A 57671-nucleotide genomic window follows, 5' to 3' on the forward strand; every position below is an offset into this window, starting at 1 on the left:
CATATGGCTCATTCTCTGGTGTCAAAGATACGAGAGAGCCAGAGGTTTGTTCCCATTGATAAGTGACTATAGCGGTACTTTCTTCATTGATTTTAGGGCTTAATTCAACTATGTTACCGGCCTTAACCGTTATATCAGCAGGCAAATTAAAGCTAAATACAGCATCGGTTGATGTCAATGTCTCACTTGAAGAGGTTGAGGTTGAGGTTGATGTCTCACCTGAAGGGGATATTGAAGACCCACTATTACATGCTGTCAAAAATGGTAAACAAAATAAAAACAGATGAAGAGAGTTAATTGTGATGGAGAAGTTTTTGAAATAAGTCACCGTATGCCCTTCTGAATTTAAAATGCAGCGATTGTAATTTATACTTACAAAAAGTAAATATCTATGCTGACTAATGTGTTTGTTTTAGTGGCTTTTGTCACGTTGTTGATGTTAGTTGTGTTGCGTTCAATCTGAATCTTAAATTATTGGTGGATTAATATGTTGGTGAGCAATACAACATCAGTTGTAATTAGGGTGGTTAAAAACTGGGATGATTTTGGTTCACTAAAAGAAGATTGGCAAAAATTACTTGTGCAATCTGATGCTGATAACCTATTTTTGACTTGGGAATGGATCGATTGTTGGCGAATAACGCAAGGCGAGTCGATAAAGCCCCTTATTATCGTGATTCAGGGCAGTGAAGGCATTGTGGCTATTGCCCCTTTTTATATACAAGAGTACCGCTTAGCTGATTTACTGACTTATCAGGCATTACGATTTGTGGGCGATAAAGGCTCTGGTTCGGAATACTCCAACTTCATTGTTAAAAAAGAAGACAGTATCGCACTTAAAAGCAGACTCTGGGAGCATCTGCTCAGTCCTGAGGTTAAACCGTGTTGGGATTTTATCTGGTTCACCAATGTAAAAGCTTGGGCTGAGGGCGGGCAAACGCTGCTGCAATCATTAGTTAATGTAAAGGGGCTCAACTGCAATCAACGTAGCGTCGAGTTTGCTCAGACTCCTTTAAGCAAATACTCTGCTGATATAATGCCCGAGTTATCCAAAAATTTACGTGCTAATATTCGCAGACCTAATCGTCGCCTGGATAAGCTTGGATCTTGGGAAATGCTGACTTGCAATGGTGATGATGAGATTAGTGGACTTCTTGAGCAACTATTTAGCTTACATAATAAACATTGGTTACATGCTGGATTAGGTACCTTTGAGCGACGCCCTGAATTAGCTGATTTTTATAGGATTTTTGCACCTCTGGCTTTAAAAAAAGGCTGGTTGAGATTGCTGAGACTTGAAAGTCACGGTGAAATTCAAGCGATGCAGCTTGGTTATGTATATAACAACGAATTCTTAACCATTCAAGAAGGGTTTAATCCTGATTTTATTCCAGGCGTTGGACAAGTATTACGTTATTATTCATTCACTAATTGTCAGAAAGAAGGGCTAAGTTGTTATGATTTTTTGGGTGTTTATACGGAGCATAAAAGGCGCTGGCTTGCCGAAAAAAAACTCGGTGCCAATCTTTTTATCTGGCAGAATAAAATTAAAAACATCCCATTTACTATTAAAAAAATCTGGCCTACTGGACGTTATCTCAAACCACTTTAATCCTTATCAAAGCCAATGAACAGATGTTGTAAATTGCTGGTTCGCCACTGTTTTCCCCGTGGCTATTAAAGTCGTAATTGGCGTTCTTTGGTGATAGCCGCGGCTTACCCAGCCTAGTGATACATGATTAGGATCTTTGTGCCACTCTCCTCGACGCGCTTCTAACGTTAAGTTATCAGGTAAAGTTATCATCACTTTAGAATTGCCTAATACAAGACTACAAACTTGACCATCAACCTTTATTTTAGAGCAATATTCCGATAGATGGAAATAGAGCGCAATATCATGGCTTCCTTGTGCTTGTATTTGATCTGTTATTTGCAGCTCTTTTTGTTGTGCATTTAAATTTAAACTACGTTGATGGGTTACGGGGGAGGCTAGACGTAAATAGCCATTATGTACTCCAGTGACGATTCCGCCTCTATTATTTGGCTGCCAATCTGTACATTGTGCTTGTGCATGTTTTTCCCACATAAATGGGCCAGTCATAACAGATTGATCTAGCCCATCCACCTCGATTGTATTGTGAGCTTGTGTCTTTCTAAAGTGATCACGCCAATTCGGAAAACTGTAATAATCATAGGTGCCGCTATCGACTAACAAATCTTTACCATTGAGGCGCATCACTATACTTAGCGCATCCGCATGGCCATGAGCGGCAATGGATGTGTAGCCAAGTTCAGCACAATCAAATAAAACACTCACCTGATCATTAGTATTCAGACTACCGGCTTGTAGTAAATAATAGCCAGATTCAGCAAATTTATGGGATGTTAAAGGAGGAGGCTGTAACGATAGCGCAAGTTTTTTATCTTTGCCCCGTTGATTAAATAACCAAAATGCAGATTCACTTGCTTGTTGAGCGTTGATGCGAAATATTTCATTATCATAAAGGTGTGAAGCAAGATCGCAAAGAGCATTGATATCATGAACATGATCACCAAGATCTAATACATAGCCATCATCTTGGTCACCTAGCATAGGGTAGTCCTCTCCTCCTTGTGCAATGATGGCGATAAATTCAGCGAGTTTATTTAATGTATGTTGGTATGCAGGCGAAAAATCATCCCCATGCCAATGCCCAACTTGTGATGAAAACAGGTAAAACTGGAAAACAAAAAATTGATAACTAAAACCATGCTCTCTAGTGCAGCCATCTGCAAAGGTTTGCGCCTGTATTTCTGTTTCTAAAACGGCTTTACTTTTTTGTTGCCAAATTGGCGCATCTTTTAACATTGAGAAATAACTGGCGGCAATATAAACACCTGCAGCTTCTCCGACTAAATGATTGTTCGCTGATGAGCCTTGTGAAAATTTACCACTCACATCTCGACAATGTAGATAGACGCTATGTAACAAGCGAGTTTTAAATTCACCGGCAAATAATCCGGAATCGAGAATTAAATCAATTGCCCATACCCAATTAATGATTCTTATACCCAGTTCCAGCGGGTTTTTCCAGTTCATGCCATAACCGTATGGATTGGCATCCAGCCAATTCGTTATCTGAGTGATGACGCATTGTGCATATTTTAAGTCACCAGTAATCTGATAAGCGCGTGCTAATACAACAAATTGATGATGACGGTTAGGCTCCCAAACTAACTTGCAGTCACCATTTTTTTTAATATCACGATAATTGACCGACATGATCGAAGCGAGGCTGGTTTGTTGTCCTGTAGCATGATCTTTATGCCAGTTAATCGGTGTTTCTAAATCCAGATCATGCAAATCAAAATAGCTGAGTTTGTGCTGTAAAATTTTATCTGCTTTAGAGAGTAAGGCAGGGCGCCATTGACCATTAAATTTTTCAATATCGCCGACAAAAACACGGAATGGCGGAGAAAATGGGGCTTGCTCTTGATAACCTGCTTGAAATGTAGGCGTTGCAACAATGTTCATCTTTACACGGATATCTTCTAACAGCGCGGCAGATAAGGATGTGACACGCCAAGTTATTTCTTGTATTGACATCGTTTTAATACGTTTTACATACCAAGATAAAGATTGCATAGGGCTTCTTATATAGATTTTTGAATATTAATAGGTTGTTCGCTAAATGCGATTGCAAAGTCAGTCATTATTTTTAAAGCCTGGTCCTTATCTTCATTATCGTAATCAAATTCGATGGCGATTAGTGTGGCACCTGGCTGACCTTTTATTGCAGCTTGCACCTCATACCACTTAGCCATTTTTTTGTCAGTGATATAATGGCCATCGACAAAATACCAATATGCGATCATCCGCGAGCGGTAATTATTTCGACGCAGTGTCAATAACTTGAACTGCTTAAGCACAGAGGAGGGTAACTCAACAGTTTGCTCTTCAACATTGAACCAGCGGTTTTTATCAAATAAGCTATTTTCAACAAAAATAATCTCTGCGCCTTGGTGTTGCTTGGCATAGTTTGCCAAGTAAACTTGAAGTAAATTCTCGCCCTGTGAAAAATAGCTAAACTCTTCACTTGTTGCGCCTTTTGATATAGGAGACCAGTTATGACTGGTCTCATGATTAAGGCCTACTTGCGCATAGTGAGGAACTGTCGGTAGTATAAATTTATATTTCGGATCAAAGCGAGATGAGATGATTTGTGACATTGCAGCAAAAATTAGAAGTATCAGCGATATCGAGGCTAGGTACCCTTTATTAATACCCTTATTTTGATTTATTAATTTTTTCTGGTCGATATTATCGCTAGTACGCTCTCCAAAGTAGGTATGGCCGATAATGATTAGCGGAATAAAGCAGGCAGCAAACACCAGCCAGCCGAATGTTAAATGGTCTTGCACGATAAAATGTTGCATCGCGGTTTGACTGCCAACGATAATGATCACTGTTATGCGGATCCAGTTCGCGATAACCGCAAAAATAACAGCTAAAAAGAAAAAGAGGATCGCAGCTTTTCGAGAAAGGTTATTAATCTCAGCAACAAAAACAGCATATAAAGCAGAAGCTAAAAAGAAACCGAGCCCTGAGCACGCTTGCTCAACAATAAAAGTTCCTCCCGGGGTGATCAGGTTATAGCCGTCACGGATTATTGCAAAACCCAATGTATCTACACTGTGAAAACTTACCCAAGTTGAGATATCCCGCAAAGGTATTTGTAATACATTCCAAACAGGTAGGGTCAAAAAAATCATCAATAAGGGAAGGAATAAAGTGTTAATGATTTTAAGACCATAAAGGGAAAGTAATAAAGCCACTATCACAAGAAACAAGCCCAGTAGCTGCAACTGACCAATACTGGCAAGGTTTGCGACCAGCAGTAACAGACTAGCCGCGCATAAGGGGAGCAGATTCAGAAAATTGCCGCGGGGGTATGCAAACGCCTCTTTTTTTATCCAAAAAACATATAGCGCAAGTCCGAATCCTAATAAACCATGATTATAAGGGCCTGCACTTGACCATTCATCAGCAAGATCAAAAAGTACGAACGAATTAACAGATAAAACAAATAAAAAATTTAAAATGAAAAACGCTGCTATTTTCCAATTTCGAACCCACATATAATTTTCCCTAATAACTTCGGATCATTGCGAATGAAAAAATACCTTATTGTATTATTTCTGCTATCCAGTCTTAGCAGAGCTTTATGTTTCAATTGTAATCATTCTTGCGACAAGGATTTTCCATGCAACGATGGACAGTGGAGATAAACAATCAATAATTCTAGCATAATATACCCTATTCATTAGCTGTATGAATATTCTTTCTACAAGGTGTTTTTGTGCACTTAGTTGATTATTATCTGGAAATTAGAAGTGTGTATTATTTTTCGAAAAAATAGTTGATTGGCAGTGCTACAGCTCTTGTTCGAAAGTGATATCATATGATGACAAAGATCAATATTTGATTATACTCTCATTTTTGATTTATCATTACAGATCTATCACGATATTTTCGACTATGGAGAGTAGTTTATGTCAGTATTACAAAGCGAGGCGGATAAAACCTCACTCTCGACGTATCTTGTTACACAAGATAACGTCTGTTTATTCGGTATTAAAGTTCACGTTCTAAGTTCATCGCAAGCCCTCGACAATGTTGATAGTGCGATAAAGAACAGACAATCCTTACATATCGGCATGTTAAATGCTGCCAAAATTGTCAATATGAAACGCAACCCTGCCCTTGGCGAAGACGTCCGTAGTTCAAATATGATCCTTGCTGACGGCAGTGCCGTTGTCATGGCCAGTAAAATTCTAAGAAAAACCTTACCTGAACGTGTTGCCGGGATTGATTTAATGCATGGCATCTTGAGCCGTGGAAATAAAGAAGGCTACCGTATATTTTGTCTTGGTGCGACACCTGAAATATCGGCTAAAACAGAATCTGAAATTCGTAAACAATATCCAGGTGTCATTATTGCAGGCACTCAACATGGTTATTTTAGTGACAGTGAAGAAGCCACTGTTGCACAACAAATAGCTGATTCTAATGCCGATGTTTTATTTGTTGCTATCACCTCCCCCAAAAAAGAGCAATTTATGGCGCGCTGGAATAAAACCATGCGTGTGCCGGTTGTACATGGCGTCGGCGGTTCATTCGATGTATTAGCGGGAAAAGTACAGCGTGCACCACTAATTTGGCAAAAATATGGCATGGAATGGCTGTATCGCGTGGTACAAGAGCCCGGGCGCTTATGGAAACGCTATTTGATCACCAACACCTTGTTCTTAGGCATGTTAGCCAAAGAGCTGTTTCTTCCTAGCAAACCTCTCTAACCAATAAAATTAAGACGCCGAATTATGAGCAGTAAAAAACAACAGTTAATTTATTTAGCCGCAGCCAGCCATTCAGGCTCAACCATGACCGCTATGCTGCTTGGGGCGCACCCTGATTTATGCAGCGTCGGAGAATTGAAAGCGGTTAATTTAGGTGCTAAAGAGAGTTATTTATGTTCATGTAAAACGTTAGTCAGTGAATGTGCTTTCTGGCAGGGGGTTAGTGAAAAAATGGCTCAAAGGGGCCAGGATTTTTCAATCTCGGCAGCAGGTATGGATATTCGCAGTGGTGCAACTCCCTATATATTAAAATTGCTTAAGCCGTTAGTGCGCGCGCCATTTATGGAATTGATTCGAGATTGTTTACTGTCGCTTTCATCAACATGGCGCAAGCAATTACCGATATTACAAAAACGTAATGCAGATTACGTCAGTGCAATAGCAGATCAAGCAGATGCTAGGGCTGTTGTTGATTCTTCTAAAATCGGTATTCGTCTTAAATATTTACTAAAAAACAAAGATCTCGATATCAAAGTGATCTGGGTAGTGAGAGATGGTCGTGGCGTGTCGTTAGCCTATAAAAACCCCTCTGAATATGCCGATGCGAAAAATCCGATGTTACGTGGTGGCGGTGCAGGTAAAACCCAAGAGCAGGGTCGTGGCATTGAAGTGGGCGCGCATGAATGGGTGCGCTGCAATCAGGAGACTGAAGCTGTATTAGCAACCATGGACAAAGAAAAGTGGATGCAGGTTCACTACGAAGATATTTGTAACAGTACCGAGCAAACATTAGATCGTGTTTTTGAATTTATTGGTGTTGATCCGACAAAAAAACGGTTGGATTTTAAAACAGTTGATCATCATGTGGTCGGTAATGGTATGCGTTTGGATGATTCTGAAGTTATTCAGCTTGATGAACGCTGGAAAGAGCAATTGAGTGAAACGGATCTTAAATGTTTTTATGATGTGGCAGGTGAGTATCATAAAAAGTTAGGTTATACGGAATAATATTGATGATTAAACCGACTACAGTCGTAAAACCTGAAGATCTAACGGGACAAAGTCGTTTTGCTTGGAATTTGATGATCAGCTGGACAAGCCAGTTGGTCTTGATCTTTTCTGGTTTTATTATGCCTCGGCTGGTGGATGAAAAAGTTGGGCAGGCAGCATTAGGCATATGGGACTTTGGTTGGTCCTTTGTGAGTTACCTGACTCTAGTCGGTTTAGGTATGGGGGCTTGCTTTAATCGTTACATTGCGATGCATCGTGCTGCTGATGAAATAACCGCCCTTAACAAAGTGGCGAATTCAGTTGTCTTTGTACAATTGGTTATTGCTTCTGTGGTAGCGATGACCACAATTATATTTTATTTTTCTTTACCGTATTTTTTTGCCGGCTCCTTACAAGAACAGACTCAAACCGCACAATGGGTAATACTGTTTTTAGGATTTAGTTTATGTATGCAGATGCTTGCTGGTTCTGCTCGCGGCTTATTAACAGGCTACCATCGCTGGGACATTCACAATGCATTGCATGCAGGGGCGAGTATTTTCTCGCTGACATTGATGGTGTCCGCCTTATATTTAACGGATTTAGGCGTAGCGGGTATGGCGATAGGTTATTTTATCTCGACCATTACATTTGAAACATTACGTTTTGTTTTTGTAAAAAAGATATGTAAAGAGTTCATTTTCAACCTTCGTTTAGCAAATATTGCTACCTGTAAAGAGATGCTCAAATTTGGTATAAAAAGCATGTTATCAAATGTTCCCCCTATCATATTATTACAAACAATTAGCCTTATATTAGTTAGCTCAATAGGGCCTGCGGCCTTAGCTGTTTTTGCAAGACCAATGGCGCTCACAAAGCATATTAAAACATTTATGGCTAAGTTCACTTTGATGTTAACACCTACTACCGGTGCTATGCAGGGGAGTAATGATCCGAAAGCGATTCAATCACTATTTATCAATATGACTAAGTTGAGTTTTGCTTTTTGTTTACCCGCGTTGGGATTTTTGTTTATTTATGGGGATCAAATATTGACGCTATGGATGGGAGAAAATTACGCATCTAAAGAGTTAATGATGATTTTATCGGCGGGTACACTGCTTTCAATGGGCCAAGATAGTTCAATTCGAATACTAATGGGGATGAATCGCCATGGCCGAATTTCAATCATTGCGTTGTTCGGTTTAATTATCGCCTTTGTAATAGGTTTGTTATTTACAGGGATTAGTAACTTGGATCTAACAACGGCGGCGATCTTGTTTGTTGTGCCGATGAGTTTGGTTTATGGTCTGCTGGTGCCTGCTTATACTTGTCGTGAGTTAGGGATCTCTTACTTGTCGTATCTATTTCAAAGCTTACTATTACCTGTTATCTACCTGCTGCCATTCTTCTCCTTATTATCTTACTCTCGTTATTGTTTTGAGTTAAATAACCATGCATATGCATTATTTGCTTTTATTTTTGCAGTGATAGTGACGTTGGGAATCTACTTTGTTTATCTTGTTCCTTCTCGATTACAACGAAAGTGTTTGTCTGCTTGCAAGCTAATCAAACCTTAAAAGGCGGAATAAAAATTAATGACAGTATCTTTACGTAAATATCCCTATCCATACCAAGCCATGCTGGCCATCTGCAGTGATTTAGATGAAACACCGAACAAAGAGATTTACTTTGAAACAGCGCGTTACTTAAATACCACGGAAGAGACCTTGTTAGGTAAAGGAGTAGGACTAGAGGTGGGGAATACTATCTATTTTGATATGCCAGCGCATAACTTCTCTTATACCAATAGCGATGACGATGGACGGCGTAAAGTCCAACAACTGATTCAATCAGGTCATATTGACTGTTTGCATTCTTTTGGTGATTTTGTCACCAGCAGAGAGCAAATCAATAAATATTGGTCTTCGATACGGCAAGGCGAAAGAAAAATAGAGGTATGGGTGGATCACGCCCAAGCAGCTACTAATTTAGATAACGATATTATGCAAGGCCAAGGTGCGGAGATTGGAAAATCGGCTTATCATGCTGATTTAACAGTACAATCAGGGGCGCTGCCTTTTATATGGAAAGGGCGTGTAACCAGCTGTGTGGCGCAGAATAGCAAACGCAGTTATGCTAGTATTTTTAACCGAAAACAGTTTAAAGCTTCGAGTAAAACCATTTTATTGGAATTTATTAAAGGATGGTTAGCGCGTTTAGGCAATAAAAAATACGCCATGCATAAAGCCAATAAAGTATTAAGAAAAACAACACTGATAGATGGCACGCCTGTTTTAGAGTTTATGCGTTGTAACCCCTCGTGGGGGGGGGTGTCAATGTTCGATACTGCCAGAGGTATTCATAATGTATTAACCCCCTCAGTATTAAACACCTTAGTGACAAATCAAGGTTGCAGCATATTTTACAGCCATTTGGGGAAAGTTAACTCAGTGACCGAACCTTTTACCTGTGAAACTCGGCAAGCTTTCGAATTATTAGCCAGTTATCAACATAAACAGCAGATTTTAGTAACTACAACACGCCGTTTGTTAGGCTATAACCGCAGCGTGGATGAACTTGATTTTGTGGTGAAGCAGCAAAGAGATGAAACACAGATTCATCTGACAACGGCTTACAGCGGTGAAGATCTTAATGGGCTTACTTGGTATGTTGAAGAGCCAGAGAAAGTACGTCTGTTTATCAATGAAAAAGAGTATTTTTTTTTACAAAACAACCCCGTTGACGAGACTGGAAAGTTGAGTGTCTCTATCGCATGGGTTTTTTTATTGTTTCCATGTTTGAATTTAGATCGGAACTAACATGAAAAAAGCATTTTCCAAGAAAAATTTATGGGGAGCCATGCCAGAGCCACTGAAAAAGTTAGCCGGATTAGCACTCTCCCCTATTCCTCTATCCTATTTAATCGGCAAAAAATTTCGTGACACCTCTGCATTGATTTTATCTGCAGATAAATGGTCAAGAAAGCAAGTTGATCAATATCATTTGAGCAAATTAAAGGATCAGGTTCAAATTGCTTATAATAAATGTGCGGCATATCGAAAATTGTATGATGATGCTGGCATTGTCATCTCTTCATTGCAGACACTGGATGATTTTAAAAAATTGCCCTTTATCGATAAAAGCTTCATTAACAACAATATTGATGATCTTTTACTTGTTGATAAGAACGGCTCTGATGTGGATTATGTAACAACAGGAGGAACCAGCGGAGTACCACTAACATTTTATATTAATGCTGGTCGTTCACAAATTGAATATGCCTATTTGGTTGATGGCTGGAAGAGGGCCGGTTTTAAACTTGGTGACATCAAGGCTGTTTTACGTGGGCGAGTGACAGGTGCTAAAAACGGGTTAAATAGGAGTTACGATCCGATTTTTAATGAACATTATTACAGTAACTTCCATATGCACGAAACGGATATGCAAAGTTATGTAAGTCATCTGCAATCATTAAAAGCATGTTTTTTACATGTTTACCCCTCTTCAGTTTATCAACTTGCCCGTTATATAAAAAAGAAGAATGTCGAAATAAGAAATGTAAAAGCTATTTTGGCAGAGTCTGAAAATGTTTACCCTGAGCAACGGAAGTTTGTTGAGTCTGTTTTTAATTGCCGTTATTTTTCTTCCTATGGTCATTCTGAAAAGCTAGTCGCAGCAGGAGAGTGTGAACATAGTTCTAATTATCATATTTGGCCTACTTATGGCTATCTAGAACTGATCGACGAACAAGGCAATGTTATTACACAAAAAGGTCAGGTAGGCGAGATAGTAGGTACGGGGTTCATGAATAAGGTGATGCCTTTTATTCGTTATAGAACTGGTGACTATGCAGAGTATGTAGGCCGTTACTGTGATAAGTGCAAACGAAATCATTTAATAATTAAAGATATCCGTGGGCACAATGTGCAGGAACATTTAGTTGCCATTGATAACAGTACTATTTCTTGGAGTGCAATTAATATGCATGATGATACTTTTGATGATGTTGTTAAATATCAATTCTATCAAGACACACCGGGCGTTGCTGTAATCAAAGTCGTTACTAATGACAAGTTTTCAGAAATTCAAGCACAGCGGATCGTTGCAAACATAGGCGGTAAACTTAAGGGCCGTATCAGCGTTTCGCTAATAGTCGTTGATGATATCGCGTTAACTAATAGAGGGAAATCTGTATTCGTAGATCAACATATTAATGTATCAACAGGTGAATAAATAGTGATAAGAATTACACTCTTAACTTTGTTAATTGCATATTTAAGTGTTTATGCTTGGAAAGATTGGTTTAGAGGCGCTTGCTGGTTGGTATTACTCATGGCTGTTTTTCAACACCCTGATATGCCTAAATCTATAGCGGGTATACCAGGCTTAAACCATTGGAATTTTTTATTTTTAAACGTGGTTTGTTCATGGTTAGTAAATCGCAAAAAAGAAAAATTAATCTGGGAAATGCCTAAGCATCTTAATTACCTGCTGTTTTTTTACGGTTTTTTTATTCTAATCAGTGTCATTCGTTACTTGAATGACCATTCCGGTGTTGATGAGTTAATCGCTACTTTTGGTGGCTCAGCTGATTATGGTGTAAATGCTATTAATGAATATTTGATTAATTGTTTTAAATGGGTAATTCCAGCAATGATCATATTCGATGGTTGCCGCAGCAAAAAACAATATTTATTTGCCGTTACAATGTTAGCGTTAATGTTTGTGTTATTAGCTTTGCAAGTTGTCAAAGCAATGAAGTTAGGCTCTCTGACGATGGGAGGAGATGCTTTACAGTTAAGGGCACTTAAGATCGTCTCTAATAGTGTAGGCTTTCACCGGGTGAATATCTCCATGATGATGAGCGGAGCTTTTTGGGCAGTATTCTGCTTAAAGGAGTTCGTAAGCCGCAAATATTACTGGTTGCTGATTCTCCCCGGTTGCCTAATTATCTTTTTGGCAATGGCTGTAACTGGTGGGCGAACCGGGTATGGTACTTGGCTTTTGTTGGGGGCCTTCTTTTGTTTATTTAAATGGCGAAAATATTTATTGTTAGCCCCGATCTTACTGCTTCTTATCACCACTATAGCGCCTTCTGCCATTGAAAGATTAATGCAAGGCTTTGTGGCAGAAGAGAGTGGAGGTTTTGCTCAGAATGACGATGTAGATTTTCAAGAGGGTAATGTAGATTTCCAATCGGTTACCTCCGGGCGAGTAATTGCCTGGCCATTAGTATTGGACTCCATTAAAAAAGCGCCTTTTGGGGGGTATGGTCGTGAAGCGATGAAAAATTTAGGGCTTACACGACAAATAATGCTAGATTCTGGTGAAAGTTTCCCTCATCCGCATAATGCCTACTTGCAGTGGCTCCAAGATAATGGCTTTATTGGTGCGCTGCCGGTATTTATTTTCTATTTTATTATGCTGAAATATGCATGGCGCTTATTCATGGATGATAGCGATAAGTTATATGTTGTTACAGGAGGAATCGGTCTGGCATTATTACTGGCTTTTTTAATTGCGTCAACGGGCAGTCAATCTTTTTACCCGCGAGAAGGTGCCGTAGGTATGTGGGTGGCAATAGGCTTACTACTTCGGGTGTATATTGAGCGTGAAAAACTAAAAAAAGGCGGCGTAAGTCTGTTATTAACAAGTCAATAAGTTTGATTTTTAAGTAATGTAAAAGCATGAAAGGAACGATTGTGGAATATACAAAATATGCGGTTCAAGAGTCTCGCTTAGCCGATTCTCAAAAAAAAATGTGGATACAGAAATTATCTGCAAGAATGGTTGTTTGGTTTCTATTAAGTGTTTGCCGTCGCATCTCGTTTTTCTTCACAGACAAGAATAAGAGTGAAAATGAGATTCGGTCAAAAAATAAATTTGTATTTATGGGACGTTTTGAATCAGATAATTGGATTAGAGCTCATATTAAACCACTTGCAAGGTCGAAGTTTTGTGAACACATTTGGATTATTTCAGACAAAAAATTATTACATATTGAAAATGTTACATATATTCAACCCGATCCTTTACTTAGGAAGTTATTCGGTGACATTGTCGCTCGAGCCTATGCAGCGCATAAAATAGCTAAAAATAATAATGTCCATTATGTTGGGGGCTTTCACTTATTATTGAATGGCATTTTTGCTCATGTAATAGCCAGAATGAATCACGCTAAGTCGATATATTTTTGTGTGGGCGGTTGGTCAGAAGTTGTTGGTGGTGGAGTGTATAGCGGTACTCCTGTTTTTAAAAATTTAGGACGTTATGATCATGCTGTAGAAAAAAAACTCCTAGGTTTTATAAAAGAAATTGATCACGTTATTACTATGGGGAATAAAGCTAAAAAATATTTTGAGTATTATGGAATAAAAAGAGTCGTAGTGATACCGGGAGGGATTGATAAATCTGCTCTAGAAGTTGATGTCGGAGTAAAGGAAAGTAAAGTTGATTTAGTCCTTGTAGCACGATTAGATCCAGTGAAAAGAATTGATCGCTTCTTAAAAATAGTTCAACAATTAAAAATTCAGCGATCCAATATATCCGCATTGATTGTAGGTGGTGGGGAATTGATTGAGCAATATAGGCTGCTAGCAAAGCAACTAGGAGTTGACACCAATGTAAATTTTATCGGTGCAAGTATCGATGTAGGGGCTTTTTTGATTAATGCTAAAGTTTTTGTATTAACTTCTGACTCAGAAGGATTGCCATTGTCATGTATGGAGGCCGCCACATTTGGTTTACCTATAGTTGCGTCAAATATTGGGGACTTGTCCGATCTTATTGATAATAATGTGGATGGTTTTCTGATTGATAAAGAAGATATAACTGGTTTTGTAGACACAATTTCATTGTTACTTTCAGATGATAAATTAGCACAGACTGTTGCTGAAAAGACGCGGTTTAAGGCTGAAAAATTTTCTATAGAAGCGGCAACATTGAGTTGGAACTTTACAATAATGGGTCGAGATTTAGTCTAATGAAAGATATTTTAAGTGAAAATTGGATTGTTCATCTAGATGAGCTCAGCTCGGAATGCCCAAGTGATCATGTGTTATTCTTAGGAGACATTGCATTAGCAAGAGGTGTTGCTGATAAAATTGAAGAATTCGGATATAAATATAATTTAGATGCGGTATATCCTGATTTTCAAAAGAAAGATTTAGTTGTTTTCAATTTGGAATGTTGTTTAACAGAAAGGGGGGAAGCTTGGGAGCCAAAACCTGTTTTGATGAACGGGAAAGCAGAGTATTTAAATATTTTTCCTTCGGATACCAATTATTCAGTAAATGTTGCAAATAACCACTTTTTAGATTTAGGCGAACTTGGTGCTCAAGATACGCTTGACCATATATACGAACAAGGTATGGATTGTTTTGGAGCGATAGATAATGATTTAAAGAGTTTTCAGTCTACAGTTAGCTTGCCCAATACTATTATCTCTATGCTTGCATATTCACCTGCTGCGCACCCATTTATATGCAAGGCAGATGTGAACGTCTCTTATAAAATGCTCAGTGAAATGGTTCTAGATATTCAACTTCTAAAAAACACCGATGAATTATTGATTGTATCTTTGCATCAAGGTGTTGAATTCTGTCGTTATACAGATAAAAAATCACGGGAAAGGGCTCATGCACTAATCGATGCTGGTGCCGAGAGTGTGATTTGTCATCATACACACGTCATTCAAGGGGTTGAAATTTATCGAGGAAAGGCTATATTTTATGGGATAGGTAACTTTTTGATTGATATTGACACAAAAAGCATGCCAAATACCAAATATAGCTTGGGGCTTGAATTCTTATTGCAAGATAATAAAATCAAACAGATAAAAGTAACACCTTATTTTATAAATGAAAAATTACAAGTCGAATACTTAACTGGTTTCGATAAAGAGAGGTTGCATTCCGAAATTAATTGGCTGTCATCTTTTTTTACTAACCCAATTTTTAGTATGATTAATTATGGGTTGGCTAGATATATGTGGACGAAACTGCATTTGCGATCACTAATTAATATGTGGCAAAGGACAGGGCTTAGGGCTAGCATAAAATATTATAATACTAGAGTCTGGAGTAAGTTATTTAATAGATAACTCTTCTTGTAAAAAATAGATGTGTTAATTGACATTCGTGCTAAGCATTAAGTGTATTTAAATCAGTTTGTTAAAGTGAGGTTTGTATGTATAAAGAAAAGAAAACAACCACAAAATATAAACAGTGGGGCGCATCGTTTTTCACGGTATGCTTATTGTTTATCTTTAGTCATGCAGTACTTTCAGCTACGATTGACTCTAACTATGGGGCAACCAAAGGCTTTTCAGAAGGGGCTGGCTACGTCAATACTATCGGTATTCCTTTACCTCCATTTGATGTCTCCGAATTACCACCTGTTATTGATGAGAGTAGTTGGGTAAATCCTCAACTAGGTTTATATTATATAAATTCAACGGCAAGCAATGCGTCAGATGCTACAAACGGCACTCCGAACCAGCCTCGCAAAACATTACCAGAAGTTATTCCTGCGGGGTCATATGTTTTAATTGAAGGGGAATACTCACTCACATCTAGGGGCTACACAGTATTGAAATCAGCGGGGTCCGATGCTTCTTGGCTTCAAGGGAAGGCGGGACCTGTATGGGTTGTTGGTAAAAGTGCGGTATTAACAAAGGGTGTTATCATTGAAGGAACACATTTATTTATAGATAACATTCAGTTTGGTTTGCTAAATGGTAGCGGTGGTCGTTTTTTAATTGGCTCATCTAAACCTCGTACAGTGAGTGATATTGTCATTCGTAATTCCACATTTTACGGACGAGTAGCTCAAGATAATGCATCAGGAAGTGCTTTGATAAGCACTGGCGTTAATGATATTACACCGGCAAAAAATATTATTTTATTTCAAAATAAGTTTTATAATCATGGTGATAAAAACGCTAATTATGATCAAGATTTTCATATGGTGCAAGTTGATAAAGGCGTAAATGGATATTGGTTTATTAATAATTTAATCGATTCTGCTAGTGGTTCTGGCATCCAGGTTTTAGGCACTACTACCTCTACAAAGAATATTTATATTGGCTCTAACACCATACAAAACGTAAGGCAGTCTGGGGTTGGGATCAAATATGGCAGTGACATTATAATATCTCAGAATATATTAAAGCACATCATTGATACTAGACCATTATATTCAGAATCACCCTCCCCAAGTAAAGGGGTCAGTTATCAATATGGACCTGATAATTTGTGGATTTTATTCAATAAAATTACTGATGCTAGCTTTGGTATTTATGGAGGTAGTACAGGTGCTGGTGAATGGTCAATATATATTATAGGAAATTATATTCATGATATTAGCACTCCTTCAGGAGCGCCTGTTGGTGGTGGAGCATGGGGGGACGCAGCCCTAATGTTACAAGGTGGTACTTATCGATATATAGTGAACAATACGATTCGTAATGTCAATGCTGGTATATACGGGCCTGGACATAATACATTATATAATATTTCTGAAAATGTAATATCTGGTGTTCGCGACGGCAAGCATATTTATATTGAAAATGGAACAAGTGCTCAATTTGATGGTAATAAATCAGGTAATATATTTAAAGAATATTTAGTAAGTCAGATAGAAGGGTTAACTGTTGATAATGTCAATTCTATCAAATGGGCGGGAGATGAATTTTCTATAGGTGAGTCTTTAACTTTACCAAACGTTTGTACACGACGGACCTGTTTTAGTTCAGATGATATTTTTGAATTTAACGATGTCGAAAGTCCAAACTTGAAGCTAGAAGTAAATGGGCATGATTTTGGGCGGAAGCATGCTGTATATGATATTTTTCAAGAAAAATATGGTTTCAGTATTGAATTTGATATCTTTGGCCTGAAACGACCCGATGAAACCTCAGCAGACAAGTGGGATATAGGTTGTGTTGAGGGGGAGGGGGTAAGGACTGGTTTGCCGAGCAAACCATTGCCGCCTTCTAGCCTAGATATACTAATCAATTAATTATTATATACGGGCCTCTGCTAAGCTGATGGCCCGCATTGGTTTGACCGTGACTACGCTATATATATCAAAAAACATTTAGAAATTCCAAGTTCTAGCTTAGTTCATATTTTTTGTATGCTGGATTTAAAAGGAAAAAATTATCCACCCGTTTTTTACTGGCGGCGATGTTCATTTCCCTTGTCCCCTTGTTCTTAATCTCTTTTGCAGGTATGCCTGCTAGGGTGATGTCATCGGAGAAAGTCTTATTCACAACAGCATTTGCACCAATTGCCACATGGTTTCCAATTAAAATATCCCCGAACAGTTTTGCTCCTGGGCCAATCCATACATTATCACCTACTGTTGGTACTAATACTTTATTATCATTGCTATTGTTTGCCCCGATATTGACACCTTGGTGGATATCACACCACATTCCTATTTTAGCTTGATTGTTCACAATTAAATTTCCAAAATGATTGATGCATAAACCGGCTCCAAAAACATTTTCTGGGATATCAAAACCCAGCTTAAGCGCAAGTTGCCTTTTTTTTAGTTGCCACCTAATCAATGCTATTTTTTTAAGCAGATTCTTAGTGGTATTTTTATAAAATTCCACATTCCTTAATGCGATTTGAAACTTCCATATTTCATCATTTATTTTTGGATGCTTGTGTTTGATACCTAAAGAAAATTTATCAGCTGCTAAGTAAAAGAGTAAATCTTGTTTATTGTTTATCATATTTACTTCTGTTTAACCATTTTATATATTTTAGTCATATTCTCAGCTAGTTTGACAGATGAAAATTTATTTACCATTGCTTGTCGTGCATTTTTAGAAAAGGTTTCCAGCGTTGCAGTGTTTCCTAATAGATATAATATTTTTTCACTGAGTTCTTGAACGTTATTGGTTTCAACAATGTACCCTGATGATAGATGTGAAATGATTCTGGCATTGTCAGAAACATCTGTTGCAATCACGGGGACGCCACATGCCATTGATTCCAGCACCACGTTCGGTGTTCCTTCAAATAAAGAAGGTAAAACGGTAAAATCACAGGCTGGGTAAATATGTTCGATATCATCGCGATTACCAAGATAGACAACATCATTTGAGAATGATGAATCTTCAATCTGTTGTTTCACTGCCGATGTGTAAGTATCTGAACCATGCATTCCCCCATGTAACACATCTCCAACTAATAACAATTTAAAATTGGCACCTTGTTGTTTGAGTGTATTTAATGCGCTAATTAAAAAGGGGTGGTTTTTTTGCTGTTTAAAGCTGGCAAACATACCGATAAGATTACAGTTTTCTTCAATGCCTAATTCTGCCCGGATATTTTTCTTATTTTGAGGTCTGAATCTGTTGGTATTTACACCGTTGTAGACTACATGGTATTTACTTTTAGGCTGGCCAGTTTGTCGCGCATTAAAGTCTGCGCCACTTTTAGAATTCGCAATAATAGCGTTTACTAAATGTTTGGTGAGTTTATATGCCCGTTTTTGAATGGGTTTTAGTGTGTAATTCGCATTACGTTCAGAGCCTATGACTTTAATATTAGTGCATGATAGTTTAGCGGCTAATCGGGCCGCCATTTCAGCATCAAATAAATAACTATGGATGATATTAAACTTATGCTTTCGTATTAAACTTGCCAATTTGAAAACAACTGAGAAATCAAACTTGGCTTTTTTATGAATAATATGTAGGGAAATACCAGCATTAAACTGCTCTGCAAGTGGCGCATAGTTAGAAAGGGAACAAACATGTATCTCAAACTGAGTCTTATCTGTGTTGTTGACTAGTTCAACAATTTGACGTTGGGCACCACCAAATTCCATATTACTAATCACTATTAACACTTTAGTTTTTTGAGTATCCATCATATCTAACCTTTAACTGGGAGGTTGAGCTGTTTTCCAAGCATCATATTATATGATTCTGGAATGAACCTCCCTAAACCTTGTTCGGGATGAAAGGTTATTTCTCCAAAGATTATTTTTCCATTAACGAGATAGAAGTCGACTCGAGCAAAAGGAAAGTCTCCTGCGAGTTTTTGTGCGTAAGTTAACATTAATTCTAAACATTTTGGCCGCTCAAAATCAGCTAGATCTCTTTGGTGCTGAAATTCAAAGGGGAGGGCGTTCCAGTTGGTATCATACATATTTCGTTTATGGGAATCAAAACGGTCTAGATCAAGTTGAATAAAACGAGGTTCTCCATTAAAGCAAAAAAACTTATAATCCACTGGTGGCTTCCCATTTTCATCCAGATATTTTTCACAGATAATTCGCGGAGGGATGTTTTTATAAACCCATTCACGACCTTCTAAATAATGATTAGAGTGCATGTAGAAATTTAATTGTTTTTTTTCATAGGCCCAGTCAATAGATTCTTTGTTTTGTGTGATCAGATTTTGTCCGCTTCCGTGTGTAACTTTTAAAACAAATTCTTTGGGTAAACTGTTAAAATCAATTTCATTGACATCGTTGTATACTCCATATAGTTCATTGAGAACATCATCACCCAATATATTGGAAACATATTCTCTAACTGCATATTTATCCGCGCAGAGTGTTAATGCTTTTTTTCTATAGTTTAATTTTAACCATTGTATTTTTTCATTAAATAAAATTGGATTCTTTAGGTTTAGCTCTTTTTTATGGACAGAGTAATATTTTTTCTTAATTGCTCTTTCATCGGAGATAAAGATACATTCTAATTTTGCAATTGTATTTTTAACGTATAAAAAAAATATATGTGAATTAGCGTTTGATTTTAGTAATTTTTTAATGTTATTGATCATTGTTCACTCTTTTTAATTAATGTGTTTTATGGGCTAACACAACTGCGGTATGGGCTAAATTTTTAATACACCAATTGTTTAATTTTTTTTGATTATTTAACCAATTGCAAATTTTAATATTAAATGGAGATGAAACTAATTGGGGACTTAAAAAACCGTAAGAGCAGTATTCGACTTCTACCACACTAAAACCACTCTTATTTAATGCTTCTGAAAACGATTTTATAGACCATTGTTGATGATATAGTTTATCTGGTGCGGGTGAATGCTTAGTATCACTTACCGCAATTTTTATGAGTTTTATAATATATCTTTCAATACTGTTAATTTTTCTAAATAGCGATGCTTTATTAGGAAATGAAATAATAAGTGGTGCGTTCATTTGTAATACCCTATTTATCTCATCTAATGCTAACTGATAAGTATCGATATATTCCAATACCCCGAGAGATACTGTCGCATCGAAATAAAGTGCGCTAAATGGAATATTTGTAGCATCAGCCGTTAGGACTGTTAAGTGAGGGTGTCTTTTTTGTGCTTCGACGACCATCTTTTTTGAAAAATCAATTGCATACTGATGTTTATTCGTCAATATTCCAGCTATTTCACCGGTGCCGCAGCCTACGTCTAAAGTATAGGCTGAATCAGATAATTTAATCTTATATATCATCGATTGACAAATAGAGAGGCGTTTTTGTAAGTCTAAATGAGAAATGCTTATTTTATCTTTTACATCATAAAATTGATTCCACAGTTGGCTTTTTTGATCAAAGTGGATAGATGTTTTTGAGTTAGTTAGTTGTGATTTAAACGTAGACTCGAATTGATGCATTACTTTCTCAATAGAGTGGTTTTTTGCATAATAAGCTAATGCATTTTTCGCATAAATAGTCCTTAATTCAACATTATTCATTATTAGAGATAAAGCCTCAACTAACTCATGAATATTTGCAACAGTAATCCCAAGTTTTTCTTTTTGGATTACGTTGTCAGGATCAAAAGTCGTAACCACTGGGGTTTGATAACTCCAAGCTTCTAAAAAAGTATTTGGAAATCCTTCCACTATCGATGTACAGCACAAAACTGCGGCTTTTTTATAGATATTATGGAGATCTTTTTTATTTATTTTTCCGAGAAAAGAGATGTTAGGCAGATTTTCAATTTTAAGAATTAATTGATTATATTTATTATCTTTATGGTCGAATGGCCCTATTACTTCAAATTCAAAATTAGGAAGTCTTTCTGCTGCTTCAACAAACCACTCTAATCTTTTTACTTCACAAATTCGACCAACCCAAATAATCTTATTTTGCGTAAATTGTTCTGATTCAATAGCGTGTTGATCATAATGTAATGCTGGTGTACCTGGCATTGGAATGACAACAGATTCTAATTTGAAATTTTCTTTTAACAATTTTTTTTGTTTATTTGTTTGTGCAATTATTAAACTTGCATTTTTGAGTCCGTATTTAAATAGATTTCTTTCTTTAAAATCTTTTTTATTTATTAAATCCGGTCGGCAATCAGTATCGCTTGCTGTTGCATAGACAAAAGTTTTATGATTTTTTTTGCACCATAAAGCAATCTGCCCAGTCAAGTACTCAATACAGTTATGATAATAAATATCTGCATCAGCTATCGCTAGTGCTCTATTTAATGATGTCCATCGTGGAGTGAAAAAACGAATTATCGGTAGACCATCCGTAACTTTACATAATTTGATTATTTTAATACCATTTACCACTTCAACAGGCGAACCACCTTCATCCCAAGTTATTACGGCTACTTTATGTCCCTGTTTTGTTAGCCATTCACCTAACAGGGCAGTTTGTCTTTCAACGCCACCTATATGACCCGATTCTTCACCGGTTAATGCGCCATAAGCATTATTTGCAACGATACATATTTTCATAAAGCGTCTTTTATCTTCTATTGGGTAATATCATTATAATTTAAAGCTGTTGCGCAAAGCGGATATTGCGTACAGTATTTTAAGTGGATTGTCGTTAGTCGGTAAATTAAAGCGTTTTAAGGTCATTAAACTACAATTAGGTTTATTTAAGCCAGTATCAGTGGTTAAGGCACAATCATAATACTGTGCGGCAGTTTGAACTGCGTGCGCATTATAACTATTATCAGGATAACAAAAACTTGTACAATGAGTATCTAGTTTACTTTCCAGTTTTGTTTTTGATTCAGCTAATTCTCTCGATGCCGTATGCTTATCAACTAAGCCTGATCGTGCATGGTTAAGTGTATGGCTGCCTATTTCAAAATTTAAACTGTTTTTAGCGTGATTGAGTTGTTGCCAGTCAGCTAATGCAGCGCAAGGGTCGCTATTAATTATGTCATTTAATGCTTTACCTGTTTGTTGCTCTATCTCTTGGCAGAGAGTGCAGAGGTAATCGCGCATTGCGATATCAGATTTAAAGTGTGCTTTAATTTTCCGACGAAAAGCGGCATAACTTTGCTGCAATCTCTTTCTTGTGTAGCAATTAAAAACGAATACTTCATCGTCTATAGACGTTTGAAAATTTTCTTCAGTAATTTGTTGTAATGCATAATCCAAGCGATCAAACCAAAATGGCTGGTTATGTTCGCTATGTTCAGTGGCAACAAATATTGTTGGTGCAATATTAAAATGTGTGAATAATGGCGCGCCTAATACAAGGTTGTTTAAATAACCGTCATCTAAGGTTATCACAAGACCATTATCGACCGGAGGGCGTTGTTTTTTTAATATTTCTACGGCTGTCGCTAAGGAAATAAATGTGTATTTTTCAGATAATACTTTAAGCGTAACAGCTAAAGCCTGCTGAGTATGTTGCATGCGTAGTGGTTTCCACAGCATAGATGCTGTGTCATCAATAATGCCATGCATGTATAAAATTGTTATTTTATGGCGAGATAGGAAGTGGAAAACTTGATAAATGCCTAATTTAAAAAACAAGTTGAGGAGTATTTTTTTTATTAATGTCACGCTGTTTTGCTTCAGTTATTCAAGCAAATCCCTGTTGATTATTCAATTTCATTAACTCTCTTGTGAGCTGATTTATGTTTGCGTTTTATTCATCCTGAAATATCAATAAATAATGACAGATATGCAATCATTAATCAAAGTATATGAAAACTTTTGTACGTTAGTTTAGTAAAAGGGATGTATCGAGTGAGGTATATCGATTCTTCAACGTGTTGATGGTATTGCTAACCTTATATGGTGTAAGGCCGTATATTTGGCGTTTTTGTTCACTTCACTTTTGCATGGTAGTCAATAATGTTTAAAAAAACACTCGACTTATTGATCACTTTTATCTTGATTATTTTGCTTTTTGCTCGAGTGCCAGTTTTCATTTCCGAAAGGTTGATAGATACCCTCTGGCCTATCGGACACATTATCTGCTTTTCATTTTGGGGTTGGTTATTAATTTCATTTAGTAGCTACATAAATAAAAGTACCAGTAAACGGCAACTGGTTATTTTATTATTAATTACTCTTATTATTGGCGGCGGAATAGAACTTCTGCAGCCGTTTTTTTCTCGCACCGGCCAGCTTGGCGATCTCTATCATGACTTATTTGGTGCATTTTTTGCCTACCTGTTTTTTGGCAATTTTAACAAAAACAACATGTTTTTAATTGCTTCTCGTTTCCTCTATATTACTCTTTTTTTCTACCTAACGTTTCCAGCAATGCAGGTGATTAAAGATGAATATGAGCTGCATATGGACTTTCCAACCATTGCTAAATTTGATAATCCCTCTGAATTGACCCGCTGGAAAGCAGATCTGCCATTATTAATGGTAAATTCAAATGAATTATCTGAAACAAGGGTTGCAGATAGAACGTTAATGAAAGTCACCTTTGCTGCGGAAATGGATAGCCGTGCAGTATTACGTTTTTTTGCAGGTGATTGGCAAGGGTATAAACAGATTAAGTTTTCATTTTTCAATCCTAACCAAGACCCACTTAAAGTTAGACTTATCATCACAGACAAAATTTATAACAAATCAAAACCTGACCCAAATGATAGGTTTGGGAAATGGTTAATGATCGATTCTGGATGGAATGAACATAAGGTGGCTTTAGCCGAAATAAAAAATTCGCCGAAAGAAAGAGAGATAGATTTAGGCAACATAGCCGGTGTTGATTTTTATATGTACCATTTAAAAGAGCCAATTATCCTGTATATCAATAAAATAGAACTGATATCTCGTCTAGATTAACGGGGTGTGTCAAGAGGATGAGAGGTTTTTTGCTGTTCTGGAGTGCGACTAAGCTATTTTATCGCTATAATATTAGTCCGTTCTTATTTTTTTTGTTAACGACGTTATTAAATAAAAAAGGGGAAATCGGCTATGTTCAATAAAACACAGCGAACTATTGCAAGTCATTCATGGGGAAACCTCTCTTCATCAAGAAAGATATTGATAGTTTCCGCTCTTTTTTTGGGTGTTTTTGTTAGCTATAAATTATGGCAAGAATATCAAATATACGTGGTTAACCAGATCAACACCACCGCTGGTAGTGGTATTGAGGCGGATATAACTTGGCAAGATGATGCTGATGATGAGGATGGTTTTGTTGTTGAGCGAAAAGAAAATGGTGATTTTGTAGTGGTGGCCCGATTAAATCCAAATGTAATATCTTATACAGATTCTAATCTTGTTGCAGAAACTACTTACTGCTACAGAATTGGTGCCTTTAATCAGGCCGGTACTGCCTATTCCCAAGAATATTGTATTGATACATCAAATGCTTCTGACACATCAAATGAGACAGATAACGCATCGAACATCACCTTGCCACCGATGATGGGCAGTGCAACGATTAGCGGCCAGTTTATTGCAAAACCTGATGTTATCGAGCTAGCGGGACGAGAGCTGTATAGTTTTAAGAGTGATACAACTTATAACGGTGATTTTAGCAAAGATGACGTAGAAAATATTGAATATACGATTCAAGATGGGAACTTGTCTTATCAAGATTCTGCTCTATTTACATTTCAAGAGCAAGGCAGTGACATTGATAGTGGCTATGTTTCAATGCGTTATAATGAATCAAATAGTATGAGTTTTTCACTTAACGGTAATGGCGATTCTCAGGTTGCGTCATTATATATGTCGGTTGGAGTCTGGAGTTCTGAACCTACCGCGTTTTTAATAACGGCTGGCGATACGAGTGAGCTTATCTCCATACCTAAAGGCTATACTTGGCATTATCTGAAAATTGATATCGCCTTTGATCAATTAGTGAATGTAAAAATCAACCCTGTTGGTGATTTTGGTGGCTACAGTGCTTTAGGTGTTGCAGGTGTTGTTCTGAATAAAAAGAGCATCCCCAGCTTTGCCTCACTAAGCAATATCAGCCTCTCTGATCGCGCGAATATTGATGTGAGCAATGTTAAATATATGACCTCCGATTTTATTTCCGGTAATGAACATTTGAGTAATGGAGAGGTGATTGCGATTGATTACCAAGGAACGGCTAAGTACCGAGATAAAACCTATTCATTTATTGATAATGGTTCAGTGGTCGCGACGGGTTATACCGGAATGGGTTGGAATGAGGATAATGTTATCTCTATTGATTTAAAAAACAGTAGTGAGCAAATAGTTTCTACTTCATTGTTTTTAAAAGCAGGGGCGTGGATAGATGGTCAAGCACAGCTTCAACTGCTGATTAATGGCGAGACTCATCCAATCGAATTAAGTCGTGGGCGTACGTGGTTTTATATTCGCGTTGATTTTGAATTTTTAGGGGATGCGCATATTGATATAAAACCTGTTGACAATATTGGAAGCTATAGTCAAATAATGTTTGCCGGGTTAACCATGCAATAGAAGTCAAAATCTACTTTCATTAAATGACGATTAAATAATGACAAATCAGATGTTGTGATCACACTGTGTTGTTATTAATCGTTTTTTTCTATTCAATCTGGTATATTTATAGTTGTTTAAATTCTGGGGACAGTTGTATAACTAATTGGTTTTGGAGTTAAAAGGAATTAATGTGGCGCCATTACAGAAAATTTTCACATCTAAGTCAAACTCATACTCATTTCTCTATCGATTAATTGACTTATCAATTTTATTTCTAAGTCTTCCTTTAGCGGCTTATTTATATGGCGTTTCTTTAGGTCAAGAATATCTTATTGCCGAGTTAATTATTTCCGTGTGTTTTTTGTATCTGTCTGAATCATTTGAACTATATCGCTCAAGGCGAATAGATCGTTTTTCAGAGATGTTTATAAGAGTAGGGCTGTGCATCTGTACCGCTTTTTTAGTGGCGGTTACGCTCGCTTTTTTACTGAAAGAGTCAGAAGGTTTTTCGCGTGTCACTATCGTTTTATGGTTTATGTTTAGTATTTTATTTAGTTTGTTTTGGCGGGTATTGCAACGTCAATGTATAAAATCATTCCGTAAATCGGGCTACTTTGTTAAGAAGGTGGCGATTGTTGGCGCGACAGATTCTGCTGCTAATTTATTTAAAGAAATAAAAAATAACGATGGGTTAGGTTATGAGTTAGTCGGTGTTTATGATGATCGTTCTTTAGATCGAGTACATCAGGATTTAAACCAAGATGTGGTTGGGCTGGTTGAAGATGCCATTACGCAAGCGCGAGATGGACGTGTAGATATTTTGTTTATTGCGCTTCCTTTACAAGCAGAAAAACGTATTGCAGATATATTATTATTATTAGGTGATACAACCGTTGATGTGCACTATTTGCCTAACTTTTTTATGTCTAATTTGATTCGTTCTCGTGTTGAACATGTGGGGGATGTTGATACGTTGAGCGTTTATGAATCGCCTTTCTTGGGAGCTAAAAGCTGGATTAAGCGTACAGAAGATATTGTAGGAAGCCTTATTATTCTTTGTGTTATTGCCATCCCATTGTTATTGATAGCCTTGGCTGTCAAGGCTACCTCTCCAGGGCCAGTTTTGTTTAAACAGCTCCGTTATGGGTTAAGGGGGGAAGAGATACTTGTTTGGAAATTTAGATCCATGTATGTAATGGAAAATAATGAACAAGTCGTACAAGCCACCAAAAATGATACGCGAATTACGCCTTTGGGGGCTTTTTTGCGCCGCTCATCTTTAGATGAATTTCCGCAGTTTTTTAATGTATTGCGTGGAGAGATGTCTCTTGTTGGGCCTAGACCACATGCGGTTTCACATAATGAAGAATATCGCGGTAAAGTGCAGTTTTATATGCTGAGGCATAAAGTGAAACCGGGAATCACCGGGTGGGCACAAGTAAATGGATGGCGAGGGGAAACGGACACTCTTGAAAAGATGGAGAAACGTGTTGAATTTGATTTGCATTACATACAAAAGTGGTCGCTTGGGTTGGATTTGAAAATACTATTTTTAACCATTTTTAAAGGCTTTGGTGGGGAAAATGCATATTAACAATCATCTTTGTTAATTTATGCAGGTAGATGCTGTGAGTACCATTTTTTTAAGCAGTTGAGCGTGATTACAATATAAAATTCATCTCGATTGTGCCACTAAGTGATTTAATCTCGTACCTAAAAGTAAGCCGAAATATTAACTTCTTATTATTTAACAATAACTGCTCGACGGTTTGATTAAGCTTATTAGGCTCAATCAAGACTGCTCCTTTTTCTATTTTACTATCGCTTGCAAACATCTCACTATAGCCTTCTTGAACATTAACCATGTTGTGTTTTGTTTCTTCTGTAACAACAATCGACGATTGCTCTTTTGTTTTTCCTGGCAGCATTGCGCGCAGTACGGGTTAACTAATAAAAAATAGGTGTGGTTATTTTCGTGAAAAAGATGAGATCTTTTTTCTTAATACTTTGCGTTTTTCAAGGGATAAAAAAAGGCCTTAACGCAAAACGTTAAGGCCTTCTATTAATCGTTAATCTGCTTGCTCAATTATTCATGTACCTTGTGCTTTATTGTTTCATCAAACACTTCACTTGTTTTGTGAGAGCTTGCTATAAAAGAATAAATTACAGGTAGAATAAATAGGGTAAACAAGGTACCAATCGACAAACCGGCCACAATCACGATCCCGATACCAAAACGGCTTACAGCACCAGCACCGCTTGCAAAGAGCAGCGGAATCAGGCCAGCAACCATGGCGGCTGTGGTCATTAAAATAGGACGCAAACGAACCGTTGCCGCTTTTTTAACTGCATCGATGCGGTTTAGACCATGATGTAACTGCTCCTCTTTTGCAACTTCCGCAATCAAAATACCGTGCTTAGTGATTAACCCTACTAAGGTTATTAGCCCCACTTGGGTGTAGATATTCATGGTCGCAGCACCCCAAGCCATAGCAACTAACGCGCCACTGATAGCAAGCGGTACTGTCATTAAGATAACTAACGGATCTCGGATACTTTCAAACTGGCTAGCCAGTACTAAGAAGATAATCAAAATAGCGAAGATAAAGGTCATGTATAACGCCCCCCCTTCAGATACAAACTGGCGCGCCTCTCCAAGGTAGTCATGGCGGTAACCTTGTGGCAATTTTGTTGTTGCTAGATCTTCAAAGAAATCAATAGCATCACCCATAGCAACGCCCGGGGCTAATACAGCGCCAATTGTTGCGCTATTGAGCTGGTTAAAGTGAGGTAAAGAGCGCGGCTCAGCTGTCACATCAATGGTGATCAGGCTACTAAGCGGTAGCATATCGCCATTTTTAGCGCGCACATAAAAATTACCCAATTTATCTGGCGATAAACGATATTTTCGTTCCACCTGTGCAATCACTTCGTAACTGCGGCCATAAAGGTCGATGCGGTTTAAGTAACCGTCACTTAACAAGGTGCCTAATGTAATACCAATATCTTGCATTGTTACGCCGTAAGCACCGGCTTTATCTCTGTCAATTTTGATATTCATGGTTGCAGAATCAAAGGCCAAATCCAGCTCAGAATAAACAAAGTTAGCGTTTGCTTGTGTTGCAGCTAATATATCACTGGCGATACTGACTAAGCTCTCAAAGGAGTTGCCAGTGGTGATCACAAATTGTACTGGCAGACCTCCTGATGAGCCAGGCAATTCGGGCATCTGAAAGGCTGTGGTTGCCACTGATGCGACACTGTTAAACATAGGCGTTAATGCGGTCGCAAGCTGTTTGGGATTTTTATCGCGTTGACTCCAAGGTTTCATAATGGCGATACCAAATGCCTGGTTAGCATTGGGAATGCCTGAGATTGCCAGGGTACTATGCACTTCTGGTTGTTTGGCTACCTCGTCGGTTATCGCGCCGATACTGTTTTGAATATAATCAAGGTTGGCATTGGCAGGCGCTTTAGACATCATCATCAATACGCCTTTATCTTCTTTCGGTGCCAGTTCAGCAGGAATAGAGTTAAAAAGAAAAGGTAAAGAGATAAGCACTAATAAAGCAAAAAGGATAACCGCAGGACGCCGCGTCATTACCTTATCAAGCAGGCGTGAATAACGGTCAGTTAATCCTGATAGAGTTGATTCTACAGCGCGTTCGAAACGGTTTGCTTGATGGTTGCTTGTAAGTAATTTGCTACACATCATGGGCGAAAGGGTCAATGCAACAATACCGGACACAAATACTGAGCCGGCAAGCGTTAGTGCAAACTCTGTGAACAGTGAGCCTGTGATACCGCCCATTAATGCGATAGGAGCGTATACAGCTGCAAGCGTGATGGTCATTGAAATGACCGGCATTGCAATTTCACGTGTACCAATAATAGCTGCGCGGAAAGGATCTTCTCCTGCTTTGAGATGGCGGTCAATATTTTCCACCACAACGATCGCATCATCGACAACCAGACCGATAGCCAGCACCATTGCCAGTAAGGTCATCAGGTTAAGGGTGAAACCAAACAGCTGCATAACGGCAAGTACACCGATTAATGATAGGGGAATGGTAATAATAGGAATAAGAACCGCACGCCACGATCCCAAAAACAGGATCATTACCAGCAATACAATCAGACCGGCTTCAACAATCGTTTTAATTACCTCTGAAATCGACTCTTCAATGGCCAGAGTGGAGTCATAGAGCACATTCATTTTGATGGAACTTGGATTGTTTTTATCTAATCCGGGCAGCATTTTACGCACACCCGCTGTGATATCGAGCGGGTTGGCTGTGGGTGCTGAATCAATGGCGACCACCACTGCTTCATTACCGTTCGCCATTGTGCGGGTAACATCATGGCTTTTTTCCAATGAGACACGGGCAATATTCTGCAGACGGACAACCTTACCATCTTCGCGTGTTGCAATAATCAGGTTTTCTAATTCAGCAGCCGTTGTTACCTGTGTCTCGGTATTACCGTTAAACAGGGTGTAGTAACTGTTTACCTGGCCGCTTGCCGACTGAATATTATTTGCCTGCAGAATTTGAACAACCTCTTTCGTGGTCAGATTAAATCCGGCCATGCGTTCAGGATCAAGCCAGATACGCATCGCAAACTTGGTACCACCGTAAAGGTTAACCTTAGCTACACCGTTGATGCTGAAAAACTGAGGTTTAACAACACGCTCGAGGTAATCGGTGATCTGGCTGGCATTGAGCTGTTCACTGGAAAAAGCGATATAAATAACCGAAGTGCTTGAACCTGTACTCATACTAATGGTCGCATCTTCCGCTTCACTGGGTAATTGTGAGCGCACACTGTTTACCTTGGCAAGAATATCGGCAACGGCACCATTTGGATCGGTATTAAGCTTCATATACACTTTAATACTGGAGCTGCCCATGTGGCTTTGTGAGGTGATAAAGTCGATATTGTCTGCTTGCGCAATCGCCTGTTCAATCGGTTGCGTAATAAATCCCTGAATAAGATCCGCATTGGCTCCGTAATAACTGGTGGATACAGTGACAACAGTATTGGTCATAGTCGGGTACTCGCGTACCTGCATTTTAGTTAATGCTTGCAGACCTAACAAAACGATCAATAAGCTCAGCGATATCGCCAGTACAGGACGGCGTATAAATATATCAGTAAATTTCATCATATCCCTTATAGCGTTGGAATTTCAGCTGGTTTATTTAAAATATCGGATTCAATGACTTTCACATGGGCACCATTACTTAAACGTACTTGGCCGCTTGTTACAATCAGATCACTCTCACTTAAACCTTCTAATACATGTATTGAACCATCTTTGCTTTTACCCAAGGTAACTATGCGTTGGTCGGCTTGTAAAAATTTATCACCCGTTTTATTTTTTTGTTCACTTAGCAGATAAACGGTTTCCCCATAAAGGGTATAGTTAATGGCGGTTTCTGGAATGATAATCTGGGTTATCAGTGTCGGTAAAATGATATTGGCCTTGGCAAACATACCTGAACGTAGCTTTTGTGCTTTGTTGGGAATATCCGCCTGCACTTGAATCAGGCCACTTTGATAATTAACTGCTGGTTCAATCGCTGAAATCGTCCCTGTGAAAGGGGTATCAGACTCGGCATCCACAAAAATATTGAGTGCTTGACCGATATGAATTTTATTGAGATCGTTTTGTGGAACAGTGAAACGAAGACGCATTTTACTGACATCTTCTAAACGCACGATATTTGACCCTGCGGTTAAATAACTACCTAAGAAAACGTTTCTTAAACCGGTAATGCCATCAAAGGGTGCGCGGATAACGCGCTGACTAATAGTGGCCTGATAACTTTCTATCTGGCCCTGTAAGGCTAAGAATTCCGCTTCTGCATCATCGACCTGACCTTGTGAAACCGATCCCTTCCCTAATAATGCACTCATACGTTTGTAGTTGCGTTCAACTGCTGGCATACGACCTTGGGCGGCTTTCAAGTTGGCGACTTCTACTTCTGAATCAAGGTAAATAAGTGGGTCACCCGCTTTGAGTTTTTGTCCCGATTCAAAATTGATGCGCGCTACTTTACCCGCTACTTCATTGGCGATATTAACGCCTTGAATGGGTTCGATAAAACCAATTGCACGAAGGTGAGGTGTCCACTCTTGCAGCTTGATAGTTTCGCTGGTGACGGGAAATTCAGGAATAGGGCGGTTAGCCAGAAATTCTTTAATTTTTGAAGCTTTAAACATATTAAAACCAATCACACTACCGAATACCAGTATTGCCAGTAATATTGCCGAAGCGATCCATTTTTTCATTTCAGTACCTTTAAAAATAATTTAAGTTGTGGGTTTTAAAATTGCCTGCCAAGAGGCGTCTATTATTTGTGTAATAAGTTGTTCGTCAGGCTTGTCGATACTTTGATTCATCACTTTTTTTGCCAGATTAAGGGACGATTCAAAGCTTAATGAAAGCAAGGCCAGTACAGGAAAGTCATAAAATATATGCTCACGAATGCCTTTCTCATAAATATTAAACAGTGGAGCAAAGTGATGATTGCTACAAGAGAGCATCTCTTCTCCTTGTACGCAAGGTCTTAGAAAAAGCATAGAGACGGCAATCAAACGGTTCGGATTTGTTAATACAGACTGGTAAGTATTACGCCAGCAGAGAATATATTTCTCTTTTTCACTGAGCCCTTCATGCAATCCTGCAAAAGTAACCGCGGCGATCTCCTCTGTAACATGCTGATGTAGCTGGTCAATCAGATCCTCTTTGTTTTCAAAATAACGATAGATAGTGCCCGCCGCAACGCCCGCCGAGTCAGCAAGAGCTTTCATCGACAATCCGTAGAAACCACGTTCTGCGAGTAAAACTTCGGCGGCGGCTAATATTTTTTTTCGTTTGTTATCCATAATGCACCAATAGTGAATGAACGTTCATTATCGTGTATTCATCTGATTATGCAATGATTAAATGCAATTTAATCGCATCTTTTATCTGTTCGCCTGATATACACGTTGCTGTTGGGAGCTTATACGGACGTTGGTATTATGGGCAAACTGACGTAATATATCCTTCTTGAAATTATGTAAATCTATTTAGGAAAGACCATGAAACTTAACCCCGGACAAGACGCCGCAGTAAAAACGATCTCAGGCCCCTGTCTTGTTCTAGCGGGTGCGGGCAGTGGTAAAACACGTGTTATTACCAATAAAATTGCGTACCTGATACAACATTGTGATTACCAGGCCAAGAATATTGCAGCGGTAACCTTTACTAACAAAGCCGCACGGGAAATGAAAGAACGTGTTAGCAAAACGCTTGGGCGTAAAGAGTCGCGTGGTTTGATGGTCTCAACCTTCCACTCATTGGGCTTGAATATTATTAAACGGGAATATAAAACGTTGGGCATGAAAGCCGGTTTTACCCTGTTTGATGATCAAGATACCCTGGCGCTGTTAAAAGAGCTGACTGAAAAACAGCTACAGGAAGATCCGGATCTGCTTAAAGCATTAGTGACGCAAATCTCTAATTGGAAAAACGCGTTAGTTTTACCGCCGCAAGCTATCAAACAGGCCAAGGGTGAAAGAGACGTGCTGTTCGCTCATTGTTACGATCTTTATCAGCGCCAACTAAAAGCCTATAACGCGCTGGATTTTGATGATCTTATTGTGCTGCCCACCTTATTACTGACATTAAAAGAAGAGGTGCGTTTACGCTGGCAAAAGAAGATCCGTTATCTGCTGGTCGATGAATATCAGGATACCAATACCAGTCAGTATGAATTAATTAAAGCCTTGGTGGGTGAGCGTGCTCGCTTCACTGTAGTGGGGGATGATGACCAATCTATCTATTCATGGCGCGGCGCCCGGCCTGAAAATTTGTTGTTATTACAAAAGGACTTCCCGCAACTAAAAGTGGTTAAACTTGAGCAAAATTATCGCTCCAGTCAGCGCGTATTAAAAGCGGCTAATGTATTGATTGCCAATAATCCTCATGAATTTGATAAGCGTCTGTTTAGCGAGCTTGCCTATGGCGAGTCGATAAAAGTGCTGTTTGCTAAAAATGAGCAGCATGAAGCACAGCGTATAGTGATGGAGTTATCCGGCCATAAATTTATGAACGGTGCTGCTTTTAGTGATTATGCGGTACTTTATCGGGGCAACCATCAGAGCCGTTTGCTTGAAAAAGTGCTGATGGAAAATCGCATTCCCTACCGCATTAGTGGTGGCACCTCCTTTTTTGCACGCAGTGAAGTCAAAGATATAATGGCTTACCTTAAATTATTAGTTAATCATGATGATGACAATGCTTTTCTGCGCGTGGTCAATACTCCACGCCGAGGTATCGGTCCTAACAGCTTGGAAAAACTCGGCACTTACGCCAATCTTCGTGATAGTGGTTTGTTTAGCTGCAGTTTTGAGATGGGCTTAGAGCAAAGCCTGTCAGGTAAAGGATTGCAGTCACTGCAAGCCTTTACCCGTTGGTTGGTTGAATTAAATAATCGCCTTAAGCGAGAAGAGCCTGTTGATGTGGTACGCGATCTTATTCGTGATATAGGCTACGAAGACTGGCTGTATGAGAGCAGCCCCAGCCCGAAAGCGGCTGAAATGCGCATGAAAAACGTCTCTATGCTATTTAAATGGGTCACTGAGATGCTTAAAGGGGACGATCTTGATGAGGAGATGACACTTGAACAGGTGGTGGCGCGTTTAACGCTGCGCGATATGCTTTCCCGTAATGAAGAAGAGGAAGAGCTAGATCAAGTGCAGTTGATGACGCTGCACGCATCAAAAGGGCTGGAATTTCCATTTGTTTATATGATAGGGATGGAAGAGGGGATTCTGCCGCATCAGGTGAGTATTGATGAAGATAATGTTGAAGAGGAGCGCCGTCTTGCTTATGTGGGTATTACCCGCGCGCAGAAAGAGTTAACCTTTACGCTGGCTAAAGAGCGCAATCAATATGGAGAGTTGATTAAACCGACACCCAGTCGCTTTTTATTTGAATTACCGCAAGATGATCTTGATTGGGAAAGCGGGCCAAGAAAAAAAACGGATCAGCAGAAAAAAGAGCTGGCAGATAAAGGTATTGCAAGTTTACGCGCGTTATTTGATTAACTTTTTCTCTGTGTAATTATTGTTGTGAAAAAAAAGGAAAGCATTTTGCTTTCCTTTTTTTTGGTTGTTTTTATTTTTAGGCTAGGCTTTTTTTATTTTTCAATTAAACCTGCAGAAATATCTATGATGTCCTGCTCTGCTAATGTACCTGCTGAAAATTTCAGCTGCAGCATATTGATAATGTAGTCATAACGGGCATTGGCGAGCTGATTTTCTGACGCGTATACGTTACGCGTCGCATCTAATACATCGACAATGGTACGTGTCCCGACTTCAAAACCCGCTTTCGTCGCTTCAAGTGCGCTCGTGGAGGAGGTTACGGTCTGCTCGTAAGCCTGAATTGAGCTGATTGATGCGCGCACATTATTATAACCACTGCTGACTTTTGATTCAGTGTTACGGAATGCTTGCACTAAATCTTCACTGGCGATGATGTAATTATATTGTGCTTGTTTAACTAGTGAGGTGATTTTACCCCCCGTGTAGATAGGCACATTTAAGTTAAGGCCAACCGTTGCATTACTCATATCTATATCGGTTGAAGCCGCTGCATCGTAGTCGGTATTGTTATACCCTAAGCTGGCTGTAAAATCTAAAGTTGGCTGGTGGCCTGTTTGAGCTAACTCAATTTGCATTTTAGCGAGCTCTTTGGCGATACGCTTGCCATGCAGATTAAGGTTGTTTTCAAGTGATTTATTACACCAGGCTTTCACATCTCCCTGTAACTTTTGCGCTGCAAAGGTATCGGTATTTAGATAAGCGATATTGTAGATCTCTTCCCCGGTTAATTCACGCAAGGTGTAATAGGAATTAACCAGATTATTTTGCGCTATAATTTCATCGGCATTAGTACGATCGTACTCAGCCTGTGCTTCATGGACATCTGTAATGGCAATCAGACCCACTTCAAAACGCTGTTTAGTTTGCTCTAACTGACGCTCAACTGCACGTTTGTTCGCCTGCACGGATTTTACCGATTCATCTGCACGGAGCACATTGAAATAAGCTGTTGCCGTTCTAAAGAGCAGATCTTGTGCGGCATAACCGTAAACCGTTGCATATTGAGTCGCTTGTTTTTCAGCAAGATCTAGCTGTTGCCAGTAAGAGCCGTTATAAAGAGATTGACTTAAAGAGAGGTTCGCACCGTAGTTAAAGTTTGTTGCTGTATTGGTGCTTGAATCAGTATAAGCCGTATTTAGCCCGAACCCAATTTGAGGTAATAAAGCGGCATTGGCCTCAGTGGTTTTTTCTAAATATACGTCATATTGTGCTTTGCTTTTTAAAATCAGAGGATCTTTAAACTTAGCCGTTTCATAAACCTGCTGTAGGGTATCTGCGTTAACTGCATAGCTAAAAGCAGACAAACCAATCAGTGTGGCAAGAGAAATCTTTTTTATCGTCATGACCAATAATCCTGTAGAGTAATATCAAATAGTTTAAAAAATATACGAGCATACAATTGCTTAAGTGTATTATAAAATATTAGAATTTTATATTTATTTTGGGAGAATAGCAGAGAATGAACGAACATTCAGTTTTAAGTTCAGCAGAGCAGATAAGTTATACAAAAAATGATGTGCGGATTCTAAAAAAAGAGCCTTTATACCAAGGTTTTTTTAAGTGTAATAAGTATACATTACAACATAAGTTATTTGCTGGTGGTTGGAGTGCAGAGATTCAGCGCGAGTTTTTTGAACGAGGCCATGCCGCCGCAGTATTACCTTATGATGTCAAAAATGATCGAGTGGTTTTGCTTGAGCAATTTCGTTTTGGGGCGATCCAAAGCACACAGTCTCCCTGGTTATTTGAGTTGGTGGCGGGGATCATTGAAGAAGGAGAGATCCCCGAAGAGGTGGTGAAACGCGAGGCACTCGAGGAGGCGGGTTTAACCATTAACTCGTGCCAATTTATTATGAACTACTTGGTCAGCCCAGGTGGAACAACAGAGCAGATAGATCTGTTTATCGCAGAAGTTGACAGTAGTCTTGCCAGCGGCATTCATGGTTTAGTAGATGAAGGTGAAGATATTCGCGTTCATGTTTTGTCCAGAGAAACTGCTTATCAGTGGGTTATTGAAGGGAAAATTAATAACGCAGCCACTATTATTGCACTGCAATGGCTTGAACTGAATAGAGAAAAGGGACTAAATTTGTAATTTTGCTTTTTTATTCGCCGAAATATCAATGTAAATGAGGCATTGCCGACACTTTTGCTTTTTAAGTGCTAATCAAGGGTTAGCAAATGATAAAATTGTGTGCTTATGTAAATTACAAATTGATTGCTTGATTTATAATCACTTATAACCTGCTAACAAGATGTCTAAACCAATATATGAGCGTTATGAAGAAACAAGTCGCACAATTAAAAGTGAATGCACAAGGTGATTTGCCGCTTTTGCAGATCACCGATACCCATCTTTTTTCCGATAGAGAAAAAGATCTGCTTGGTATAAAAACGGTGCAGAGCTATGAAGCTGTTATTGAGCATGCATCAAAATACTCCTCTGAGTGTCTGGCTGTTTTATCAACGGGTGATCTTTCCCAAGACCATTCAGAACAATCCTATATTGATTTTACAACGCATATAAAAACCTTAAATATGCCCTGTTACTGGTTGCCTGGAAATCACGATATACAAGCGGTGATGTTACCTAGCCTGTTGCAACAAGGTCTTGCGCAAACGAGACAAATTATTAGTGATTATTGGCAAATTATTATGCTCGACTCGCAAGTGGAAGGTGTTGTCTATGGCGCCTTAAGCGATCAGCAATTCTGTTTTTTAGAGGATGCGCTTAATGAGTATCCAGATAAACATACCCTAATCTGCATCCACCACCATGTTTTACCTGTGGGATCGAAATGGCTGGATCAGCATATCTTAAAAAATGGCCAGCAGTTTCTAGATATAATAGGGGCTTTTGATAATGTACGTGCTGTTTTATCCGGCCATGTCCATCAGGCTGGCGATACCCTGAAAAATGGGGTCTGCTTTATGACAACGCCGTCAACCTGTGTACAGTTCAAACCCAATTCTATTGATTTTGCGCTTGATTCACAGGCACCTGGCTATCGGTATTTATCTCTTAATAAAGAGGGGGATATCACTACCCATGTGGAGCGAATAGAGCAGGGGGCATTTACCGTTGATGCGAATGCGAAAGGTTACTGATTTTAATCCATGTAATTAGTTATGCGGATTAAAATTGTGAACAGATATTAACAATAATCAGTTATCTATATCTAAGCGATCTGAATATGGATCTTCAGATCGCTTAGATATAGATAAATTTTCCTGCGCCCCAAAGTCCTCATTATCGGAATTGCTTTCATGGCCAAAATTTTATTAGCCCTGCACGGTTTTCATAGTTCACCGGCATCATTAAAAGTGGTGCAAATGTCGTCTTATTTGGCGACCTATCACCCGGAAATAATCTTTATTTGTCCACAGCTTCCCTGCTTGCCTGCTGATATGTGGCGCGTCATTGAATCGGTTTTTGAACAATATAAAGATGATCAAATTGCGCTGATGGGGAGCTCATTAGGCGGTTATTTGGCAACTAAAGCCGCGCAGAAATATCAGGTTAAAGTGCTATTGATCAATCCTGCGGTTTTTCCCTATCATTTATTATCACATGCCGGGCCACAAAAGCACCCCCATACGTCAGAAAACTATCTGATTGATGCAACATACCTAACTCAATTAAAAGCATTACAAGTCCCGTTTAAAGGGACATCTGAACAATGCTGGGTTTTATTGCAGGAAGAGGATCAGGTTCTCGATTATCGCGAGGCACTGGAAAAATATAAACAGTGTAAAATAAGCTGTGAACAGGGGGGAGATCATGGTTTTATAGGTTTTGAGCGTTATCTTCCGCAGATCATTAAATTTTTATTCTAAAGTCGCAACTGCTTTAGATCGGCTCGTTGTGAAAGTCACGGAAAACAGCAATACGCTATGGTATTTTAAGTAGGAAGCTTCCCTGCAAATTGTTATCATTATAGGTAAATATTTATTTCCTTACGCGCGGCGTGAGATTCGATACAATCATTTTATTTTTCAAAATAGGCGTAAGCATGAGCGAACAGTATAATTCAGATTCCATTGAAGTTTTAAACGGTCTTGATCCCGTTCGTCACCGCCCTGGGATGTACACAGAAACTGCCCGCCCAAATCACCTGGCTCAAGAGGTTATTGATAATAGTATCGATGAAGCATTAGCAGGTCACGCCACTGCAATTCAAGTTGTTTTATATGAAGATCAGTCACTTGAAGTAACGGATGATGGTCGAGGTATGCCTGTTGATATTCATCCTGAAGAGGGGATTTCAGGGGTTGAGCTGATTTTTTGTAAACTGCATGCCGGCGGTAAATTCTCAGGTAAAAATTATGAAATATCAGGCGGCTTGCATGGCGTTGGTATTTCTGTGGTCAATGCCTTATCAAAACGGGTCAATGTAACCATACGTCGTGATGCGCAAATTTATGAAATTGCCTTTGAAAATGGCTATAAGGTCGAAGAGCTACAGGTTACCGGCAGTTGCGGCAAGCGCAATACCGGTACAAGTGTACATTTTCATCCTGATCCTCATTATTTTGATAGTGCCCGTTTTTCAGTTTCACGTCTGTTACATATATTAAAAGCCAAAGCGGTTCTGTGCCCAGGTTTAACCATCAAATTTAAAGATAAAGTTAATAAAAATGATTATCAGTGGTGCTATCAAGACGGTTTAAATGATTATCTGCTCGAAGCTGTTTCTGAAAATGAACTGTTACCTTCAACCCCCTTTGTGGGGAGATTCTCGGCCAATAGAGAAATAGCGGATTGGGCTGTGGTTTGGTTGCCCGAAGGCGGTAATTCAATTGCTGAGAGTTACGTTAATCTTATCCCAACCATACAGGGAGGGACGCATGTTAACGGTTTCAGACAGGGGTTGTTAGATGCAATGCGTGAGTTTTGTGATATCCGCAACCTGCTGCCACGGGGGTTAAAATTAACGCCAGAAGATATCTGGGATAAATGTGCTTATGTTCTGTCAGTTAAAATTAAAGAGCCGCAATTTGCAGGACAGATCAAAGAGCGTCTCTCATCAAGGCAGTGCGCCGCGTTTGTCTCCGGCGTTGTAAAAGATGCGTTTAGTCTATGGCTTAATGCCAATGTAAATGAAGCGGAATTATTGGCTGATTTTTGTATTAATAATGCCACCACACGTACCCGAAAAAGTAAAAAAGTCGCCCGTAAAAAGATCACTCAAGGCCCTGCCTTGCCAGGAAAATTAACCGACTGTTCAACGCAAGAACCGCTGCGCGGTGAGCTGTTTTTGGTGGAAGGTGACTCTGCGGGTGGCTCGGCTAAGCAAGCGCGCGATCGAGAGTTCCAAGCTATTATGCCGCTGCGCGGGAAAATCAAAAACACCTGGGAAGATGACTCGGATATTATTTTAAATTCTGAAGAGATCCATAATATATCGATAGCCATAGGAATTGATCCCGCCTCCTCGGATCTGTCGGGTTTACGTTATGGAAAAATTTGTATCCTTGCTGATGCCGATTCGGATGGATTGCATATCGCGACCCTTATTTGCGCTCTGTTCGTGCAGCATTTTCGCTCTGTGGTGAACGCCGGCCATCTGTTCGTGGCGATGCCGCCTTTATACCGAATCGATGTTGGTAAAGAGGTTTTTTATGCACTGGATGAAGCAGAAAAAGATGGGGTTTTAGATCGCATCGAAGCGGAGAAAAAACGCGGCAAAGTCAATGTGCAGCGCTTTAAAGGATTGGGTGAAATGAATCCATTGCAATTGCGCGAAACGACTATGGATCCTAATACTAGGCGTTTAGTGCAGTTAACCATCGAAGATGCGGATAAAATGATGGAGGTGATGGATATGCTGCTGGCTAAAAAACGTGCCGGTGATCGTAAAGAGTGGCTCGAAGATCGCGGCGACTTAGCCTCTATTGATTAATATTGTTTTGCTGCCTATCGGTCAGAGGGGCTGTAATCCCTCTGTGAAGAGGCAAAGAAAATAGTCTTCTGTCAGATATCTAAACAGCAGGCGAGTCGATATAGCAGCTTATGTCACACCCTATGCTCAATAAGTTTATCTAAAATTTAACTGACTTTTTCTTGCAAAGGGTTCGCTGTTTGCGGGCTATCATAGACAAATAATGAGTTGCCTCTGATCTTTTTAGCCATCGATTTTGCATAGGTTGCTAATACGGCCACATCGTGATGACTGGTACAAATTTTCGGCGGCAAACGGACACAACCGATTGACACACTCAGCAAAGGATAAGATTGTAAGTTACCTGCCCGATCTTCGCCCGTTATCCCGCCCATCACCTGATGCTCCGGGCTATATTGGTGGCGAACCCATTCAGAAAAACAATCAAGTATTTTACTGCACTGTGCATGCCAATTATCCGTCGATAAAATCATAATAAAATCGTCTCCACCTATGTGGCCGATAAAATCATCACTGTGAGTAAGACCCTGGCGTAATATATTAGTAAGGCCGAGAATAATTTGATCACCTTTTTCATAACCATAGTGATCATTGTATGGTTTGAAATTATCTAAATCGATATAACAGATAACAAATGGACGGCTCAATTGCAGACGTTTATCTAGCTCCTTACTGATAGGCACATTGCCGGGCAGTAAGGTTAACGGATTGGCATAACGCGCGTTATTTATCTGCAGATGAGTGACCTCTCTAAGAAGATCAATAACTGAGCCAACGCCTTGGTATTCGCCTTTACTGCTAATAATAAACTCAAGTGCTTTCTGCCTGTCAATTTGACCGCTAATTAAGATACTGGCTTGCTCGATAGATAAGCTACTTTCTAAGACAAGCACCTGACTGTCAACCAATGAGGCAATACTTTTTTTACCTGATAGCTCGCGGCCGTATTGCGTAAAGAGCAAATTAGTCAGGCTGTTGCGGCGCAGTAAACCGATCGCTTTTTTCTCTTCAACCACGGGTATGCTTTCTAAATGAGGATACTGATTAAATATATCGGCGCAATATTCAACTGTGGTCGAGGGGCTAATCGCATCAACATTCTGCAATAATTGATTAACCATAGTTGCGCTATTTACACTCTTTGTGGATTCTATGGTGATAACATTGTCGCTAAATAGGCTGTCAGGTATGCGCCTTAACGGTAATAATGCCGGGCGGCTTATATAGTAACCTTGACAAAATTGCAGCCCCATCTTTTCTATAAAGCGGTACTCATTTTCTGTTTCAACACCCTCGGCAATAATTTTGCAGTTTAACTCTTGCGCAATGTTTTTTATTGAATTTACAAACTGCTGCTTTACTTTATCAGTGTCAATATCACACATAAAATGGCGGTCAATTTTCACGTAATCAGGACGTAGCTCATACCACATACGCAGCCCTGAATAACCAGAGCCTAAATCATCCATGGCAATTTCAAATCCCATCTCTTTATAATGTTTCAGGGCATCCCGAACCACCTCATAATTTTCTAAGGGACTGTGCTCGGTTAATTCAATGACAACACGGCTCGGATCAAGACCTATTCTTGCGAGTAAATTTAAGGTGCGCCCTGAACGAAAATTAGGCTGGAAGAGTGTTTCCGGGCTGGCGTTGAGAAATAATTTACCGGGAAGATTAAGCCATTTAAATTGAAGTATTGATAATTCGCGGCACAATAACTCGAGTTCCACTAACCGGCCTTGTTGACGGGCGGCTTCAAAGAGAGAGACAGGGGAGTGTAAAGAGCTATTAACTGGACCACGGATTAATGCTTCATAGCCAAAAATAGTATGCCCATAATTTTCAATAACAGGCTGAAAATATACGCTTAATTTTTTGCTTTGAATAATTATATCAAGCGATAGTTCGGTTAAATTTTTCATCTGCTCTTCTTATTATTATGAATTATTACAATAATAATAAGAACTATTGGTGACACTTTTATGAATATTACCAAAAAATCAGTAACATCCTTTCCTCGGAAAACAGATTGTGGAGGTGGTATACAATAGAAGTCCACCTGTCTTTTATTGTCAGCCTAGCCGTGCTCAGTGTGTTCAAAATAATAGTTTATACGCGCCCGCGGATTTAAATATTCTTTAATATTTTCAGGTAATTGAGTGGGTAAAATAACCTTCTCTATTTTTAACTTTAATTTACCTATTGAAATAATAGGGGCGTTATTTTTAGGTATTGAAGGGTCAAAAATCAGTACATTCGGCTGCAGAATATTATCGCGACTGACACTTATCACTAAGGCTATTTTCCCATTAGAGAGCTGCACAATAGAGCCTGGCGGGTAAATCCCTAGCTCCTTAACTAATAAACCTAATACCTCTTGGTTGAGCTGCTTATTTTTGTTTTTATAAAGATACGATAAAGCATGGTAGGGGGAACGGGCCGGGTGTTTATCCATTGGATTGCAGAGGTTGTCATATTCATTGGCAATAGTGATAATCTGGGTTAATTGATTGATCTGTGTACCGCTTAGTTTTTTCGGGTAGCCACTGCCATCAAGATATTCATGGTGTTGGCTGATAATTTCGGTTACTGGAGTGGGGAAATTGGGGATATAACTAATTTTATCCAACGCATAACGGACATGCATTTTCAGATAGTTTTTTTCCGCCGTGGTGATGTTGGGGTTATTATAGATAATTTGATTGGGAATTTTATTTTTGCCGAGATCGTGGAACAGCGCGCCTAACCCCAAATGGATTAGTTCTTGCTCTGATAATGCCAATGCCTTACCCAGCATCAGCGCTAAGATAGCCACATGAAAAATATGGCAAGGGTATTTATCGCCCTCTTTTCCCTCTTCCATTAAATGTAAAACAGCATTGTCATTGGCATTTAATTTACTGATGGTGCCAGTGATTAGTTCTTTAGCATCTTCTAATGCGAATGTCGCTTGATTTTCCAGTTTCAAATTAATGGCGCGCACTGCCGACAGAGACTGTTTGAAATCATTTTCGCATTTTCTTAAATTGTGAATATAGAGCTGTTGTTCTTCAACTCGTTGCTCTTTTTCTGCCCATAACGCCTTTAAATAGATCTTTTTCTGGGCATCACTTTTCTCTGGGGCTTTATCGGTATTGACGGGGAGAGGATAGCAGTCGCTTTTTTCCGGGTAAAATAATACATGCTTAAAATCTAATGATTGCAGTACGTTGACTTGCTCCTTATCTTGTATTTTGAAGCTACCGAAAAGAAACGGGTGAGCGGTCCATGAGCAGGGCAGTTTAATATACAAACCTGGGGTCAGGCGATCAATTGACAGTTTTATTTTACTCATACTTCCTACCCATAAAAATTAGCTTAATTGCTCTGTGGCCCGATGCCAATAGATGACGAGAAATAGTCCGTTAAATAATAGGTTATTATAGTGCTCAGCCTGTTATTTAAGTTCAAAACGGAATGAAAAAATTTGTTGTGTGGTAATTTTCTCTTCACCTTGATGTGCGGGCATAAACAGTTCGCCCTTAATAAAATCGAGTACCGCATCGTCTAAAACGGTGTGGCCGCTTGAGGTTATAATCTCTGGATCTTTCGATTTCCCTCTGGTGGTGACCGTTAGTTTTACGATGACTCGGCCTTGCTGATTACGTAAGATTGCCCGTTTGGGGTAGACAGGTTTATTGCCGGATACCACTATCGCTTCCTGCAGCACACCTTGGTCGCTCTCACTAGAGGGGCTGACTGCGGGCTGTTTTTTGAAAATATGCTTAGGTTTTTGTGGCGCTTGTAATATTTCACTCTCACTCGATGGTGCTGAGGAAAGCATCGTCTTAACTTTTTTGCTGTTCACTGCTGGCGTTTCAGCCTGTTTATTTTGCGCGGTTCTTTGAGCAGCGGGTGGCGCAGGCAGATCCAAGTGAAAATCGGCCTCAAATAATTCCGCTTTTAGCATAGCATCACTGCTGGCGGCAGTTTTCTGAATCGTTTCCTGCAGTGCCTGATTGGCTATTTTTATTTCAGAGAGATTTTGCGAGTCGATATCCTCTACTAACAAGTTTGCAGGTGCAGTGATAACTTCTTTATTTTCTACTGTTGGAATTGTTTCGCTGTTATCTGTCTGCTTTGTTGTGAGTTCACTTTCTGCTTTAACTTCAGGCTCACTTTTCTCTTCTGCTACAAACTCTTTATTCTGCAGTTCAGACTCTTCTGCTCGTTCTTCTGTTATCTCTTCCATCTCAAGAAGTTGCAGCTGCACCGCTTGCTCACCGGAATGTAATGGCAGGGGAGTGAGCATGGTTGATTGATTGTGATAATAAAAAAACCATCCGTAAAGTAGGATAGTTAGCACAAAAAATGGGAAGTAGTGACCAATCTGTTTCATAAAGGTAGTTATCTCTTTTTATCTTTTTTCGTTGCAAAGGCAAGCTGTTTAAACCCTGCTGACCGCAGTTTATCTAAAATGGTTAAAGCCACACCTAAGTCAGATTGCTGATCACCTCTAATCAATATAGGCAGCCTGTTTTTTTGTTGCAGAGTGCTTACCTGCGTTACAACATCTTGCAATCTACTGCTCTGCTCATTAACAAAAACTTGGTTGTCAGCATCTATGCTAATTGTCAGCATCTTTTTTGTTTGTTGCGTACTCTCAACTAATTGCGGTAGATCAACCTTAATGCTGCTTTGCATAGTCATCTTTAGCATCACGAAAATAAAAAAAATAAGCAGTAAAAAAATTACATCAATCAGCGGCAGTAGTTCAATCCGCGCGGGTTGTTGAAAACGTGATTTACTTAATTTCATTGCACTTTCTCGGTAGCAGGCTCACTCTGTTTTAATTCGTCCCGATTATCAATTGCATTCGCGTACATCTCAATGACCGATTTTTGTGTGGTTTTATGAATAGCTTGAATCTCAGCATTAAGCTTACCCTTTACTTTATCTGACCCTTCTTTCAATTCATAGTCTCTGGAGACACTATCTATTTTGTTCTTAGTGGTGTGACTGGCTTCTTGCGTTTTCATTATTTCACTGATCTTATTGGTGATCAGACTCTTTTGATGGCAGACATGATAAAATTCACTGCCGCTGCTCTCAAGGTGTAAGGTTAATTTTTGAATAAAAGAGCGGAACAGGTTGTAAGGTAATAGCGCTAATAGTGCGACACAAAGCCCCATTGCAGTTGAAATAAGTGCCTGTGCAATGCCCCCGACAACGGCGGTTGGATTTTCAACGCCCTGTAAACTCAAAATATTGAATGAATCGATAATCCCCAGCACGGTGCCTAAAATGCCAAGCATAGGCGCAAGAGTGATAACGGTATCGAGCAATGATTGTCCGCGTGACATTAAACTTATCTGTTTTTCCGCATAGGACTCCATTATCTCATTGGGCGGAAAAGGCAGCGCATTTATGCCGCGCGCAAGCATATTCAACGCGGGGGTGTCGAGTTTTTGGCAATGCAGCAATGCATCTCTTTTTTGATGTCTATTTAATGCGCTAAAACAGTCATGCAATACAGTACGCTCGCGTGTTAAGTAGTACTTTGTCCAGCCAAAAAAACGCTCTAATGTCACTGTGGTGGTTAAAAAAGAGGCAAGTAGCAATAACCACATGACAATGCCGCCTTGCTGAAACCATTGCGGCATCGTCTGTTGGATCTGCTCGAAACTCAAGATGTTTGCAAGCGTATTTAGTGCGCTGTCCGGTGCCATTTTTGTGTTCTTCCTATTATCTATGCAGTGATATTAATATTTAAACTACTCGGTTACCTGCCCTGAATAGGCAGTTTAACGCTAAGTAACTTGCTGAGCAAAGCAGATTGATTAATACGTGCTGTGTGCCGCGCAATTGCTTTGTCTGATAGTATATTTTAGTGGTCTGATATTAGCCAAGCTAATGACGCCATTGGTTGTGATAATATCTGCTTCAATAGAAAAACAGTTTGCCAGGTTATCTTTTGTCAGCACCTGCTCAGGTGCTCCATCTGCAATAACTGTTTTTGCGCTGCTGCCCGGTTTTTGACCCAGCAAAATAAGCCGATCGCAATAGCGGGCGGCGAGATTGAGATCATGCAGCGCAGTGATGGCAAGTTTTCCCGATTGGGTCAGTGAGCTAATTAATTGCAGCGTTTCTATCTGGTGGCAGATATCTAAGCTGGCAATCGGCTCGTCCAGTAAAATAGTGGCGGCTTGCTGGGCAAGCGCGCGGGCGATAATAACGCGCTGTTTTTCGCCGCCGGATAGGGTTGTCACTAAACGGGTTTTAAGATGGGCGATATCCGTTTTCAACATAGCTTGTTGGATAATTATTTGGTCTTCGGCTGTTTCTAACTCAAATGGCCCCAGATAGGGATTTCTGCCCATCGCCACTAAGGCTTGTGCGCTAAAAGCGTAAGGCAGCTCAATTGATTGCGGAACAAAGGCCAGCTGTTTGGCAATATCTCGCCGTTTTTGCGCATAAATATCGCGGCCATTAACAGACACCGCCCCTGACTTTTGCTTAATCAAACCTAACAGGAGCTGCAGCAGAGTGCTTTTACCCGCCCCATTGGCCCCGATCAACCCGACAAACTGCCCGGCTTGAAAGTCTAAACTGATATTTTCTAATAACGGTTTTTTATCGTAGGAAAAAACCAGATTGGAACAGCTTAAAGGTGACATATGGCGCACTCCACTAACTCAGAACAAAACGCTGTTTGATTAAAAGAAACAGAAAGAAAGGGGCCCCTAATGCCGCAGTGACCACCCCCAGTGGGATTGCCTGCTTGCTAAAGAAACTACTTATAAACAGATCCGCGCCGAGCAGTGTAATTGCCCCGGCCAATAAGCAGGCAGGTAACAGAAGGCGGTGAGCAGGGCCTAATAACAGACGCATAATGTGCGGCACCACCAGGCCGATAAACCCAATTCCCCCGACAACGGAAACCGATGCCCCGACCATTGCGGTGCTGATAATTAAGAGATTACGGCGGACTCGCCGGACATCGACACCGACCGACAGGGCGTGCTGCTCACCCAGTAATAATAGATCCAGCTGCTTGCTGTAAAAAAGTAATAAAACAAATCCGCTGACCACAATCGGTAAAATAATTAAAACATGATCCCAAGTGCGCCCATCAAGTCCGCCCATAGTCCAATAAATTATCATTCGCGCCACATCCCAATTATTTAGCGATAATGCGAGCAATAATGAGGTAGCTGCCACATTAAGAGCGCTCATTGCGACACCGGAGAGCAGTAATGTCGCGACGCTGGTTTGTCCCCGATTAGAGGCGACCCGATAAACAATGGTCAAGGAGATGCTGGCGCCAATAAAAGCAAACAGGGGAATTGCCCAAGCAGAGACTAGGGAGGCGCCAAGATATATAGCTATCACAGCGCCTAATGATGCACCCGATGAAACCCCTAATACTGAAGGTGATGCCAGTGGATTTCGGAACATCCCCTGCATCACTAAACCGCATAATGCCAAACTCGCACCGGCAAACAGAGCGATAATCACCCGAGGCAAGCGCACATCGCAAATTATGCTGGTTTGCCAGTTCGGCACGCTTGATTCGCTGGCGTTAAATAAGGCGTTTTTCAGTATAACCCCAATATTTATAAAGGGGATATCCGCCGGGCCTTGTAATACCCCTAAAATAGTTAAGCCGATACACAGCGCTGTTAACAGCATTATTACTAATTGCACTGTTCCTGATTTACTGAACATGAGGTCTCTCTTGGTAAATGCCGATATCTGGATGTAATAGTTTAGCGATCGCCTCTACCCCTTTAATTCGGTGCTGCGAGACGCTTCGCAGCCAAGTCCCCGGTACGGCGTAAAGACGGTCGTTTTTGATGGCGGGAACGGTTTCCCAAGCTTTTTTATTTTCTAAAATGGTAGTTGGCGAGCCCGCTTGGTTATCTTGGTTAAATACCCACTGGTTGGTAACAATCACATCCGGCTGCAGTGAGATGGCCAGCTCTTCACTTATTTTATTCTCACCATCAGCGAGCACGCCGCTGGTGACATTAATTCCGCCGGAGAGTTGAATCGCTTCATCCATTAAAGAATGACCGCCAACGCTATAGCCATTAAGATCGTAATAGAGTACCCGCGGTTTTGCTTTATCTTTAACTTGTGCCTGTATAAATGCGATGCGCTCTTTTAAATTGTGAATAATCACTTCGCCTTGTGCCTTTGTATCTGTGACGTTTGCGACAATTCGGATGTTATTAAAAATATCTGCAAATGAGTTGAATTCACTGAGCCGGACAATGGCAATACCGCTGCGCAGCAGATAACGCACTGTTTCCGGATTACTGTAGGAGGCAACAAATACGAGATCCGGCTGCAGCGCGAGCATAGATTCAATTTCACCCTGCGTGCGGCTGATGCTGTTATCATAAAAACCGACGATATTAGAGAGGCTCGGATAATCAACATAACTGCTGACTGCGCTCAAACGCTGCGGATTTATCAAATCTGACAGGATATGGTCACTCGCCAAGGTGGCAGAGATAATGCGAGTGGGGGGCGCCTTTAGCACAAATTGAATGCCTGTGCTGTCAATAAGCGTTTTAGGGAAACCCTCCCCCCTGATTTGCGTGCTGCTGTTACCCATTCCTTCAAAAAGAGCAAATAACGGCCCTTTTTGCAGCTGGATAAGCAGTGCTATCAGTATTAAACAAAGAGTAAATAAAAGCAGTTTCAGATTATTCATTTACCCTCCGAAGCAGTGATTTTATTTAAAGCTGATGCCTAAATAAGCGCTGAGCGGATCTGTGTTATAACCTGAAACCTCTTCATACTCTTTATCAAAGGCATTTTCTAGGCGGGCAGAAACAGCAATGTGTTTATTTATCTGGTAAGCCGCACCAATATTAATCACCGTATAATCGTCAAGATCGATATTACCGTAATCTAAACGCTCACCAATATAACGCACGCCAATATTAGCACTCAATTTTTCAGTGTACTTGTAGTTAGAATTCAGGCTGGCAGCATGTTTTGGTCGGCGCAACAGCTCATTATGATCCGCTGTGCCGTCTTCGGTTTCCATATAGGTGTATGCTGCGTTAACGCGTAGCGCTTGCGTTACTTTGAAAAATGTACTGACTTCTATACCATTGCTTTTTTCATCTTGATTTACATAGCTATAAGTATTGAAATCATAACGGATCGCATCATTATAATTCGCATCAAAATAAGTTAGATCAATATAACCATTAATGTTTTCGAAATTATATTCTATACCCGCATCCCAGCTATCACTGCTTTCCGGATTAAGATCTGGCGTTGCATAAGAGCCAAAAAGCTGACTAAAGGTTGGATTTTTAACGCCTGAACCTTGGCTGGCATGTAGGCGAATACCCTCTGTCGCCCAGCCCGTTAAAGCAATTTTATGGGTCGTGGTATTATCAAAATCACTGTTAAAATCACGACGTAACGAGGCGGTTAAGAAGATTGTTTTGCTCCAATCAACGCCATACTCAGCAATCGCTGCCGAGCTTCGCATCTCCTGCTCTTCAATAACGGACCAAGGCTGATATGTCGATTTTTCAGTTTCAACAACGACCGTGAATCGGTGATTAAAATCACCTCTATTATTTAAAAAATAATCGCTTTGCAGGTCAGCTTTTATATTATCACCCGAGTTCTTGGTGTAAGGCCCGTAATAACCATTCGCTTCGTAATTTTCAGAAACCGAGTCTGCATAAGCAAGTGATAAACGATTTTTCCACTGATTGTCTAAGAGATTTAAATGGCTATTAATTTTAACCAGTCGTTGACGCACTTTGGAATGGTTGTCGACAATATTTTGGATCTGCTGATAAGTCACAGGATCATATGCATCAGTATCATATTCTGATTCAGTGCGTGTGTAGTTCATTACGCCGTCCAGCGAGAAAATATCATTGAATTGATGACCTGCTTTTAGCATTACATTTTGGTTTTTGTAACCGTCATCATCAGGATCATCTAATTCACCATTTTTTGTGCTGCGACCGTCAGTTTCAAGGTTGCTGGCTGAGAGTGAATAATGGCTGTTGTTTTTTGCGCCGCTAAGGTTGATGCTTTCTTTATGGTAGTGATTGGTACCGATTTCGATAGTCGCGGTGGGATGAAAGCCAGCTTTGCCTTTTTTAGTGATGATATTAATCACGCCGCCCATTGCATCACTGCCCCAAAGCGCACTTTGTGAGCCTCTTAATACTTCAATGCGTTCAATATTATCTGTCATTAAATGTGCGAAATCGAAACCGCCAGCAGCTGACGATTGATCTGTCACTTTCACGCCATCAATAATCACAACCGTGTTGCTGGAACTCGCGCCACGTATAAAAACGGATGTTTTTTTACCTAAACCGCCGTTGCTTGCAACACTTACTCCGGGTACATCCTGCAGTAGTTCAGCCACAGTGCGCGCCTGGTTTTCTTTGAGATACTGCGCATCGAATACAGTAATTGAGCTGCCGCTTTCAATGCGTTTGCTTTCAACGCGACTGGCAGAGATGACAATATCATCCTCTTTATTTCTATTTTCAACTTGTGCTTCTGTGGCAAAACTTTGGCTGCTAAAAATTGCGCTTAATAGTAAGGCGATTGGGGTATGGCGTAGGCGTGGCATGGAGCTTCCTTGTTATTTTAATTGTAAATAGAAGAAAGTTTGAAGTTCAATGTTTTATTGGAAGGCGGTGGCCTCTCATATCTGCTGAGCAACAAAGACTTTCTTTGGCTCGCCACCATTACGAATACCCTAGCCAAACTTGGAAAATAATTTACAAGTGGTTTGGGTGTTTTTACGTTCTACTAAGCCGCCCGCTTAGTAGACAGTGACGCTCTTTATGCTGGTATCTGACTTACGTAGATAGTTAATAACTCTTACGTTTACAGTTGCGGGGGCAGTGCATGCCGGTTTCACCATCTATAATGACGAATCATGCTTCCCATTTAATCCTCGCTTTTTTAAGCGGGGAACATAAAGAGAAGCGATTATAGATAAATAGTAATAACTGTCAACCAACGAATCCGCTCTAAAACAAGGGCAGAAATCGTGCTATTGATCTATTGCTGTTAGCTATTGGGTTGAATTCTCTTTTTGCAAAACAGATGAAAAAATATTGACCGACCTTTTTTAATTAAGACCGCGCCAGTCTATCTCGTTCGCCGCGAACCGCTCATTTGCGATGTAATACAAAAAATCACCGCCTTTTATTACGCTTTCAGGGGGCGGATTTAATCTCATATCATCACCATTTTTAAAATGACTCAATGCAATTAAAATCATACCGTGATTGCGCTTTAAGCTGTTGAATAACAGTTCGAACTGAATCGGTTTTTCAAGTTCGGGTGCCTGCAGGCAATACAGTGTTGCACCATTTAATGTTGAAAGTAAGTGTTCAGTCACTTGGCTGGAGCCTGGATCCTGCATGCTGCGCACCATCATCTGCGCACTGCTGTCAATGCTGCACTCAATTTGCGGACAATGAATTTTTAACAGATCCGCTTTGCTCTTATCAAAAAAATGTGCCGAGATATTGGCATCCGCACTGGCGTAAGTGGCAATACTGAGTGCAATCGAGAGTGTTTCATCATCAGATTGACCATCAATAATAATGCGCCGTGCTTTACTTAGTGCAATCCGTTTGAGCTCATCTTGATCAGAGAAAGCACGTAAACGTGCAAAAGCAACCTCATTATTATCGGGGAATGGGTTTTTTATCTCAGCGGTTACACAGAGTAATATCTGCCGTTTTTGACGTTTTTTATCACCGAGGATCAACTGCACTATCTGTTCACTTGCATGATTATTACCGCAGAGCAGTAATATGTGGTCATCAAGGTGATAGAAGTCGTTCATGCCGTTCATATTAGATCTCGCTATATTGATAAATAATTGGGTTACTTTACCGATAAAAGTGGCAAAAATGACCAGCCCCGAGGGGATCTGGAAAAAAGTAACGACCATTTTACCCAGATCCGTGATTGGGCTTAGATCACCAAATCCGACGGTTGAGATAACCACTGTGTTGTAATAGATAAATTGTAATAGATTGTCGGTTAGCGCTGTTTCATCGGTAATAACCAGCAACAGGTAGGTGATGCTTGTTTGTGCAACCACTAAAAAAAACATCATCGGCCAGGTTAACTGCAGCGTTAAACGGCGTAGATGTTTTTTAAGTTTTTCCGGAAAGAGCATCAATTACCTTTATCGGTTATCTTGTTGTGCTAAAAAATAACGGTAAGCTTGGTTATCGGTCTCGTCTTTATAGTTGTAACCGAGCGCGTTTAAATGTTCACTGAAGGTTTCTGCACTGTTACCCTCGAGCTCAAAACCGGCAAGAACCTGTCCATAGGCCGCGCCATGATTACGGTAATGAAAAAGTGTGATATTGGCATGAGTACCAAGCACGTTTAAAAATTTAATCAGTGCATTCGGGTGCTCGGGAAATTCAAAACTGTATAAGCGCTCTTTTAAATCACTGATTGGCGCGCCGCCAACCATATAGCGGACATGCAATTTAGCCGTTTCATCATGACTCAAATCGGCAACAGAATAACCTGCGTTTGTGAGTTTTTCGGTCAGTATTTGCAGTTCATCGTGCCCTAGGGGCGTTCTTACCCCGACAAAAATATTGGCTTCTTTACGCGAATTAAAACGGTAGTTAAATTCAGTGATCGCGCGTCCGTCCAGCTCATTACAGAAAGTCAGAAATGCGCCCTGTTTTTCAGGAATAGTGACCGCAAGTATGCTCTCTTTTTGCTCACCTAATTCACAGCGCTCAGACACATAACGCAGAGCATGAAAGTTAACATTGGCTCCGCTTAAAATTGCGGCAAGGCGTTCCTCTTTTAAAGAGTGAAGTTGACTGTATTTTTTCAATCCGGCCAGTGACAATGCACCAGCGGGCTCTGCAATTGCGCGGGTATCTTCAAAGATGTCTTTAACGGCAGTGCAAATTTCATCACTGCTTACCGTTATCACATCATCAATATATTGCTGGCATAAACGGAATGTTTCACTGCCAATCGTTTTCACTGCTACGCCATCGGCAAACAAGCCGACTTTGCTTAGGGTGACAGGCCCGCCATGGTCCAGAGCAACTTTTAAACACGCCGCATTTTCCGGCTCAACCGCAATAATTTTAATGTCAGGCAGAAGCTGTTTGATATAAACCGCAATGCCCGCTGCCAATCCGCCGCCGCCGACAGGAACAAATATTTTATCTAGATGGGCATTTTGCTGCAGTAATTCTTTGGCTATAGTGCCTTGACCGGCAATGACATCCGGATCATCGAAAGGGTGGATGATAGTGTAATTATGTAGTTTAGCGAGTTTTTTACATTTCTCATTGGCCGCATCAAAAGCATCTCCAAATAAAACCACGTTGGCACCCAATGCGCGTACTGAATTGACTTTAATCTCGGGCGTAGTGCAGGGCATCACTATGGTGGCTTTAAGTCCCATACGTTTAGCTGAAAGGGCAACGCCTTGCGCGTGGTTACCTGCCGAGGCCGCTATCACACCAGATTTTTTTTGTGCGGCTGTTAAGTTCGCCAATTTATTATACGCGCCACGTAATTTAAACGAATGCACAGGCTGCAGATCTTCGCGTTTTAACAATATCTGGTTATTTAACCGTTCTGATAACTTATTGAGCGGTTGTAACGGCGTCTCAATAGCGGCTTCATAAACAGGTGCAAGTAATATTTTTTTTAAGTATTGTGCTGCTGATAATTGGGTCATTCGTGATTGAATCTCCTATTTAATGGCATGGGTAGTTACATTGGTCGTGGCAAAAAGTTCACCTAAACGTGTCGCTGAGCCCGCTTGTAAACCTTGTGTAAAATCAACGCTGTCTTTCGGAAATAGCGCAACTATGGTACTGCCTAGTTTAAAGCGGCCCATTTCAGCTCCTTTTTCAAGGCTGATATTCTGATCTTTATAATCCCAATACTGGATCTCTTTTTTCGCGTTTGCAGTCAGCGTGCCGCCCCAGACAGTCTCAATGCTGCCAACAATAGTTGCGCCCACTAACACCATTGCCATCGGACCGATGGCAGTGGAAAAAACAGCCACAGCACGTTCATTTCGAGCAAATAAATTAGGCACATTTTCAGCGGTTAAGGGGTTTACTGAAAAAAGATCGCCCGGGATAAAAATCAGCTGCTCCAAGGTGCCAGTGATGGGCATATGGATGCGGTGGTAATCTTTTGGTGATAGGTAAACGGTGGCAAACAAGCCTTCATCAAATGGCGCTGCAATATCATCGCGTCCACCGAGCAGTTCACGTAAGCTAAAATCATGTCCTTTGGCTTGAAAAATGCGGCCCATTTTAATAGCGCCTAACTGACTGACTCGACCATCAACAGGCATCGCAATGTTTTCATCTCCCTCAACTACCTGGCGTACATCTTCACGCAGTTCACGGGTAAAAAAATCATTAAAGGTTTTAAAATGGCCAGGCTCTGAGTGTTTTGCTTCACTCATATCAATTTTAAATTTAGCGATAAATTGTTTAATTAAAAAAGTGGTTAATTTACCGGCTTTCGCACTGGCTAATTTACCCGCTAAACGCGACACCAGGTGCTTGGGTAAAATGTACTGGCCAATAATCTTAAGCTTTTCAATCATAATATTCTCTTTCCAATAATAATTAAATTTAGGTATTAAATGAGTCTGTTAATGCGTATTTGGCTCTCGGTGACGGGCATTTTTCACATCATCCATGGTTTCTAAAATGCGTAAAAAACTATGGTAACGGGCAGCATCTATTTTTCCATTTTCAACCGCTTCAACTAAGGCACAGCCCGGATCAATTTTATGTTTACAGTCGCGAAAACGGCATTCACCTAAAAACGGGCGGAACTCTATAAATCCCGAGGCAATTCTATCTGCGGCTAAATGCCATAGTGAGAATTCACGGATACCCGGGCTGTCGATCAGATCGCCCCCTTCAGGGAAATGATATAAGCGCGCTGTGGTGGTGGTGTGTTTACCTAGTCCGGAGCCTTCAGATATTTCGCCTGTGGTCGCTTCAACCTCGGGTAACAGCATATTTAATAATGATGTTTTACCGACCCCTGATTGGCCGACAAAAATATTTATTTTATCTTTTATCGCGCCTTTTAGAGCATCTAATCCGTCACCATGCATGGAGCTGTATAAAACCTGATAACCAATATCACGGTAACTTTGCAGTTCCTTGTCAACTATTTTTGCCGAAGGCTGATCTAGCAGATCACTTTTATTTAAAACAATAATCGGCGTGATTCCGATATCTTCACAAGCGACTAAATAGCGATCAATAATATTGCGTGAAAATTCAGGTGCAATCGAACTGACAATAATAATATGATCAATATTCGCGGCAATGGGTTTAATACCATCATAATAATCAGGGCGAGTTAATACAGTTTTGCGTGGGTGAACGGCTTCAACAACGCCACTGATGCCATGATAGGCTTCATTACCTGCCCGCCATACAACGCAATCGCCAGTGACGAGCGATTTAATTCCCCGGCGTAAATTGCAGCGCTCTATCTTGCCACTTTCATCTTCTATATCGGCATGCTGTCCAAAACGACTGATAACAACACCTTGAAGTTGTGGACCAAGTTCAGATTCGTCCCATTGTATGTCGTTATTTTTTTGCAAACGTTTATTCTGATTACTTTGCACGCGGCGAACTTGATTTTTACTGAGTCGTTTTTTCTTAGTCACGGTTTTCCTTAGCTACCACATTTCCTATTAATCCAGTATCATACTATATTTTTTAGATAAATTATTTAAAGAGGCTTCTCTCACAGAGAAAAGGATCACAATAAGCATGAATAAAAATAACCTTGTATGGATTGATCTGGAAATGACGGGTTTAAATCCAGATACAGATAAAATAATCGAGATAGCAACGATTATCACAGACAGTGATCTAAATATTCTCGCGGAAGGGCCTGAATTTATTATTCATCAAAGCAAAGATACGATGGATAAGATGGATGAATGGTGTACACAACACCACGGTAAATCGGGGTTAACCGATCGCGTTATTGCAAGTGATGTCAGTTGCGCCGAAGCAGAGCAGGCAACGCTTGCGTTTATAAAAGAGTGGGTACCGGCAGGTGCTTCGCCATTGTGTGGTAATAGCATCGGGCAGGATCGCCGTTTTATGGTGCGCAGCATGCCAGAACTTGACCGTTTTTTCCATTACCGCAATATCGATGTTAGTTCGGTTAAAGAGCTGGGTTTACGCTGGGCTCCTGAGATGGTTAAGGCGCATAAAAAATCAGGAACGCATTTAGCATTGCATGATATCCGTGAATCAATATCTGAATTACAGCATTATAAAAAACATTTTTTTAAATTTTAAGCTTTTCTTATTAACTTGAAATTTTAAATAACTGCTTAAAAACTCAGCAAGCAAGCTTTCCAATCTCTATTTAGGGTAAAAAAAGCTTGCATTCATTTACTCCCTATCTATAATGCGCAACTCATAAGGAACGGGCATTACCAACATGCTTAAGCATTTCTTATGAGAAAGAAGATGTGATGCGGTACTAGCTCAGTGGTAGAGCACAACCTTGCCAAGGTTGGGGTCAAGAGTTCGAATCTCTTGTACCGCTCCAATTTCTTCTAAAGAAGTTTTATATTATTAAAAATGT

44 protein-coding genes, 1 tRNA gene and 1 riboswitch are annotated in these 57671 nt (G+C 39.9%); of the genes, 20 read left to right on the forward strand and 25 right to left on the reverse strand.

The window, feature by feature from the left end; all coding sequences use genetic code 11:
* Positions 1-487 precede the first annotated feature (487 nt).
* On the forward strand, positions 488-1612 hold the full coding sequence (locus tag ACJAT7_RS03340; RefSeq protein ID WP_415225380.1) for a GNAT family N-acetyltransferase: 1125 nt from the start codon (positions 488-490) through the stop codon (positions 1610-1612).
* A 6-nt stretch (positions 1613-1618) separates the two neighbouring features.
* Here ACJAT7_RS03340 and ACJAT7_RS03345 read toward each other — a convergent pair whose 3' ends face one another.
* Positions 1619-3625, reverse strand: coding sequence for an alginate lyase family protein (locus ACJAT7_RS03345; RefSeq protein ID WP_415225381.1), 2007 nt, complete (start codon positions 3623-3625; stop codon positions 1619-1621).
* An 8-nt stretch (positions 3626-3633) separates the two neighbouring features.
* Positions 3634-5118 (reverse strand): exosortase C-terminal domain/associated protein EpsI, encoded by a 1485-nt coding sequence (locus ACJAT7_RS03350; protein ID WP_415225382.1) that lies wholly within the window; start codon positions 5116-5118, stop codon positions 3634-3636.
* Between the two features lie 414 nt (positions 5119-5532).
* Between ACJAT7_RS03350 and ACJAT7_RS03355 the strand changes: the two genes are divergently transcribed.
* The 9 genes from ACJAT7_RS03355 (at position 5533) to ACJAT7_RS03395 (ending at position 17349) form a co-directional block, all read left to right on the forward strand.
* Positions 5533-6336, forward strand: coding sequence for a WecB/TagA/CpsF family glycosyltransferase (locus ACJAT7_RS03355; RefSeq protein ID WP_415225383.1), 804 nt, complete (start codon positions 5533-5535; stop codon positions 6334-6336).
* Between the two features lie 24 nt (positions 6337-6360).
* Positions 6361-7344, forward strand: a complete 984-nt coding sequence (locus tag ACJAT7_RS03360) for a sulfotransferase (RefSeq protein WP_415225384.1) — start codon at positions 6361-6363, stop codon at positions 7342-7344.
* A 5-nt stretch (positions 7345-7349) separates the two neighbouring features.
* Positions 7350-8906 carry a lipopolysaccharide biosynthesis protein gene (locus tag ACJAT7_RS03365; protein ID WP_415225385.1) on the forward strand — a complete coding sequence of 519 codons (1557 nt, stop codon included), beginning with the start codon at positions 7350-7352 and terminating at the stop codon, positions 8904-8906.
* A gap of 18 nt (positions 8907-8924) precedes the next feature.
* Positions 8925-10148: a hypothetical protein gene (locus ACJAT7_RS03370; RefSeq protein WP_415225386.1), complete on the forward strand. Its 1224-nt coding sequence runs from the start codon at positions 8925-8927 to the stop codon at positions 10146-10148.
* A 1-nt stretch (position 10149) separates the two neighbouring features.
* Positions 10150-11562: a phenylacetate--CoA ligase family protein gene (locus ACJAT7_RS03375; RefSeq protein ID WP_415225387.1), complete on the forward strand. Its 1413-nt coding sequence runs from the start codon at positions 10150-10152 to the stop codon at positions 11560-11562.
* 99 nt (positions 11563-11661) lie between these two features.
* On the forward strand, positions 11662-12990 hold the full coding sequence (locus ACJAT7_RS03380) for an O-antigen ligase family protein (protein ID WP_415225388.1): 1329 nt from the start codon (positions 11662-11664) through the stop codon (positions 12988-12990).
* 41 nt (positions 12991-13031) lie between these two features.
* Positions 13032-14312 carry a glycosyltransferase family 4 protein gene (locus tag ACJAT7_RS03385; protein ID WP_415225389.1) on the forward strand — a complete coding sequence of 427 codons (1281 nt, stop codon included), beginning with the start codon at positions 13032-13034 and terminating at the stop codon, positions 14310-14312.
* Positions 14312-15430 carry a CapA family protein gene (locus tag ACJAT7_RS03390; RefSeq protein WP_415225390.1) on the forward strand — a complete coding sequence of 373 codons (1119 nt, stop codon included), beginning with the start codon at positions 14312-14314 and terminating at the stop codon, positions 15428-15430. Before ACJAT7_RS03385 ends, ACJAT7_RS03390 begins: the two co-directional genes overlap by 1 nt.
* 86 nt (positions 15431-15516) lie before the next feature.
* The gene (locus ACJAT7_RS03395) at positions 15517-17349 is read left to right on the forward strand and encodes a hypothetical protein (protein ID WP_415225391.1); all 1833 of its coding nucleotides are present in this window, start codon (positions 15517-15519) and stop codon (positions 17347-17349) included.
* A 94-nt stretch (positions 17350-17443) separates the two neighbouring features.
* On the opposite strand, the gene ACJAT7_RS03400 is transcribed toward ACJAT7_RS03395, so the two are convergent.
* The 5 genes from ACJAT7_RS03400 to ACJAT7_RS03420 are packed head-to-tail and all read right to left on the reverse strand — an operon-like array spanning position 17444 to position 23121.
* On the reverse strand, positions 17444-18073 hold the full coding sequence (locus ACJAT7_RS03400) for a serine O-acetyltransferase (RefSeq protein ID WP_415225392.1): 630 nt from the start codon (positions 18071-18073) through the stop codon (positions 17444-17446).
* A 2-nt stretch (positions 18074-18075) separates the two neighbouring features.
* Entirely contained in the window at positions 18076-19221 is a 1146-nt protein-coding gene (locus ACJAT7_RS03405) for a glycosyltransferase (RefSeq protein ID WP_415225393.1), read from the reverse strand.
* A gap of 2 nt (positions 19222-19223) precedes the next feature.
* A complete protein-coding gene (locus ACJAT7_RS03410) occupies positions 19224-20141 on the reverse strand; it encodes an ATP-grasp fold amidoligase family protein (RefSeq protein WP_415225394.1) in 918 nt (305 codons plus the stop codon).
* 16 nt (positions 20142-20157) lie between these two features.
* Positions 20158-22053, reverse strand: a complete 1896-nt coding sequence (locus ACJAT7_RS03415; protein WP_415225395.1) for a glycosyltransferase — start codon at positions 22051-22053, stop codon at positions 20158-20160.
* Positions 22054-22086: 33 nt separating this feature from the next.
* A complete protein-coding gene (locus ACJAT7_RS03420; RefSeq protein WP_415225396.1) occupies positions 22087-23121 on the reverse strand; it encodes a polysaccharide deacetylase family protein in 1035 nt (344 codons plus the stop codon).
* Between the two features lie 294 nt (positions 23122-23415).
* Between ACJAT7_RS03420 and ACJAT7_RS03425 the strand changes: the two genes are divergently transcribed.
* The 3 genes from ACJAT7_RS03425 to ACJAT7_RS03435 all read left to right on the forward strand — a co-directional run bounded on the left by ACJAT7_RS03425 (position 23416) and on the right by ACJAT7_RS03435 (position 27556).
* Positions 23416-24363 carry a hypothetical protein gene (locus ACJAT7_RS03425; RefSeq protein WP_415225397.1) on the forward strand — a complete coding sequence of 316 codons (948 nt, stop codon included), beginning with the start codon at positions 23416-23418 and terminating at the stop codon, positions 24361-24363.
* A 132-nt stretch (positions 24364-24495) separates the two neighbouring features.
* A complete protein-coding gene (locus tag ACJAT7_RS03430; protein WP_415225398.1) occupies positions 24496-25980 on the forward strand; it encodes a hypothetical protein in 1485 nt (494 codons plus the stop codon).
* Positions 25981-26152: 172 nt separating this feature from the next.
* Positions 26153-27556 (forward strand): undecaprenyl-phosphate glucose phosphotransferase, encoded by a 1404-nt coding sequence (locus ACJAT7_RS03435; protein ID WP_415225399.1) that lies wholly within the window; start codon positions 26153-26155, stop codon positions 27554-27556.
* Between the two features lie 67 nt (positions 27557-27623).
* On the opposite strand, the gene ACJAT7_RS03440 is transcribed toward ACJAT7_RS03435, so the two are convergent.
* The 4 genes from ACJAT7_RS03440 to ACJAT7_RS03455 form a co-directional block, all read right to left on the reverse strand.
* Positions 27624-27890, reverse strand: coding sequence for a hypothetical protein (locus ACJAT7_RS03440; protein WP_415225400.1), 267 nt, complete (start codon positions 27888-27890; stop codon positions 27624-27626).
* A gap of 158 nt (positions 27891-28048) precedes the next feature.
* Entirely contained in the window at positions 28049-31126 is a 3078-nt protein-coding gene (locus ACJAT7_RS03445) for a multidrug efflux RND transporter permease subunit (RefSeq protein ID WP_415225401.1), read from the reverse strand.
* A gap of 8 nt (positions 31127-31134) precedes the next feature.
* Complete coding sequence (locus ACJAT7_RS03450; RefSeq protein ID WP_415225402.1) at positions 31135-32256, reverse strand: efflux RND transporter periplasmic adaptor subunit; 1122 nt, start codon at positions 32254-32256, stop codon at positions 31135-31137.
* A 21-nt stretch (positions 32257-32277) separates the two neighbouring features.
* Positions 32278-32853, reverse strand: coding sequence for a TetR/AcrR family transcriptional regulator (locus tag ACJAT7_RS03455; RefSeq protein ID WP_415225403.1), 576 nt, complete (start codon positions 32851-32853; stop codon positions 32278-32280).
* A gap of 198 nt (positions 32854-33051) precedes the next feature.
* Between ACJAT7_RS03455 and rep the strand changes: the two genes are divergently transcribed.
* The gene (gene rep, locus ACJAT7_RS03460; protein WP_415225404.1) at positions 33052-35061 is read left to right on the forward strand and encodes a DNA helicase Rep; all 2010 of its coding nucleotides are present in this window, start codon (positions 33052-33054) and stop codon (positions 35059-35061) included.
* Between the two features lie 92 nt (positions 35062-35153).
* Here the strand turns inward: rep and tolC are convergent, their stop codons facing one another.
* Complete coding sequence (tolC, locus tag ACJAT7_RS03465) at positions 35154-36464, reverse strand: outer membrane channel protein TolC (RefSeq protein ID WP_415225405.1); 1311 nt, start codon at positions 36462-36464, stop codon at positions 35154-35156.
* A gap of 116 nt (positions 36465-36580) precedes the next feature.
* On the opposite strand from tolC, the gene nudF reads away from it, so the two are divergent.
* The 4 genes from nudF to parE all read left to right on the forward strand — a co-directional run bounded on the left by nudF (position 36581) and on the right by parE (position 41024).
* Positions 36581-37216 carry an ADP-ribose diphosphatase gene (gene nudF, locus ACJAT7_RS03470; RefSeq protein ID WP_415225406.1) on the forward strand — a complete coding sequence of 212 codons (636 nt, stop codon included), beginning with the start codon at positions 36581-36583 and terminating at the stop codon, positions 37214-37216.
* Positions 37217-37401: 185 nt separating this feature from the next.
* The gene (cpdA, locus tag ACJAT7_RS03475; protein ID WP_415225407.1) at positions 37402-38229 is read left to right on the forward strand and encodes a 3',5'-cyclic-AMP phosphodiesterase; all 828 of its coding nucleotides are present in this window, start codon (positions 37402-37404) and stop codon (positions 38227-38229) included.
* Between the two features lie 159 nt (positions 38230-38388).
* A complete protein-coding gene (locus tag ACJAT7_RS03480) occupies positions 38389-38958 on the forward strand; it encodes a YqiA/YcfP family alpha/beta fold hydrolase (RefSeq protein ID WP_415225408.1) in 570 nt (189 codons plus the stop codon).
* Between the two features lie 176 nt (positions 38959-39134).
* Positions 39135-41024: a DNA topoisomerase IV subunit B gene (gene parE, locus ACJAT7_RS03485; protein WP_415225409.1), complete on the forward strand. Its 1890-nt coding sequence runs from the start codon at positions 39135-39137 to the stop codon at positions 41022-41024.
* A 146-nt stretch (positions 41025-41170) separates the two neighbouring features.
* Here parE and ACJAT7_RS03490 read toward each other — a convergent pair whose 3' ends face one another.
* From ACJAT7_RS03490 to rsgA, 13 genes are all read right to left on the reverse strand, one after another.
* Positions 41171-42949, reverse strand: a complete 1779-nt coding sequence (locus ACJAT7_RS03490; protein WP_415225410.1) for an EAL domain-containing protein — start codon at positions 42947-42949, stop codon at positions 41171-41173.
* Between the two features lie 155 nt (positions 42950-43104).
* Positions 43105-44361: an HD-GYP domain-containing protein gene (locus tag ACJAT7_RS03495; RefSeq protein WP_415225411.1), complete on the reverse strand. Its 1257-nt coding sequence runs from the start codon at positions 44359-44361 to the stop codon at positions 43105-43107.
* A gap of 102 nt (positions 44362-44463) precedes the next feature.
* Positions 44464-45405 (reverse strand): energy transducer TonB, encoded by a 942-nt coding sequence (locus ACJAT7_RS03500; RefSeq protein ID WP_415225412.1) that lies wholly within the window; start codon positions 45403-45405, stop codon positions 44464-44466.
* 8 nt (positions 45406-45413) lie between these two features.
* Positions 45414-45824 (reverse strand): ExbD/TolR family protein, encoded by a 411-nt coding sequence (locus ACJAT7_RS03505; RefSeq protein ID WP_415225413.1) that lies wholly within the window; start codon positions 45822-45824, stop codon positions 45414-45416.
* Entirely contained in the window at positions 45821-46735 is a 915-nt protein-coding gene (locus ACJAT7_RS03510; protein ID WP_415225414.1) for a MotA/TolQ/ExbB proton channel family protein, read from the reverse strand. Before ACJAT7_RS03510 ends, ACJAT7_RS03505 begins: the two co-directional genes overlap by 4 nt.
* Before the next feature lie 111 nt (positions 46736-46846).
* Positions 46847-47683, reverse strand: a complete 837-nt coding sequence (locus ACJAT7_RS03515; RefSeq protein WP_415225415.1) for an ABC transporter ATP-binding protein — start codon at positions 47681-47683, stop codon at positions 46847-46849.
* Between the two features lie 13 nt (positions 47684-47696).
* Positions 47697-48734 carry a FecCD family ABC transporter permease gene (locus ACJAT7_RS03520; protein WP_415225416.1) on the reverse strand — a complete coding sequence of 346 codons (1038 nt, stop codon included), beginning with the start codon at positions 48732-48734 and terminating at the stop codon, positions 47697-47699.
* The gene (locus tag ACJAT7_RS03525; RefSeq protein WP_415225417.1) at positions 48724-49728 is read right to left on the reverse strand and encodes an ABC transporter substrate-binding protein; all 1005 of its coding nucleotides are present in this window, start codon (positions 49726-49728) and stop codon (positions 48724-48726) included. The genes ACJAT7_RS03520 and ACJAT7_RS03525 overlap by 11 nt, the downstream gene beginning before the upstream one ends.
* A 21-nt stretch (positions 49729-49749) precedes the next feature.
* On the reverse strand, positions 49750-51636 hold the full coding sequence (locus ACJAT7_RS03530; RefSeq protein WP_415225418.1) for a TonB-dependent receptor plug domain-containing protein: 1887 nt from the start codon (positions 51634-51636) through the stop codon (positions 49750-49752).
* A 200-nt stretch (positions 51637-51836) separates the two neighbouring features.
* Positions 51837-52006, reverse strand: a riboswitch (cobalamin riboswitch).
* Positions 52007-52143: 137 nt separating this feature from the next.
* Positions 52144-53208 carry a potassium channel family protein gene (locus ACJAT7_RS03535; RefSeq protein WP_415225419.1) on the reverse strand — a complete coding sequence of 355 codons (1065 nt, stop codon included), beginning with the start codon at positions 53206-53208 and terminating at the stop codon, positions 52144-52146.
* Between the two features lie 9 nt (positions 53209-53217).
* On the reverse strand, positions 53218-54756 hold the full coding sequence (gene ilvA, locus ACJAT7_RS03540; protein ID WP_415225420.1) for a threonine ammonia-lyase, biosynthetic: 1539 nt from the start codon (positions 54754-54756) through the stop codon (positions 53218-53220).
* Positions 54757-54771: 15 nt separating this feature from the next.
* The gene (asd, locus tag ACJAT7_RS03545) at positions 54772-55644 is read right to left on the reverse strand and encodes an archaetidylserine decarboxylase (protein ID WP_415225421.1); all 873 of its coding nucleotides are present in this window, start codon (positions 55642-55644) and stop codon (positions 54772-54774) included.
* A 48-nt stretch (positions 55645-55692) separates the two neighbouring features.
* Positions 55693-56733 carry a small ribosomal subunit biogenesis GTPase RsgA gene (gene rsgA / locus ACJAT7_RS03550; protein WP_415225422.1) on the reverse strand — a complete coding sequence of 347 codons (1041 nt, stop codon included), beginning with the start codon at positions 56731-56733 and terminating at the stop codon, positions 55693-55695.
* Positions 56734-56839: 106 nt separating this feature from the next.
* On the opposite strand from rsgA, the gene orn reads away from it, so the two are divergent.
* Entirely contained in the window at positions 56840-57379 is a 540-nt protein-coding gene (gene orn / locus ACJAT7_RS03555; RefSeq protein WP_415225423.1) for an oligoribonuclease, read from the forward strand.
* 181 nt (positions 57380-57560) lie between these two features.
* Positions 57561-57635: transfer RNA gene (locus tag ACJAT7_RS03560), tRNA-Gly, on the forward strand.
* The last annotated feature ends 36 nt before the right edge of the window (positions 57636-57671 follow it).

This window comes from Psychromonas sp. (genome assembly GCF_047632995.1).
Lineage (GTDB): Bacteria > Pseudomonadota > Gammaproteobacteria > Enterobacterales > Psychromonadaceae > Psychromonas.

What these genes read in the sequence shown, in the direction of transcription:
- ACJAT7_RS03340 (WP_415225380.1), top strand. Translation starts at nt 488, where the DNA reads ATGTTGGTGAGCAATACAACATCAGTTGTAATTAGGGTGGTTAAAAAC.
- ACJAT7_RS03345 (WP_415225381.1), bottom strand. Translation starts at nt 3,625, where the DNA reads ATGCAATCTTTATCTTGGTATGTAAAACGTATTAAAACGATGTCAATA.
- ACJAT7_RS03350 (WP_415225382.1), bottom strand. Translation starts at nt 5,118, where the DNA reads ATGTGGGTTCGAAATTGGAAAATAGCAGCGTTTTTCATTTTAAATTTT.
- ACJAT7_RS03355 (WP_415225383.1), top strand. Translation starts at nt 5,533, where the DNA reads ATGTCAGTATTACAAAGCGAGGCGGATAAAACCTCACTCTCGACGTAT.
- ACJAT7_RS03360 (WP_415225384.1), top strand. Translation starts at nt 6,361, where the DNA reads ATGAGCAGTAAAAAACAACAGTTAATTTATTTAGCCGCAGCCAGCCAT.
- ACJAT7_RS03365 (WP_415225385.1), top strand. Translation starts at nt 7,350, where the DNA reads ATGATTAAACCGACTACAGTCGTAAAACCTGAAGATCTAACGGGACAA.
- ACJAT7_RS03370 (WP_415225386.1), top strand. Translation starts at nt 8,925, where the DNA reads ATGACAGTATCTTTACGTAAATATCCCTATCCATACCAAGCCATGCTG.
- ACJAT7_RS03375 (WP_415225387.1), top strand. Translation starts at nt 10,150, where the DNA reads ATGAAAAAAGCATTTTCCAAGAAAAATTTATGGGGAGCCATGCCAGAG.
- ACJAT7_RS03380 (WP_415225388.1), top strand. Translation starts at nt 11,662, where the DNA reads ATGGCTGTTTTTCAACACCCTGATATGCCTAAATCTATAGCGGGTATA.
- ACJAT7_RS03390 (WP_415225390.1), top strand. Translation starts at nt 14,312, where the DNA reads ATGAAAGATATTTTAAGTGAAAATTGGATTGTTCATCTAGATGAGCTC.
- ACJAT7_RS03395 (WP_415225391.1), top strand. Translation starts at nt 15,517, where the DNA reads ATGTATAAAGAAAAGAAAACAACCACAAAATATAAACAGTGGGGCGCA.
- ACJAT7_RS03400 (WP_415225392.1), bottom strand. Translation starts at nt 18,073, where the DNA reads ATGATAAACAATAAACAAGATTTACTCTTTTACTTAGCAGCTGATAAA.
- ACJAT7_RS03405 (WP_415225393.1), bottom strand. Translation starts at nt 19,221, where the DNA reads ATGATGGATACTCAAAAAACTAAAGTGTTAATAGTGATTAGTAATATG.
- ACJAT7_RS03410 (WP_415225394.1), bottom strand. Translation starts at nt 20,141, where the DNA reads ATGATCAATAACATTAAAAAATTACTAAAATCAAACGCTAATTCACAT.
- ACJAT7_RS03415 (WP_415225395.1), bottom strand. Translation starts at nt 22,053, where the DNA reads ATGAAAATATGTATCGTTGCAAATAATGCTTATGGCGCATTAACCGGT.
- ACJAT7_RS03425 (WP_415225397.1), top strand. Translation starts at nt 23,416, where the DNA reads ATGTTTAAAAAAACACTCGACTTATTGATCACTTTTATCTTGATTATT.
- ACJAT7_RS03430 (WP_415225398.1), top strand. Translation starts at nt 24,496, where the DNA reads ATGTTCAATAAAACACAGCGAACTATTGCAAGTCATTCATGGGGAAAC.
- ACJAT7_RS03440 (WP_415225400.1), bottom strand. Translation starts at nt 27,890, where the DNA reads ATGCTGCCAGGAAAAACAAAAGAGCAATCGTCGATTGTTGTTACAGAA.
- ACJAT7_RS03445 (WP_415225401.1), bottom strand. Translation starts at nt 31,126, where the DNA reads ATGAAATTTACTGATATATTTATACGCCGTCCTGTACTGGCGATATCG.
- ACJAT7_RS03450 (WP_415225402.1), bottom strand. Translation starts at nt 32,256, where the DNA reads ATGAAAAAATGGATCGCTTCGGCAATATTACTGGCAATACTGGTATTC.
- ACJAT7_RS03455 (WP_415225403.1), bottom strand. Translation starts at nt 32,853, where the DNA reads ATGGATAACAAACGAAAAAAAATATTAGCCGCCGCCGAAGTTTTACTC.
- rep (WP_415225404.1), top strand. Translation starts at nt 33,052, where the DNA reads ATGAAACTTAACCCCGGACAAGACGCCGCAGTAAAAACGATCTCAGGC.
- tolC (WP_415225405.1), bottom strand. Translation starts at nt 36,464, where the DNA reads ATGACGATAAAAAAGATTTCTCTTGCCACACTGATTGGTTTGTCTGCT.
- nudF (WP_415225406.1), top strand. Translation starts at nt 36,581, where the DNA reads ATGAACGAACATTCAGTTTTAAGTTCAGCAGAGCAGATAAGTTATACA.
- cpdA (WP_415225407.1), top strand. Translation starts at nt 37,402, where the DNA reads ATGAAGAAACAAGTCGCACAATTAAAAGTGAATGCACAAGGTGATTTG.
- ACJAT7_RS03480 (WP_415225408.1), top strand. Translation starts at nt 38,389, where the DNA reads ATGGCCAAAATTTTATTAGCCCTGCACGGTTTTCATAGTTCACCGGCA.
- parE (WP_415225409.1), top strand. Translation starts at nt 39,135, where the DNA reads ATGAGCGAACAGTATAATTCAGATTCCATTGAAGTTTTAAACGGTCTT.
- ACJAT7_RS03490 (WP_415225410.1), bottom strand. Translation starts at nt 42,949, where the DNA reads ATGAAAAATTTAACCGAACTATCGCTTGATATAATTATTCAAAGCAAA.
- ACJAT7_RS03495 (WP_415225411.1), bottom strand. Translation starts at nt 44,361, where the DNA reads ATGAGTAAAATAAAACTGTCAATTGATCGCCTGACCCCAGGTTTGTAT.
- ACJAT7_RS03500 (WP_415225412.1), bottom strand. Translation starts at nt 45,405, where the DNA reads ATGAAACAGATTGGTCACTACTTCCCATTTTTTGTGCTAACTATCCTA.
- ACJAT7_RS03505 (WP_415225413.1), bottom strand. Translation starts at nt 45,824, where the DNA reads ATGAAATTAAGTAAATCACGTTTTCAACAACCCGCGCGGATTGAACTA.
- ACJAT7_RS03510 (WP_415225414.1), bottom strand. Translation starts at nt 46,735, where the DNA reads ATGGCACCGGACAGCGCACTAAATACGCTTGCAAACATCTTGAGTTTC.
- ACJAT7_RS03515 (WP_415225415.1), bottom strand. Translation starts at nt 47,683, where the DNA reads ATGTCACCTTTAAGCTGTTCCAATCTGGTTTTTTCCTACGATAAAAAA.
- ACJAT7_RS03520 (WP_415225416.1), bottom strand. Translation starts at nt 48,734, where the DNA reads ATGTTCAGTAAATCAGGAACAGTGCAATTAGTAATAATGCTGTTAACA.
- ACJAT7_RS03525 (WP_415225417.1), bottom strand. Translation starts at nt 49,728, where the DNA reads ATGAATAATCTGAAACTGCTTTTATTTACTCTTTGTTTAATACTGATA.
- ACJAT7_RS03530 (WP_415225418.1), bottom strand. Translation starts at nt 51,636, where the DNA reads ATGCCACGCCTACGCCATACCCCAATCGCCTTACTATTAAGCGCAATT.
- ACJAT7_RS03535 (WP_415225419.1), bottom strand. Translation starts at nt 53,208, where the DNA reads ATGCTCTTTCCGGAAAAACTTAAAAAACATCTACGCCGTTTAACGCTG.
- ilvA (WP_415225420.1), bottom strand. Translation starts at nt 54,756, where the DNA reads ATGACCCAATTATCAGCAGCACAATACTTAAAAAAAATATTACTTGCA.
- asd (WP_415225421.1), bottom strand. Translation starts at nt 55,644, where the DNA reads ATGATTGAAAAGCTTAAGATTATTGGCCAGTACATTTTACCCAAGCAC.
- orn (WP_415225423.1), top strand. Translation starts at nt 56,840, where the DNA reads ATGAATAAAAATAACCTTGTATGGATTGATCTGGAAATGACGGGTTTA.